Here is a 40,744-nt window from a genome sequence, read left to right on the forward strand (position 1 = left end):
CGCCGCTCGTCCTCAAACGCCGGACGGGCTGGATCGGCGCGCCCGGGCTGGATATCCGGTGCGGGTGATACCCGGTGGGGGCGATATCCGGTGCGGGCGCGCACTCCAGCCCGTCCGGGGGTTGCTCTCTCCGGGGAGCTTGAGGACGGCGCCCGAAGGGCGCTTCGGGGGTGCAGGGGGCGCAGCCCCCGCCCACCGCGCGAAGCGCGGTTCCAGGGGTCCAGGGGGCGCAGCCCCCGGTCAACGCGGCGCAGCCGCGTTACGGGCCCGGGGGGGGCTTGCCCCGGAAGAAACGGTGAAAGGGCGGGACTGGGGCACAACAACCCCACCCACCCCCACCCCCGCCACCCCACCCAGAAGGGACCCCGAACCCATGACCGAACAACCCCGCCCCACCTCCCACCGCCTCCCCGGCCGCACCGCCGTCGTCACCGGCGCCGCCGGCGGCATCGGTCTCGCGACCGCGCGGCGCCTCGCCGCCGAGGGCGCCCACGTCGTCTGCGCGGACATCGACGACAAGGCGGGCAAGGCCGCCGCCGACGCCGTCGGCGGGCTGTTCGTCAGGGCGGACGTCACCGATCAGGAGCAGGTGGAAGCCCTCTTCCGCGCCGCCCACGACACCTACGGCTCGGTGGACATCGCGTTCAACAACGCCGGCATCTCACCCCCCGAGGACGACTCCATCCTCACCACCACCCTCGACGCCTGGAAGCGCGTCCAGGAGGTCAACCTCACCTCCGTCTACCTCTGCTGCAAGGCCGCCCTGCCGTACATGCGCCGCCAGGGCAAGGGCTCGATCATCAACACCGCCTCCTTCGTCGCCGTGCTCGGCTCGGCCACGTCGCAGATCAGCTACACCGCGTCCAAGGGCGGCGTCCTCGCCCTCTCCCGCGAACTCGGCGTGCAGTTCGCCCGCGACGGCATCCGGGTCAACGCCCTGTGCCCGGGGCCGGTGAACACGCCCCTGCTCAAGGAACTGTTCGCCAAGGACCCGGAACGCGCGGCGCGCCGGCTCGTGCACGTACCCGGCGGCCGGTTCGCCGAGCCCGAGGAGATCGCCGCCGCCGTCGCCTTCCTCGCCAGCGACGACGCGTCGTTCGTGAACGCGGCCGAGTTCCTCGTGGACGGGGGTATCTCCGGGGCTTACGTAACGCCTATGTAAGGTCCATGATCGGACGCCCGGGGCGAGCACCGGCCCCGGCGTCCGATCCGTCCTCACTCATCCCTACGAAGAGCACTAAGAGAACGCATGCGCAAGAAGTACGCCACCGCCGTCGGCTTCGTGATCACCGCAGCCCTCGCCGCCTCGGTCCCCACCGCCACCGCGGCCCCCGCAGCCCCCTCGGCCGCGGCCCGCGCCCACTGTCCCCAGCTGGACAAGAACATCAAGTGGTTCGGCACCAACCGCGCCAAGCTCCAGCGGATGATCGACGAGCGCGGCACCTGCTCCGGCCGGACCGGCGGTCCCCGCCCGGTCGCCGCCTTCGACTGGGACAACACCGTCGTCAAGAACGACATCACGGACGCCACCCTGGCCTGGGCCCTCAAGCACGACAAGATCCTCCGGCCCAAGAGCTGGAAGGACACCAGCAAGTGGCTGACCCCGGCCGCGGACCGGGCGCTGACGAAGGCCTGCGGCACGTCCGTCCCCGTGGGCAAGCCGCTGCGCACCTCGAAGAACGTCCGCTGCGCCGACGAGATCTTCGAGATCCGCGAGAAGTCGAAGACCATGGCCGGTGACGCCGCCTTCGCGGGCAAGTGGAACCACCGCCGCACGGTCCCGGCGTACGCCTGGATCCCCCAGCTGTTCTCCGGCCACACCCCGGCCGCCCTCGGCTCGTTCGCGAGCAAGGCCCGCGCCGAGCAGCTCGCCGCGCCCCTCGGCAGCAAGCAGACCGTCGGCACCCACACCATCGCCGGCTACGTCCGCTACTACGACCAGCAGAAGGACCTGATCCGCACGCTGAAGAAGGCCGGCTTCGACGTCTACATCGTCTCCGCCTCCTCCGAGCCCATCGCCGAGGCGTGGTCCGGCGGCGTCGGCCTCGACAAGGCCCACACCATCGGCATCCGCAGCATCGTCAAGAAGGGCAAGCTGACCCCGGGCATCAAGGGCTGCGGCGACGTCAAGGACGGCATGGGCGAGGCCCTGCCGTACATGGACGGCAAGCGCTGCATGATCAACGAGCACATCTTCAAGATCAAGGGCGCCAAGGCCTGGCAGAAGCAGGACTTCGCCCACCGCATCGCGCTCGGCGCGGGCGACGCCGACACGGACGTCACCTTCGTCGACGACGCGACCGGCGCCCACCTCGCCATCAACCGCAACAAGGCCGAGCTGATGTGCCGCGCCTACGACAACGAGGACGGCCGCTGGGTCGCCAACCCGATGTTCATCGACCCGATGCCGCGCAAGTCGGGCACGTACGCCTGCTCCACGGCGGGCTACACCCGCCCCGACGGCAAGCAGGCACCGCTCCGCCGCCACGACGGCTCGGTCATCCCGGACCAGGCGGACGCCGCCGCCTGAGCCCCGTGCTCCCCGGAACGAAGCCCCGCCGCCCGCGAGGACGGCGGGGCTTCGCGCGCCCCCTAAGATCAACTTCTTGGGACGGGGGCGTGGCACACGAAGGCGAGGAACAAAAGTGAACAAGGCCGGCTCGCTGGCACGGCGCTGCCGTCGCATCACCGACGCGGCCTGGTTCTCCACCCTCGCCTTCGTCCTCATCCTCGCCAACGCCGCCGTCCTGGGCGTGGAGACCTACGCGGGCTTCAAGGCCCGCTACGACGCCCAACTCACCGCCGTCGAGGACGTCTTCCTCGCCGCCTTCGCCGTCGAGACCGCCTTACGGGCCCTCGCCCACGCCGACCGCCCGCGCGAATTCTTCCGCGACCCCTGGAACGTCTTCGACCTCGCCGTCCTCCTCCTCGCCGCGCTTCCCTTCGCGCAGCAGAACGCCACCGCCCTGCGGCTGCTGCGCCTCGCCCGGGTGCTGCGGGCCGCCCGCTTCCTGCCGCAGCTGCGCGTCATCATCGTCGCCGTCGGCAAGAGCCTGCCGGGGACGGTCAGTTTCCTGCTCGTCGGCACGTTGCTGCTGTACGTCTACGCCATGGTCGGCTGGGTCTTCTTCGCCGACGACGATCCGCAGCACTACGGCTCCATCGGCCGGGCGGCGCTGACGCTCTTCCTGCTCATGACCCTGGACGGGCTGGGCGACGCGGTCCGCGGCGGACTGGAGATCTCCCGCTGGAGCATCCTCTACTTCGCCTCGTACGTGCTGCTCGCGTCCTTCGTCCTGGTCAACCTGCTGATCGGGGTCGTCATCCAGTCCCTGGAGGAGGCCCACCGCTCCGAGGCCCGCCGGGAACGGCCGGCCTCGGACACCGAGCTGCTGCACGACCGCATAGCCGCCGCCCGCGCGGCCCTCGACGAACTGGAGGAGGGGCTGGCCGCCGTGGAGCGGGAACGTTCCGGCGGTCGTCAGGAACGGCCCCGCGTGCGCGCGTAGTGGCGGCGGGCGCGGGCGCGGTTGCCGCAGTCGCCCGAGCTGCACCAGCGGCGGGTGCCGCCGCGGCTGCGGTCGAGGAAGAACCAGCCGCAGCCCGGGCCCTCGCAGCGGCGGACGCGGGGGAGCAGGGCCGGGTCCGCGAGGAGTTCCTCCGCCCGGAGGGCCAGGGCGTGCGCCAGGCCGGGCGGCTGCCAGCGCAGGGGGAACGCGGGCGGGGGCGCGGAGTGTTCGCGGGCGCCGCGGACCGCGTCCGCGAGGGCGTGCCACGCCTCCTCCGGCGGCGGCGCGTCGTCCACCAGCGCGTCCAGGACGGGCCACAGGGCCGCGCGCAGCGCGAGGAGGCCAGCGAGGACGTCCCGGTCGGCATCCCGGTCGGCGTTCCGGTCGACGGGCAGTCCGGCCGCCGCCGCCCAGCGCAGCCAGGCGGCGGGGCCGGTCACCCGCTCGGCGCGGCGGTCCGGATCCGTGCGCCAGGCCACGGTGTTGGCGAAATCGAGCACGGGATGTCCGGCGATGGGCGCCACGTCTGCTTCGGGGGTGGTTGTCGGGGTCACTCGTGCATCCTAAATAACTAACGATCAAACGCGGTTATGGGTGTTAGTCTCCGATCATGAACCGTAGCTTCCGAGCCGGCCTCAAGGCCGGATCCGGGCTGGCCGTGGCCACGTTCCTGCTCGCCATCAGCTTCGGGGCGGTCGCCCGGGGGCAGGGGTGGGGGCAACTGGCGCCCGTGTTCTGCTCGTTGGTCGTCTTCTCCGGCTCGGCGCAGTTCGCGCTGGTCGCGACGCTGGGCGCCGGGGGAGGGGCCCTCGCGGCCGTCACCGCCGCCGCGCTCGTCAACAGCCGCTTCCTGCCGATGGGCATCGCCGTCGCCGGCGACCTGCGGGGCGGGCGGCTGCGCCGGGCGCTGGAGGGCCAGGCCGTCGTCGACGGGTCGTGGGCCGCCGCGCACCTCGGCGGCGGGCGGTTCGACCGGCAGCTGCTGTTCGGCGCGACGGTGATCCAGTGGCCCGCGTGGGTCGCGGGCACGGCGCTGGGCGTCGTCCTCGCCCCGGACGCGGAGTTGCTGCACCGCCTCGGGCTCGACGTCCTCACCCCCGCCCTGTTCATGGCCCTGTTGCTCGACGAGGTGCGCGGGACGCGCGCCAACCGGCTGCCCGCCCTGCTCGGTGCGGTGATCGCGGGCGGGCTCGTCCTCGTCCTGCCCACCGGGCCCGCCCTGATCGGCGCGGCGGCCGCCGCGCTCCTCTCCCCGCGGAGGCCCGCGCGATGACCCTCTGGATCGCCATAGGCGCCATAGCCCTGCTCAGCTTCACCTTCAAGGCCGCCGGGCCCGCCGTCCTCGGCGACCGCGAACTGCCCGGCCGTGCGCGGTCGGTGATCGCCATGGTCGCCCCCGCGCTGCTCGCCGGGTTCGTGGTCGTGGACCTCGCCGGGCCCGGCTGGGGAGCCTTCGACCTCACGGTCGTCGCCGGGGTCGCGGCCGTGGTCGTGCTGCGGATGCTGCGGGCGCCGCTGATGGTGGCGATGGCGGGGGCGGTGGTGGTGACGGCGGCGCTGCGGTTCGCGGGGTGATCCCGGTGCGGCGGCCGGCCCGGCGGGCCCGTCCGGGTGAAACTGTGTCAGCTCATGTGACAAATAGGGAAGTCTCCGGCTGAACTCACGCACCCCCGGAGGAACCCCATGTCCCGCTCCCGCAAGGCCGCCGTGCTGACCGCCGTCACCGCGGCCGCCCTCCTCGCCGTTCCCGCCGGCGCCGCCTCCGCCACCGAAGGGCCGCACGGCCGCGACCACGACCGCGGTCACGGTCACGACCGCGGTCACGGTCACGACCGCGGGTACGACCACGACCGCGGGTACGACCACGACCGCGGGTACGGCCACGGTCATGAGCACGGCCACGGACACGGCCACGGTCACGAGCGGGGATACGGGCACGAGCGGGGGTACGACCGCGGGCACGCGGGGGCCTGGGCCGCGCACTCGCCCGGGGTCCTCTCCGGCAACGCCGTGAGCGTGCCGGTCCACATCCCCGTCAACGTGTGCGGGAACAGCATCGACGTCCTCGCGGCGCTCAACCCGAGCCTCGGGAACGTCTGCAAGATCCACTGATCACAGGAACGTGCGGCCCTCGCCCCGGTACGTCGGCACCGTCCCCACCACCGCGTCGTCCTCGACCAGGTGCAACTGCGCGAAGCGCTCGCACAGTTCGCCCGCCTTCGCGTGGCGGAACCACACCTTGTCGCCGATGAGCAGGTCGTCCGCCGCGTGGCCCAGCAGCGGCGTCTGCACCTCGCCCGCCCCCTCCCGCCCGGCCAGGCGCAGCCCCTCCGGGAGGTAGGGCACCGGCAGCCGGTCGGGGCCGGCCGCGCCGGACGCCGGGTAGCCGCCGCCCAGGACGGTCACCACGCCCACGCCCGGGCGGCGGACCACCGGCAGCGCGAACAGGGCGGCGGGCCGGGCCCGGAACGCCGCGTAGTGGTCGAAGAGCCGCGGCGCGAACAGCCCCGAGCCCGCCGCCACTTCGGTGACCGCCGCCTCCGCCGCGGTGTGCTGCACGCTGCCCGTACCGCCGCCGTTGACGAACTCCAGCTCCGCGACCTCCCGCACGGCCCGCACCGCCTCCGCCCGCCGTGCGGCCAGCTCGCGCCGGGCCATGCCCTGCACCGCGCGGACGGCCCGGGAGTACAGCGGCCGCCCCGCCACCGCGTCGGCCACACCCGCCACATGGGCCTCGTACGCCATCAGCCCCACCAGCCGGAAGCCCGGACGGCGGACGACGGCCCGGGCCAGCTCGGCCAGGTGGGCCGGGGCGTGGACGGGGGAGCGGAGCGCCCCCACGCGCACCCGGCCGCCGAGGAGTCTGAGCGAGGTGTCCAACTCCAGGCATATCCGGATCTCCTGGCGCCCCGTCCGGGCACGGTCGATCAGCGAGAGCTGCACCGGATCGTCGACCGTCACCGTGACCGCCCGCGCCAGCCGGGCGTCCGAGGACAGCTCGGCGAAGCCTGCCCGGTCGGCGGACGGATAGGCCAGCAGCACGTCGTCGAAGCCCGAACGCGCCAGCCACAGCGACTCGGCGAGCGTGTGCGTCATCACCCCCGCGAAGCCCCCGTGCTCCAGCACCCGCTCCAACAGCGCCCGGGAACGCACCGACTTGGTGGCCACCCGGACCGGCTTGCCCCCCGCCCTCCGCACCAGGTCCGCGGCGTTGGCGTCGAAGGCCCGCAGATCGGCCACCGCCAGCGGGGCGTCCAGGTGCGCGGTGGCCCGGTCGTAGCGGGCCCGGTCGGTGAAGGGGCCGACGGCGTGTGCGAAGGCGGGCGTCATGGGGCGCAGCCTGCCAGAGCCGATTACCACTGGGTAGAGGTGCGGCGGGCCGCGAATGGCCCCCGCGGGGCGGTCCCCCGTAGAGTGGACGCGGCCCTGCGGGGGGTGCCCGGACGTGAGTTACCGTCCTGCCCCGCGAGGCGTTCTGCAGTGATCTGATCGGGGTTCATCGGCATCGGGCCGGGCGGGGGAGCGCAGGGTGACCACCGAAGCGGAGCGTGTGCGGATGGCCGTGCCCCCGCGCCCCGCGCACCCGCCGGCCACGGCCCCCGCCCCGCCGCCGCGCCGTACGGCGGCCGTCGCCGTCTGCGCCGTCCTCGGCCTCGGGCTGCTCGGCGGCGCCGCCGTGGGCGGCCGGCTCACCGCCCCGCCGTCGAGGACGGCCGCGGAGCTCACGTACGAACGCGGCGGCACGCTCTGGTCGGACGTACCGGTGGACGAACTCTTCCCGCGCAGCGTGCACTCCCCGGACGGCGGGCCCGGCGGCGCGAGCCGCGACTGGCGGCGGCTGGGCGTCGCCCCCGACGGCGACTGCGCGCCGGCCCTCGACCCCGCGCTGGCCCGGGCCCTGGAACCGGCGGGCTGCCGACGCCTGTTGCGCGCCACCTACGCGGACGTCACGTCCACCAACGTCACCACGGTCGGCCTGCTCGTCACCGGCACGGACCGGGCGGGGATGCGCGCCCTGCGCTCCCGCGTCACCGCCGGGCGCCTCGACGAGCGCGCCGACATGCTGCCCCGCCCGTACGCCCCGCCCGGCACCGCCGCCGCCCGCTTCGGCGACGCCCAGCGCGCGACCTGGTGGCTCGCCGTGCGGACCGACCTGCCGCTCGTCGTCTGGTCCGTCACCGGCTTCGCCGACGGGCGGACCGGCACCGCGCTGCAGCCCGCCGCCCGGGCCGTGGTCCCCGGGGCGGCCTCGGACGTCGCCCAGGCCGGACTCGGCCACGAGGCACGGGCGTTGGCCGGCCGGATCGAGTCCGCGTTCCGCGCCGCGGCGGCGCGGCGGTGAGGCGGTCCGTCGCGGCGCTCGCCCTCGCCGCCTGCGTCACGGCCGCCGGTGCCGCGCCCGTCCGCGCCGACGTCATCCGCGCCCAGGAGTGGGCGCTCGACGCCCTCCACGCGCAGGAGGCGTGGCGCACCACCCGGGGCGCGGGCGTCACCGTCGCCGTCCTCGACACCGGGGTGGACGCCACCCACCCGGACCTGCGCGGCCGCGTCCTGCCGGGCAAGGACCTCGTCGGCTTCGGCGCCGAGCGCGGGGACCGCTCGTGGGCGCGGCACGGCACGGCGATGGCCGGGATCGTCGCCGGACGCGGGCACGGGCCGGGGGACGGCGACGGGGTCGTCGGCGTCGCGCCCGAGGCCAGGATCCTGCCGGTGCGGGTGATCCTGGAGGAGGGCGACCCCGCCCGGTCCCGGGCCCGGGGAGCGCGCGGCAGCGCCCTGGCGGAGGGCATCCGCTGGGCGGCGGACCACGGCGCGGACGTTATCAACCTGTCCCTGGGCGACGACAGCGCGAGCGCGCACCCGGATCCGGGCGAGGACGCGGCCGTCCGCTACGCGCTGGCGCGCGGCGCCGTGGTCGTCGCCTCGGCCGGCAACGGGGGCGGGCACGGGGACCGCGTCTCGTACCCCGCCGCGTACCCGGGCGTCATCGCCGTGACCGCCGTCGACCGCTACGGCGGGCGGGCCGCGTTCTCCACGCGGCGGTGGTACGCGACGGTCGCCGCGCCCGGCGTCGACGTCGTCATCGCCGATCCCGACCGGCGCTACTACGAGGGCTGGGGCACGAGCGCCGCGGCGGCCTTCGTCTCCGGCGCCGCGGCGCTGCTGCGCTCCGCGCACCCCGGGCCCAGCCCGGGGTGCGCGGAGCAGCCGCGTTGCCCGCGCGGAGCGCGAAGAAACGGTGAAAGGGCGGGGAGGGGCACCCAGCCCGTCCGGCGCTTGAGGACAATGCGGCGCAGCCGCATTGCGGGGCCCGGGGCGCACCCGCCCCCGGACCGGCCCCCCACCCCCCGATACCCTCACCCCGTGGCCCTCAAGAACATCCCGGACCCCGGTTTCTCCGACGACGACGGCTCCGCCGACCCCGCACTCGCCGAGGCGCTCGCCGCCTGGGCCGCCGCGGAGCCGGGCGCCGAGCCGAAGGTGCTGGCGGCGCTCAAGGGCGCCCGCCTGCTCGTGCCCGTCGTCGCCATCCTCGGCGAGGCCGAGACCGGCCCGGACGGGCTGAAGCGCGAGAAGAGCAGCGACATGGCCGTACCGACGCTGCAGGCCCCGGACGGACGCCGCGCGCTGCCCGCCTTCACGTCCCTGGAGACCCTCGCCCGCTGGCGCGCCGACGCCCGCCCCGTGGCCGTCCCCCTGCACCAGGCCCTCCAGGCCGCCGCCCACGAGAAGGCGGACACGATCGTGCTGGATCTGGCGGGTCCCGTCACCTATCCGCTGACCGGTCCGGCCCTGCTCGCCCTCGCCGAGGGCCGCACCACCGCCGACCCGCTCGCGGACCCGTCCGTCACGGACGCGCTGCGCGGCGTGCTGGCGGCCGAGGAGGGCGTCGTCCGGGCCCACCTCGTCCCCGCGCAGGACGCGGACGGGACGCTGGCGCTGGGGCTGGCGGACGGCGCCGCCCCCGCCGAGGTGGCGCAGCGCGTCGCCGGCGCGCTCGCGGCCGACGAGGTGCTGCGCGCCCGTCTGGTGCGCGGCCTGGACCTGGCCCTGCTGCAGCCCGGCGCCCAGGTGCCCGGCGAGCCACTGTTCACCCGCTGAACAGGCGCCCCGGGAAGGACCGTCCGACAATGCGAGGAAGGTCCACGAGATCCCCGGGAGGACGCCATGGACGCCAGGCTGGACCCCCTCAAGCTTGACCCCGTGGAGACGCGGACGGTGGCGGCCGAGTTCCTCGGCACGCTGTTGTTCGTCTTCTTCGCCGTAGGGTCCGCCGTCCTCGCGGCGGACTACATCGGCGCCCTGGGCATCGCCCTGGCCTTCGGGTTCACCCTCCTGGCCCTGAGCTACGCGCTGGGCCCGATCTCGGGGTCGCATTTCAATCCCGCGGTGACGCTGGCCATGCTGCTGGAGGGCCGGATCGCGCTGCGCACGGCGATCGAGTACTGGGTCGCGCAGTTCGTGGGCGCCATCGTCGGCGCGGCGCTGCTGCTCCTGCTGGCCAAGCAGGTGCCGGGGCTGAGCGTGGAGGGGACCTTCGGGACCAACGGGTTCGGGGACCGCTCGGCGGTGCACATCAACACCGGCGGCGCGTTCCTCGCCGAGGTCGTCCTGACCTTCCTGCTGGTGTTCGTGTGGCTCGCGGTGACGCACAAGGTCGCCGTGGTCGGCTTCGGCCCGCTGGCCCTCGGCTTCGTCCTGGCGGTGATCCACCTCGTCGGCGTCCCGCTGACCGGCGCCTCCGTGAACCCGGCCCGGAGCCTGGGCCCGGCCGTTTTCGCGGGCGGCACCGCCTTCTCCCAGGTGTGGCTGTTCATCGTCGCGCCGCTGATCGGCGCCGTGCTGGCGACCTTCGCCCACCAGGTCGTCCAGCCGCACGGCGCGCCCGTGCTGATCGCGGACGAGCGCGCCCTGGGCGGTCACCGGGCGGCGGAGGCCCCGCCGGCGCCCGGTGAGCCGGAGCCTCCGGCTCAGGAGCGGTAGGCGCTCCGCCGGGTGTGCGGTCAGGCTGCCCTGGATGTGCGGTCGGCCGGCAGCGGGCCGTCCGCGGCCGGTCGCGCCCACCCGGCGGAGCCGCACATGAACCGCCCCCCGCCCCTGACGACCCGCTGAGGCCTCAGCCGAAGACGGGCCCGGTGTACTTCTCGCCGGGCCCCTGCCCCGGCTCGTCCGGCACGACCGACGCCTCCCGGAAGGCCAGCTGGAGCGACTTGAGCCCGTCGCGCAGCGGACCCGCGTGGAAGTTGCTGATCTCCGTCGCGCTCGCGGTGACCAGACCGGCGAGCGCGGTGATCAGCTTGCGCGCCTCGTCCAGATCCTTGTGCTGGTCGCCCTCCTCGGCCAGGCCGAGGTTGACGGCGGCCGAGCTCATCAGGTGGACGGCCACCGTGGTGATCACCTCGACCGCCGGGACGTCGGCGATGTCGCGGGTCATGGTGTCGAAGTCGGGGGCCTGCCCGGGAGCCTGCTCCTGGGCCTGGTCAGGGGAGTTGGGGTCACTCATGGGCGACACGATACGTGCCGGTGGAGAATCGGTTTGTCATGGGTTCGCACCCCTGCTCCCCGGCTGGTAAAGTGGGGGATCGACCGGTCGGTCATTCACGTGTCCGACCCACAAGTGGAGGCTCCGCTCTCCCACCTCGCCGGCTTCGGGCCGGCAGGTCTCCGGTCAGACGGTCCCCATCGTTCCGTACGGACGATGGAGCCGTCCGAGATGCGCCCCGCGGTTCACCGTGGTGGTGCTCCGGTTGCTTGGAGCCCCGCCTGTGTCCCGTCCGGGGCATTTTTCATGCGGTAAATGAAAAATGCCCGGCGCGGTTGGTCTTTACGAAACGTTACGCGGCAGCCCGCCAGGCGGCCGTGTGGTGCTACCGAGGAGGATCCATCAGCGCCGAGCCCCGCATCAACGACCGGATTCGCGTTCCCGAGGTGCGACTTGTCGGTCCCAGTGGCGAGCAGGTCGGCATCGTGCCGCTTGCCAAGGCACTGGAGCTTGCGCAGGAGTACGACCTCGACCTGGTCGAGGTGGCGGCCAACGCCCGCCCGCCGGTCTGCAAGCTCATGGACTACGGGAAGTTCAAGTACGAGTCGGCCATGAAGGCCCGTGAGGCGCGCAAGAACCAGGCGCACACGGTCATCAAGGAGATGAAGCTCCGGCCGAAGATCGACCCGCACGACTACGACACCAAGAAGGGTCACGTCGTCCGGTTCCTCAAGCAGGGCGACAAGGTCAAGATCACGATCATGTTCCGTGGTCGCGAGCAGTCCCGGCCCGAGCTGGGCTACCGACTGCTGCAGCGGCTCGCGGAAGACGTCCAGGACCTGGGTTTCGTGGAGTCGAACCCCAAGCAGGACGGCCGCAACATGATCATGGTCCTCGGTCCGCACAAGAAGAAGACCGAGGCGATGGCCGAAGCCCGCGAGGCGCAGGCGGCCCGCAAGGCCGAGCGTCAGGGCACTTCCGGCGCGGACGCCGAGGAGCCCGCAGAGGCGTGATCCCGGGGCGCTCGCGCCCCGGTTCACCCGGGGCCCCGGCCCCGGACACCAAACGAACACAGCTGACGCTCCCGTGCGCCCGCACCACGGGCGGGGAGCGCCACCGACGAGGAGATACGGCGCATGCCGAAGAACAAGACGCACAGCGGTGCCAGCAAGCGCTTCAAGGTCACCGGCTCCGGCAAGGTCCTGCGCGAGCGCGCCGGCAAGCGCCACCTGCTCGAGCACAAGTCGTCCCGTGTGACGCGTCGCCTCACCGGCAACGCCGAGATGGCCCCGGGCGACGCCGCGAAGATCAAGAAGCTTCTCGGCAAGTGAGTCCGGGCGCGCACAGCGCCCGACTCCCGACCGGGACCCAATCGTTTCCGGGTCGTGTGAGAATCAACCACGGCCCCGCTACAAGGAGTTAACAAGTGGCACGCGTCAAGCGCGCAGTCAACGCGCACAAGAAGCGCCGGGCGATCCTGGAGCAGGCCAGCGGTTACCGCGGCCAGCGGTCGCGCCTGTACCGCAAGGCCAAGGAGCAGGTCACCCACTCCCTGGTCTACAACTACAACGACCGCAAGAAGCGCAAGGGCGACTTCCGTCAGCTGTGGATCCAGCGCATCAACGCCGCTGCCCGCCAGAACGGCATGACCTACAACCGCCTCATCCAGGGTCTGAAGGCCGCCAACATCGAGGTGGACCGCAAGATCCTGGCCGAGCTCGCGGTCAACGACATGAACGCGTTCGCCGCGCTCGTCGAGGTCGCCCAGAAGGCGCTGCCGGCCGACGTCAACGCGCCGAAGGCCGCTGCCTGAGCCACCGAGCCGTAAGGCTTCCGACCGGACCCGCAGGCCCTCGGCCTGCGGGTCCGGCCGTTGTACGGACCGTCCCAGGAAACGAATCGAGCCACCGCCACATGGGCACCCCCGAGCTGATCTCCCCCCGTTCCCCCCGCGTCGTCGCCGCCCGGCGGCTGGCCAAGCGGAGCTTCCGGGTCAAGGAGCGGCGCTTCATCGCGGAGGGCCCGCAGGCCGTGCGCGAGGCGATCGAGCACCGCTGCGGCGGCCGGCCCACGCTGCTGGAGCTCTTCGCGACCGTGGACGCCGCCGAGCGGCACGCGGAGATCGTCGGCGCGGCGCTGGCGGCCGGCGTCCCGGTGCATCTCGCGTCGGACGCCGTGGTCGCCGACCTCTCGCAGACCGTGACCCCGCAGGGCCTGGTCGGCGTCTGCCGCTTCCTGGACAGCCCCTTCGAGGAGATCCTGGCCGCCCGGCCGCGGCTGGTCGCCGTCCTCGCCCACGTGCGCGACCCCGGCAACGCCGGCACGGTGCTGCGCTGCGCGGACGCCGCCGGCGCGGACGCGGTCGTGCTCACCGACGCCTCGGTCGACCTCTACAACCCCAAGTCGGTGCGGGCCTCGGTGGGCTCCCTGTTCCACCTGCCGGTCGCCGTCGGCGTCCCCGTCGAGCAGGCCGTGCGCGGCCTGCGGGAGGCCGGGGTGCGGATCCTGGCCGCCGACGGCGCGGGCGAGCGCGACCTGGACGCCGAACTGGACCGCGGCGCCATGGGCGGCCCCACCGCCTGGGTCTTCGGCAACGAGGCCTGGGGGCTGCCGGAGGAGACCCGCGCGCTGGCGGACGAGGTGGTGCGCGTGCCCATCCACGGCAAGGCCGAGAGCCTCAACCTCGCCACGGCCGCGGCCGTGTGCCTGTACGCCTCGGCCCGTGCGCAGCGCGCGTCCGGAGGGTGCCGCTCTGTTACCTCCAGCTAGTAGGGTGACGCACCTGGGGCTCAGGAGGGGGCGTCGGGTGTGAGTGGGACAACTGCCGTGGGCTCCGCGTCCGGAGCCGCCGTCGCCGTCGACGGCGCGGGCGGCGTGCTGCACCCCGACGACCTGCCCGACGGCCTGGTCGTCGCCGACGCGTCCGGCCGCGTGGTCTGCTTCAACGCCGCGGCCGCCCGCATCACCGCCCTGCCGGCGGACGAGGCGCTCGGCCGCCCGCTGGAGAGCGCCCTGCCGCTGGAGGACCTGGACGGACGCCGCTGGTGGCGGCTGACCGAGCCCTACGGCGGGCTCTCCACCCGCACCGGCCAGCCGGAGTGCAACCTGCTGCTGCCCGGCGGCCGCGAGGTGCTGGTCTCGGCCCGCTACGTGCGCGAGCGGCCCGGCGGCCCGGTGGTGCGGCTCGTCGTCCAGCTGCGCGGCACCGAGGCGCGCCGGCGCACCGAGCGCAGCCACGCCGAGCTGATCGCCACCGTCGCCCACGAGCTGCGCTCGCCGCTGACCTCCGTCAAGGGCTTCACGGCCACGCTGCTGGCCAAGTGGGAGCGGTTCACCGACGACCAGAAGCGGCTGATGCTTCAGACCGTGGACGCCGACGCGGACCGGGTCACCCGGCTGATCGCCGAGCTGCTGGACATCTCCCGCATCGACTCCGGCCGCCTGGAGGTGCGCCGCCAGCCGGTCGACATGGCCGGGGCCGTGCGCCGGCACGTCGCGGCGCAGACGGCCCGCGGGCAGCGGCCCGACCGTTTCGTGATCGAGGTGGTGGAACCGCTGCCGCCGCTGTGGGCCGATCCCGACAAGATCGACCAGGTGCTCGGCAACCTCCTGGAAAACGCGGTGCGCCACGGCGGCGGAACCGTCACCATGGAGGTGGCACCGGCCGTCACGAGCGCCGGCACGGAAGGAACGGCGGTCACCGTGAGCGATGAGGGTCCCGGCATCCCGGAGGGGGCCATGACCCGCGTCTTCACCCGCTTCTGGCGGGGCAGCAAGCGCGGCGGCACCGGCCTGGGCCTGTACATCGTCAAGGGCATCGTCGAGGCCCACGGCGGGACGATCACCGTCGGACGGGCCGACCGCGGCGGCGCCCGGTTCCGATTTACGCTGCCCGTGGGCGCCCCGGCTTTCCTCACGCAGGGCTGAGCCGCCGGGCCCTCGGGCTCATCACCACCCCCACGCCCCTTAGACTCGACCTTTGGCACGTTTATGGCACCAAGTCGTCCGGGCGAGAAGCCGCGCGGCATCACCGCCGCGGTCCATGCCAGCCAGTCGGAAGCACGGGAAGAGATGTCGGCACCCAACAAGTCGTACGACCCTGTCGAGGTCGAGGCACTGAAACCGGAAGAGATCGAGCGCATGCGGGACGAGGCGCTCGCCGCCTTCGCCGCGGCCGCCGACCTCGACGCCCTGCGGGAGGCGAAGACCGCCCACACCGGCGACCGCTCCCCGCTCGCCCTCGCCAACCGCGAGATCGGCGCCCTGCCGCCGCAGGCCAAGGCCGACGCCGGCAAGCGCGTGGGCATGGCCCGCGGTGCCGTGAACAAGGCGTTCGCCGCCCGCCAGACCGAGCTGGAGGCGGAGCGCGACGCCCGTGTGCTGGTCGAGGAGGCGGTGGACGTCACCCTGCCGTACGACCGCGTGCCGGCCGGTGCCCGCCACCCGCTGACCACGTTCATGGAGCGCGTCGAGGACGTCTTCGTCGCCATGGGCTACGAGGTCGCCGAGGGCCCCGAGGTCGAGGCCGAGTGGTTCAACTTCGACGCCCTCAACTTCGAGCCGGACCACCCGGCCCGCGCCATGCAGGACACCTTCTTCGTGGCCGGCCCCAAGAAGACCGAGTCCGGCGTCGTGCTGCGCACCCACACCTCCCCGGTGCAGGTCCGCTCGATGCTCGACCGCGAGCCCCCCGTCTACGTGGTGTGCCCCGGCCGCGTCTACCGCACGGACGAGCTGGACGCCACCCACACCCCGGTCTTCCACCAGATCGAGCTCCTCGCCATCGACGAGGGCCTGACCATGGCGGACCTCAAGGGCACCCTCGAGCACATGGTGGGCGCGCTGTTCGGCGAGGGCCTGAAGACCCGGCTGCGTCCCGCCTACTTCCCGTTCACCGAGCCGTCCGCCGAGCTGGACATGCAGTGCTTCGTGTGCCGCGGGGAGTCCGCCGGCAATCCGGAGCGCCCCTGCCGCACCTGCTCCAGCGAGGGCTGGATCGAGCTGGGCGGCTGCGGCATGGTCAACCCCCGGGTGCTCGTCGCCGCGGGCATCGACCCGGAGAAGTACAGCGGATTCGCCTTCGGGTTCGGCATCGAGCGGATGCTGATGTTCCGCCACAACGTCGAGGACATGCGAGACATGGTCGAGGGTGACGTGCGCTTCACCCGGCCGTTCGGGATGGAGATCTGATGCGCGCCCCGCTTTCCTGGCTGCGGGAATACGTCGACCTGCCGGCCGGTGAGACCGGCCGCGACGTGCAGGCCAAGCTCATCGCCGCCGGCCTGGAGGTCGAGCGCGTCGAGCACCTCGGCGCCGACCTCACCGGCCCGCTGGCCGTCGGCAAGGTCCTCACCATCGAGGAGCTGGAGGGCTTCCGCAAGCCGATCCGCTTCTGCACCGTCGACGTCGGCACCGCCAACGGCACCGGCGAGCCGCAGGAGATCGTCTGCGGCGCCCGCAACTTCGCCGTCGGCGACAAGGTCGTCGTGGCCCTGCCCGGCGCCGTCCTCCCCGGCGACTTCGCCATCGCCGAGCGCAAGACCTACGGCAAGGTCTCGCGCGGCATGATCTGCTCCGGCGACGAGCTGGGCATGGGCGACGACGGCACGCACGGCATCATCGTGCTGCCGCCCGAGGCCGAGGTCGGCAGCGACGCGATCGAGCTGCTCGAACTGCGCGACGACGTCCTCGACATCGCCGTCACCCCCGACCGCGGCTACTGCCTCTCCATGCGCGGCATCGCCCGCGAGGCCGCCACCGCCTACGGGCTCCCGCTGCGCGACCCGGCCCTGCTGGACGTGCCCGCGCCCAACTCGTACGGCTACCCGGTCTCCGTCGCCGACCCGGCCGGCTGCGACCGCTTCACCGCCCGCACCGTCACCGGCCTCGACCCCGAGGCGCGCTCGCCGATCTGGCTCCAGCGCCGGCTGCAGAAGGCCGGCATGCGCCCGGTCTCCCTCACCGTCGACGTCACCAACTACGTGATGCTCGAGCTGGGCCAGCCGCTGCACGCCTACGACCGCTCCCGCGTCGCCGGCACCATCGGCGTCCGCCGCGCCGAGGCCGGCGAGAAGCTGACCACCCTCGACGGCACCAAGCGCGTCCTGGACGCCGAGGACCTGGTCATCACCGACGACAACGGCCCCATCGGCCTCGCCGGTGTCATGGGCGGCGCCACCACCGAGATCGCCGGCGCCGCCGAGGGCGGCAGCGCCGAGGTCGTCATCGAGGCCGCGCACTTCGGCGCCGTCGCCATCGCCCGCACCGCCCGCCGCCACAAGCTGTCCTCCGAGGCGTCCAAGCGCTTCGAGCGCGGCGTGGACCCGCAGGCGACCTCCGCCGCCGCGCAGCGCACCGTCGACCTGCTGGTGCTGCTCGCCGGGGGCACCCCCGAGGCCGGCGTCACCGAGTTCGCGGCCCCCGGCGCCCCGCGCTCCATCCCGCTGCGCGCCGACCACCCCGACAAGGTGGCCGGTGTGGAGTACGGGCGGGAGACCGTCGTGCGCCGCCTCCAGGAGGTCGGCTGCGACGTCTACGGGCAGGACGAGCTGATCGTCACCGTGCCCAGCTGGCGCCCCGACCTCACCGACCCCAACGACCTCGCCGAGGAGGTCATCCGGCTGGAGGGCTACGAGAACCTGCCCTCCACCCTGCCCAAGCCGCCCGCCGGCCGCGGTCTGACCGCGCGCCAGCGGCTGCACCGCCGGGTCGGCCGCGCGCTGGCCGGCGCCGGCTACGTCGAGGCCCCCAGCTACCCGTTCATCGGCGACTGGGCCCTGGACCACCTGGGCCTGGAGGCCGACGACCCGCGCCGCCTGACCGTGCGCCTGCTCAACCCCCTCTCCGAGGCCGAGCCGGCGCTGCGCACCACGCTGCTGCCGGGGCTGTTCGCCGCGCTGCGCCGCAACGACAGCCGGGGCGAGCACGACCTGGCGCTCTTCGAGACCGGCCTGGTCTTCCGGCCGACCGGCGAGGAGCTCCCGGCCACCCGTCTGCCGGTGGACCGCCGGCCCACCGACGAGGAGATCGCCGGGCTGGACGCCGCGCTGCCGCACCAGCCGCGCCGCGCCGCCGTCGTCCTGGCCGGGGCCCGCGAGCGCACCGGCTGGTGGGGCCAGGGCCGCCCGGCCGGCTGGGCGGACGCCGTCGAGGCCGGCCGCGCCGTGGCCCGCGAGGCCGGCGTCGAGCTGATCGTCCGCCAGGACCAGACCGCGCCGTTCCACCCGGGCCGCTGCGCCGCGCTGCTCGCCGTGATCGACGGCGAGGAGGTGCTCGTGGGCAGCGCCGGCGAGCTCCACCCGCGCGTCATCAAGGCGTTCGGCCTGCCCGAGCGCACCTGCGCGATGGAGATCGAGCTGGACCGCCTGGAGCGGGCCGGCGGCGGCGCCGTCGAGGCCCCGCACGTCTCCTCCTTCCCGGTGGCCACGCAGGACGTCGCGCTCGTCGTGGACGGCTCGGTGCCGGCCGGTGACGTCGAGGCGGCGCTGCGGGCCGGTGCCGGTGAACTGCTCGAGTCGCTGCGGCTGTTCGACGTCTTCACCGGTGAGCAGCTGGGCGAGGGGAAGAAGTCGCTGGCGTATGCGCTGCGGTTCCGTGCCGACGACCGGACGCTGACCGCCGACGAGGCGTCGGCCGCGCGTGACGCGGCCGTGGCTGTCGCGGTCGAGCGGACGGGGGCGGTGCTGCGGGGCGCGTAGCCGCCTTTGCGGTACGTGGAGTTGGGGCGCCCCGGTTTTGTGCCGGGGCGCCCCTTCGCGTGTCCGCGGTGCCGTGGGCAACGCGGCTGCGCCGCGTTCGTCCTCAAACGCCGGACGGGCTGTGCCCCTCCCCGCCCTTTCACCGTTTCTTCCGGGGCTGCGCCCCCCGGCCCCGCATCGCCCTTCGGGCGATGTCCTCAAGCGCCGGACGGGCTGAACTGTTCGCACCCCGTGTGAATCCGTTTCCGTTACGCTGAGTCCACCGAGCGCACACGGAGGGCGGCAATGGAGCCCAACACTCTGCTCGACGCGATCCTGGACGAGGCGGGGATATCCCACGCCGGGCTGGCCGCTCACGTCAACGCGGCCGGACGCGCCCGGGGTCTGGCGTTGCGCTACGAACACACCGCCGTGGCCCGCTGGTTGAAGGGGCAGCGGCCGCGCGGCCAGGTGCCCGACCTCCTCTGCGAGGTCCTCGGCGAGCGGCTGCACCGGCCCCTGACCCTCGACGACATCGGGCTGGGCACACCCGGCACCCCCCGCGTCCCCGGCACCCCGCTGTCCGGCTTCGTCGAGCGGGCCACCGCCCTGTGGCGCTCCGACGAGCAGCAGCGCGAGCACGTCGTCACCGCCCCGGCCGTCACCGGCACCCACGCCGTCATCCCCGTCTGGGAGTGGGAGAACCCGCCCGAGGACGCCGACGTCTCCCGGCGCGGCCTGACGCGGGTCTCCATGGACGACATCGACATGCTGCGCGCCGCCCGCACCCACTACGAGCAGATGTACCGGAAGGCCGGCGGCATCGCCACCCGCGCCCGGGTCGTCGGCTTCCTCAACGCCGAGGCCGCCCCGCTGCTGCGCGGCAGCTACTCCGACGCCACCGGCCGCCAACTGCACCGCGCCACCGGCGGGTTGGTGGCCGTCGCCGGCATCTGCGCCTACGACTCCGACGCGCACGGCCTGGCCCAGCGCTACTTCCACCAGGCGCTGCGCCTGGCCAAGGCCAGCGGGGAGCGCGGCCTGGGTGCCTATGTGGTCGCCCTGCTGGTCAACCAGTCCCTGTTCCTGGGGGAGTACCGGCAGGCCGTCGCCTTCGCCGAGTCGGCGCTGCGTTCCGGCGGACCCCATCTGACCCCGGCGCTCGCCGCCGACCTCTACGCGATGCAGGCCAAGGCGTACGCCCGGCTCGGGGACGGCGCCGGGGCGCTGGCCTGCATCCGCCGCGCGGAATCCGCCGCCGAGCGCATCCACCGGGGCCAGGAGCCCGCCGAGACCGGCTACGTCCAACCGGGGCTGGTCAACGTCCAGGTGGCCGAGGCGCTGCTCAGCCTGGGGGACCTCGGACCCGCCCGTGAGCACGCCGACCGGGCCGTCGACACCCCGGCCCACGACCGGGGCCGTGTCCACCGGCTCGCCATGCTCACGCACATCGAGCTGCGTCAGGGAGACGCGGACAAGGCGGTGGCCACCGCTCAGGAGATGACCGAGCAGGCGAGGGGCATGGAATCGCAGCGCTTACGCGACCGGCTCCGGGCGGTGCGCGAGCACCTGGTCGAAAGCGGGTGCGCGGCCACCGCCGAGGCCGCCGAGATGATCGACGGGGCGCTGCGCGTGCCCTTGTGAGGACCCTTGTGAGGGCGACGCCCGGGTAGGTGGCCACCTCGGCGGAAGGTGGCAACACGTGCGTTGGAAGAATCTCAAGGAACTGACCGTCTACGAGAACCGCTGGTTCCGGGTCAACCTCGCGGACGTCGAACTCCCCGACGGCCGGCATCTCGACCACTTCCTGATCCGGCTGCGCCCCGTGGCGGCCGCCACGGTGGTCAACGCGGCCAATGAGGTCCTGCTGCTGTGGCGGCACCGCTTCATCACCGACAACTGGGGCTGGGAGCTGGCCGCCGGAGTCGTCGAGGACGGCGAGGAGGTCGACCGGGCCGCGGCCCGGGAGATGGAGGAGGAGACCGGGTGGCGCCCTGGCCCGCTCAGGCACCTGATGTCCGTCGAGCCGTCCAACGGGCTCACCGACGCCCGGCACCACATCTACTGGTCGGACGAGGCGGAGTACATCGGTGACCCGGAGGACGGCTTCGAGTCGGACCGCCGCGAGTGGGTGCCCCTCAAGCTCGTCCCGGACCTGATCGCCCGCGGTGAGGTGCCGGCCGCCAACATGGCGGCGGCCCTGCTCCTGCTGCACCACATCCGGCTCGGCTGACGGACGGCGGGGCACCATGGGCCCACCCCGCGCTTGTGGGGACCGGGGTCACCGGCCGGCGGCCTGCCAGACGGCGAGCGCCAGGGCCGCCAGGCCGGTGAGCGCGGCAAGCGACGGCAGGGGCCACTTGCCGTGCTCCAACGCCCGTACGCGGTCGGCGACTTCGTCGATCTCACGCTCCGCCCGGTCGCTGCGCTGGGTGAGCAGGGCGAGGTCGCCGTCGATGCGGACGACGCCGACATCGACTCTGCGCCGGAGCTCCGCGAGCTCCCCCGCCTTGGCGGCGTGCTCGGGATGGATGGTCACGGTCCGTACTCCTTCCGGGTCTTCCCCCGTGCTGGCTGACATGAAGAGTCAACCGCGGGAAAGCGGGGAAGGGGAGCGTGTGCGGAGGGTGAGTACGAGCAGGCTTCTCACACCCTGTGTGAACAGGCGGGCGGGCGGCGGCCGTTGGCAGAACGGGGAAGGTCCCCTCACGCCGGTGAGGGGACCTTCCGTTGCCGGTACGCGGTGGCGCTCAGTATGTGTAGAAGCCCGCCCCGGACTTGCGGCCCAGCCGGCCCGCGTCCACCATCCGCTGGAGCAGCGGGGGCGCGGCGTACAGCGGCTCCTTGTACTCCGCGTACATGCTGTCCGCCACCGACGCGACGGTGTCCAGGCCGATGAGGTCGGCGAGCTTGAGCGGGCCCATGGGGTGGGCGCAGCCCATCTCCATGCCGTTGTCGATGTCCTCGCGGCCGGCGGCGCCGGACTCGAACATCCGGATGGCGGAGAGCAGGTACGGGATCAGCAGGGCGTTGACGATGAAGCCCGAGCGGTCCTGGGCGCGGATCGCGTGCTTGCCCAGCGCCTTGCCGACGAGCTCCTCGGCGCGGGCCACGGTCTCCTGCGAGGTGGTGAGCGCGGGGATGAGCTCGACCAGCTTCTGGACGGGCGCCGGGTTGAAGAAGTGGATGCCGATGACCCGGTCGGGCCGTGAGGTGGCGACGGCGAGCCTGACCAGGGGGATGGAGGAGGTGTTGGAGGCCAGGATGGCGTCCTTGCGGGTCACGACCTGGTCGAGCACCTGGAAGATCTCGGTCTTCACCTGCTCGTTCTCGACGACCGCCTCGATGACCAGGTCGCGGTCGGCGAACTCGCCGAGGTCGGTGGTGAAGCTCAGCCGCGCCAGCGCCCCGTCGCGCTCCTCCTCGCTGATCTTGCCGCGCTCGGCGGCCTTGGCCAGGGAGTTGGTCAGCCGGGTACGGCCCAGCTCCAGGCGCTCGCCCGTGGTCTCGGCGACCTTGACGTCCAGTCCGGACCGGGCACACACCTCCGCGATGCCCGCGCCCATCTGGCCGCACCCGACCACCCCGACGCGTTCGATGTCGCTCACAAACGTGCCCTTTCTGATCTTCGCCGAGCGGCGGGCGCCGATGCTCCGCCTCGGGAGACGTTACTCCGCGTCCTGCCGTAAAGGGGGCCCCGGGGAGGGCATGCTGGGCGCTCGGGGTGTGACACATCCGACAAGGAGTGAGCAGCAATGGGACGTATGACGCGAAGGCGGTTCACAGCGGCCACGACCCTGGCGGCCGGCGGGCTCGCCCTCGGGGCGCCGCGGGCCTCGGCGGGTGCCGTCGCGGCCAACACCACCGAGTTCCGCGGCATGTGGGCCGCGACCGTGGTCAACCTCGACTGGCCGTCCGGACCGGGGCTCTCCCCGGACCGGCAGAAGCGCGAGCTGCGCGCGCTCTACGACGCCGCCCTCGCCCGGCGGCTCAACGTCGTCCTCCTCCAGATCCGGCCCACCGCCGACGCGTTCTGGCCCTCGCGGTACGAGCCGTGGTCGGAGTACCTGACGGGTCACCAGGGGCGGGACCCGGGCTGGGACCCGCTGGCGTTCGCCGTCCGCGAGGCCCACGACCGCGACCTCCAGCTGCACGGCTGGTTCAACCCGTACCGCGTCGCCAACCACACCGACCCCGGGCGCCTCGTCCGTTCCCACCCCGCCCGGGTCCACCCGAGCTGGGCCGTTCCCTACGGCGGGAAGCTCTACTACAACCCCGGGCTGCCGGAGGTGCGGCGCTTCGTGCAGGACGCGATGCTCGACGCGGTCTGGCGCTACGACCTCGACGGCGTCCACTTCGACGACTACTTCTACCCGTACCCGGTGGCGGGCAAGGAGTTCGACGACGACGCCGCCTGGCGCGAGCACGGCAAGGGCTTCCCGAGCCGGGCCGCCTGGCGGCGGGACAACATCGACCGGCTGGTGCGCGGGACGGGGGAGCGGATCAGGAGCCGGAAGAAGCACGTGCGGTTCGGCATCAGCCCCTTCGCCGTCTGGCGCAACAGGTCCACCGATTCCCGGGGTTCGGACACCCGGGCGGGGGTGCAGACCTACGACGACCTCTACGCGGACACGCGCAGATGGGTCCGCGAGGAGTGGATCGACTACATCGTCCCCCAGGTGTACTGGCACATCGGCAACTCCGCGGCCGACTACGCCAAGCTCGTGCCCTGGTGGGCGAGGACCGTGCGCGGCACCGACGTGGACCTCTACATCGGCGAGGCCCTCTACCGGCAGGGCGCCGCGGGGCAGCCCGCGCCCTGGCAGGATCCGGCCGAGCTCTCCCGGCACGTCGCACTCTCCCGGCGCCATCCGGAGGTGCGGGGCAACGTCTACTTCTCGGCCCGGCAGGTGGCCGACGACCCCGTCGGGGCGATGGCGCGCGTGGTGAAGGACCACTACCCGCGCCGCGCGCGCCCGCCCCGTTGAGTCACGGCCGGCCGCTACTGCGCCGTACCGGTGGCCTTGCGGTGGTCCACCACCGAGTCCGGGCCGGGGGACATGATCGATTCGTGGCCGTTCTCCGCCCGGACGCGGTACGGCGGGGTGCCGTCGGGCCCCAGCACGTCGACGATCTCCACGACGTGGTCCTTCTGCCCGACGATCCTGCCGTGCACGACCAGGTGGTCGCCCTTGCTCGCATGCATCAGCGGTGCCCCTCTCATCAGGACTGACGGGGAACTGACGGGGATACGTCCAAGTCTAGGTTTACCGGCCCGGACGGGCCCGGTCTACGGTCCGACCGGGTCGGTGACCCCGCCCGTTGCGTCACGGCGATGCACGCCAGCACGGCGACGGCGGCGAGCGGTGCCGCCGGGGCGAGCCGCTCCCCGAGCAGGGTCACCGACCACACCAGGGTGAGCAGCGGCTGGGCGAGCTGGAGCTGCCCGGCCCGGGCCACTCCGGTGAGGGCCATCGCCCGGTACCACACCCACATGCTCACGAACTGGGAGAAGGCCAGCCAGAGCAGGCCGGCCACCGCGTGGCCCGTGACGCGGACGGGTTCGAGGGCGAGCGCGGCCGCCGCGCCCGCCAGGGTCAGGGGCAGGCTCAGCACCAGCGCCCAGCCGATCACCTGCCACCCGGGCAGCTCGCGGGCCAGCAGCCCGCCCTCCGCGTAGCCCGCGGCGCAGACCAGCAGCGCGGCGAAGAGATACAGGTCGCCGGTGCCGGGCCGGCCGCCGCTCTGCTGCACGGCGAAGGCGACGACCACCAAGGCGCCCGTCAGCGCCGCGGCCCAGAACGCCCTGGAGTGCCGCACTCCGCTCCGTACGGCCGCGTACACGGCGGTGGTCACCGGCAGCAGGCCGACGACCACGGCCGCGTGCGAGGTCGTCGAGGACCGCAGGGCGAGGGTCGTCAGCAGCGGGAAGCCCACCACGACGCCGGCCGCGACGACGGCCAGCGCCACGAGATGGCGCCGCTCCGGCGGCCGCACCCGGCGGGCCGCCAGGACACCGGCCGCGATCACCGTGGCGAACACGGCCCGGCAGGCGGTCACCGACCACGGGCCGAGCCCGTCCAGGGCCCAGACGGTCGCCGGGAAGGTCAGCGAGAACATGCCCACGCCGAGGAGGGCGAGGAGCGTGCCGCCGCGCACCGCTATCGCGGACGGCGCGGTAGCGCTATCTTGTGCTGTCATGCACGAGCGTAGCAGCGCGGCCGAACTGGCCGGAATCCTCCGGAGGGAGCTCGACCGCTACTCACCAGGCGAGAAGCTCCCGTCGAGCCGGTCCCTCGTGGACCGCTTCCGGGCCAGCCCCGTCACCGTCTCCCGCGCCCTCGCCGTCCTGGCCGCGGAGGGTCTCGTCGTCACCCGGCCCGGGGCGGGCGCCTTCCGCGCGGAACCGTCTCCCGCCGCCCCGGCGCCACGCGGGGACACGTCCTGGCAGCAGGTCGCGCTGAGCGCCGAGCCGGGCGACCGGACCGTGCCCCGCTCCGTGGAGGCCGGCCGGGTGCTGGCCGCCTTCACCCCGACCCCGGCCGGCGTCATCGACCTCTGCGGCGGCTATCTGCATCCCGCCCTCCAGCCCGAACGCGCCCTCGCCGCCGCGCTCGCCCGCGCCGGGCGCCGGCCGGGCGCCTGGGAACGGCCGCCGCTGGAGGGCGTCGAGGGGCTGCGGGCCTGGTTCGCCCGCGAGATCGGCGGGCCCGGCGGCACGGTCACCGCCGCCGACGTCCTGGTCACCGCCGGCGGACAGAGCGCCCTGACCACCGCCCTGCGCGCGCTCGCCCCGCCCGGTGCCCCGGTGCTCGTCGAGTCGCCGACCTACCCCGGCGTCCTGGCCGCCGCCCGGGCCTCCGGGCTGCGGCCCGTGCCCGTCCCGGTCGACGCCGACGGGGTCCGGACGGACCTGCTCGCCGAGGCGTTCCGGGCCACCGGGGCACGGGTGTTCTTCACCCAGCCGCTGTTCCAGAACCCGACCGGGGCGGTGCTCTCCGCCGCGCGGCGGCGCGAGGTGCTGCGGCTGGCGCGGGCCGCGGGGGCGTTCGTCGTCGAGGACGACTTCGCGCGGCGGCTCGCCCACGAGGACGCGCCGCCGCTGCCGCCGACGCTGGCCTCCGAGGACCCCGACGGGGTCGTCGTCCACGTCCGCTCGCTGACCAAGTTCACCTCGCCGAGCCTGCGGGTGGGCGCGCTGGCGGCGCGCGGTCCCGTCCTCGACCGGCTGCGCGCCGTCCAGATCGTCGACAGCTTCTTCGTGCCGCGGCCGGTGCAGGAGGCCGCGCTGGAGCTGGTCGGCTCGCCCGCGTTCGCGCGGCACGGGCGCGCGGTGGCGGCGGAGCTGCGTGTCCGCCGGGAGGCGCTGCTCTCCGCGGTGCGCCGCGAACTCCCGTCCGTCGCCGTGGACTTCGTGCCGCCCGGCGGCTTCCACATCTGGGCGCGGCTGCCGTCCGGCGCGGACGAGACGGGGGTCGTCGCGGCGGCGCTCCGTTCCGGTGTCGCGGTGGCTCCCGGCCGCCTGTACTACGCGGCCGAGCCGCCGGCTCCGCACGTGCGGCTGTGCATGGCGGCGGCGGGCGGGGTGGGGGAGCTGGGGGAGGGGGTGCGGCGGCTGGGGGTGGCGTTGGGGGTGCTGACGCGCTGAGTCTGCCCCTGCCCCGCCCTTTCTCCGTTTCCCGGGGAGGCCCCGGACCCCGTCCGCCCTTCGGGCGGAGTCCTCAAACGCCGGACGGGCTGGATTGGGCGCGCCGATTCAGCCCGTCCGGCGCTTGAGGACTGGGGGTGCCCCCTCTGGGGGAGCGCACAGCGTGCTGCCGCGGAAACGGTGAAAGGGCGGGGTGGGGCAAACTCACCGCGCCAGCGGCACGACATCTCCCAGCGCCCGGAACGCCCGGTCCACCAACTCCCGGTGTTCCCGCACCACTTCCTCCACCGGCTCCCCGTCCAGTACCCGCGCCACCGACGCCGCGCAGGCGCCCTTCCAGATCGCCACCGCCAGCGCCGCCGTCAGCCGCGGCGACGCGTCGCCCGCGTCCGTCTCCGCGATCGCGGACGCCACCGCCGCCTCCAACTCCTCGCTCCCCTCCCGCGCCCGTGCCCGCAGCGCCGGCGAGTCGAGCACCACCCGCCAGAACGGCGTGTAACCCACCACCGACAGCGGATGGTTCCCGTCGATCAGCCGCAGCGCCAGCCGGTGCAGCGCCGCGACCGGCCGCTCGCCCGGATCCCGCTCCCGCACGGCGTCCGCCCACAGCGCGATCTCCTCCGGGATCCGGTCCAGGAACAGGTCCTCCTTGCGTGGGAAGTGGTTGAAGACCGTCATCGCCGACACCTCGGCCGCCTCGGCGACCTCCGCGACCGTCACCCGCTCGAAGCCGCGCTCGAAGAACAGCCGGGTCGCGACGTCGGAGATCCGCTGCCGGGTGCGCAGCTTCTTGCGTTCGCGAAGAGGGAGCTCACTCATGTGAGCAAGGTTATATCGACGCTGTACCGGACATAAAAATTTAGTCACTACAGTGAAGTCATGAGCAGCTTCGTCACGGACCACCCCGACGTCGTCGTCGCCGGTGCCGGCCCCACCGGACTCACCCTCGCCTGCGAACTCGCCCTCGCCGGCGTCAAGGTGCTCGTCCTGGAGCGCCGCACCGGCGTGGACGCCACCATCAAGGCGGGCGCGATCAACTCGCCCAGCGCCGAGGCGTACTACCGGCGCGGCCTGCTGCCCGCCCTGGCGGAGATCCAGCGGGAGGCGCTGGGCCGGTTCGGCTCGTTCGCGGCCCGGGCGCGGGAGACCGGCGCGGGCGACCCCAGGCCCGCTCCCCGCTTCGCCGGGCACTTCGCCGCGCTGCCGCTCGACGGGCGGCTGCTCGACGCCTCCGACCCGGAGTTCGGCGACCCCGGACCGGCCGCGGCCGTCGGCCTCGTCCCGCAGGAACGCCTCGAACGGCTGCTGGAGGCAAGGGCGTCGGAGCTCGGCGCGGAGATCCGGCGCGGGGTGGAGATCGAGGGCTTCGACGCGGACGAGGACGGCGTGACCGTCCGCACCGGCGCCGGACCCGTCCGCACCGGCTGGCTCGTCGGCTGCGACGGCGGCCGCAGCACCGTCCGCAAGGCGGCCGGTTTCGACTTCCCCGGCACGGACCCGGAGATCACCGGCAGGCAGGCGCTCGTCGAGATGGAGGGCGCGGAGGCGCTCGGCGCCGGCTGGCGGACGACGGAGACCGGGCACTACGTCCACGGCCCGATGCCCGGACGCATCCTCACCGTCGAGTTCGACGGGCCGCCCGCCGACCGCGAAAGTCCGGTCACCGCCGAGGAGTTGGAGGACAGCCTGCGCCGGGTCGCGGGCGTGGACGTCACCGTCACCGCCGTGCGCTCCGCGACCCGCTTCACCGACAACGCTCGCCAGGCCACGGCCTACCGCAAGGGGCGCGTCCTGCTCGCGGGCGACGCGGCGCACGTCCACTCGCCGTTCGGCGGGCAGGGACTCAACCTCGGCGTCGGCGACGCGATGAACCTCGGCTGGAAGCTCGCCGCCACGGTCCGGGGTGACGCCCCCGAGGCCCTGCTCGACACCTACACCGCCGAGCGGTACCCCATCGGCGCCTGGGTGCTGGAGTGGACGCGGGCGCAGATCGCCGTCATGCGGCCGGGGCCGCACGCCCGCGCGATGCGGGCCGTGGTGGGTGAGCTGATGGGCACGGTCGAGGGGACGACGTACTTCGTCAAGAAGGTCTCCGGCGTCTGGCAGGGCTACGACCTGCCCGGCGACCACCCGCTGACCGGCCGCAGCGCGCCCGACCTCGCGTTCGCCGACGGCACCCGGCTCGGGGAGCACCTCCACCACGGCCGCGCCCTGCTCCTCGACCTCCGCGACGACCCGGCGCTGCGGGCGGCCGCCGACGGCTACGCGGGACGGGTGGACGTCGTCACCGCCCGCTGCCCGGACCGGCAGGAGCCGGCCGCGCTGCTGGTCCGCCCGGACGGCTTCGTCGCCTGGGCGGCGGACGCCGGGACGGAGGGGCTGGGCGGCGCCCTGCGCCTCTGGTTCGGGGAACCGGTTGTTTCTTGAACGATCGGTTGGGTTCGGGTAGCGTCTCCGGCATGGGCAGGAGCAAGGCATTCGATCCGGACGAGGCGCTCCGTGCCGCGCTGGAGCTGTTCTGGCGCAAGGGGTACGAGGCCACGTCCATGCAGGACCTGGTGGACCACCTCGGCATCAACCGGGGCAGCGTCTACGCCACGTTCGGCAGCAAGCACGCGCTGTACCTGCGGGCGCTCGACCGCTACTGCGAGACCAAGGGCGACGTGGCCATGGGCGTGCTGGGCCGGCCGGGCCCCGCGCTGCCCGCCGTGCGGGACCTGATCCACCTGTATGCGGCCGAGTCGCTGGACGACCCCGACCGCAAGGGCTGTCTGGTCACCAACACGGCCGTCGAACTGCCCGGTGACGACAGTGCCGGGCGGCGCGTGGAGTCGGCCCTGGCCGAGCTGGAGACGGCGCTCGCCGGAGCGCTCGTCCGGGCGCGCAACCAGGGCGAGTTGGCCGAGGGCGCGGATCCGCGCGTCCTGGCCCGCTTCCTCGTCACCTTCCTCCAGGGGCTGCGCGTCGTCGGCAAGACGTCCGGCGCGCGCCGGCGCGTGGAGGACGCCGTGGAGTCGGCGCTGGGTCTGCTCGGCTGAGACGGCCTGCCCGGGCGGGAACCCCCTGGAACGCTCCAGGGGGTTTTCTTTCGCCTCTTAATTGGAACGATCGGTTAGAAATGTTGGAATGGAAAGGTGATCCCCTCATGAGCCGAGCCGCCGTCCCCCGGCCCGTCCACGTCCTCGCCCTGGGCATCTTCGCGATGGTCACCAGCGAGTTCGTGGTCGCCGGGCTGATGCCGCAGATGGCCGAGGGGCTCGGCGTCTCCGTCCCCCAGGTCGGCTACCTCATCACCGCCTACGCGGCGGCCATGGCCCTCGGCGGGCCGTTCCTCACCGTCGCGCTGATGAGGATGCGTCAGAAGACCGCGCTCTTCGTGCTGTTCGCGGTGTTCCTGGCCGGCAACGTGCTGGCCGCCACGGCCTCCGGCTACGGGGTGATGATGGCGGCCCGCGTGATCACCGGCGTCGCCTCCCAGGCGTTCTTCGGCATCGCGCTCTCGCTCGTGCCCCAGCTGACGCCGTCCGCCGTGCGCGGCCGGGCCATCGGCGTCGTGATGAACGGGCTGATGCTCGGGACGCTCCTCGGCCTGCCGCTCTCCACGCTGATCGGCGAACACCTGGGCTGGCGCGCCGCGTTCTGGGCGATCACCCTGCTGACCGGCCTCGCCGCGCTCGGCACCGCCGTCGGTGTGCCGCCGCTCGGCCCGCCCGAGGGCGGCGGGAACGTCCGCGGGGAGCTGGGCGCCTTCCGCAACCCCCGGCTGTGGCTGGTGCTCTCCACCAGCACCCTGATCATCGGCGCCACCTTCGCCGCGTTCAGCTACCTCAACCCCGTCCTCACCGAGGTCACCGGCTTCTCCACCGGCGCGGTCGCGCCGCTGCTGATCGCCTACGGCGCCGCCACCGTGCTCGGCAACACCGTCGTCGCCCGCCTCGCCGACCGGTACGCGCTGCCGGTCCTGGCCTGCGGACTCGCCCTCAACCTGGCGTTCCTCACCGGCTTCGCGCTCCTCGCCCACCTGCCCGTCCCGGCCGTGGTCTGCATGCTGGGCATCGGCCTGGCCGGCGTCACCATGAACCCGGCGATGATCGTCCGGGTCCACCGCACGGCCAACGCGCGGCCGTTGGTGAACACCGTCCACTCCTCCTTCATCACCGTCGGCGTCATGATCGGCTCCTCGGTGGGCGGTCTGTCCGTCGACCGCTTCGGGCTGCGCGGCCCGCTCTGGCTCGGCGCCGCGCTGGCCGCGCTGGGGCTCCTCAGCCTCGTCCCTCAGCGCACGCGAGCGGCGAAGGCGTCCGCGACGCCGTTGGTGCCGTCCGGCACGAGGCCGGGCGCCCCGGACGGGGACACCGCGCTCCGCCCGCCCGCCGACAGCGACCCCGGCCCGGCGCTCGCCGCCTGCGCCGCCGCGGGGCGGTCCGCGCCCGAGTGCGCGTCGCGGACGTGAAGCGCGGACGCGCCGTCCGCGTACAGCGGGTACCGGCCGTCCGGGACGATCGCCGCGCCCCGGGCGCCGGGCAGCCGGCGTCCGGGGCGCGGCGCAGGTCGCGTACGGGCGTGTCGCCGCCGGACACCGTCACGAGTGTGCGGCCGTCCGCGTGCCGGGAACGGTCAATGGGGCGTGGCGGCAGGCGCTGTCAGTGACTTGAGGAGGTGCACGTCCGCGTGCCCTCCGGGTATCCCCGGGATCCGGCCGGTCTCGGCGTAGCCGTGCCGCCGGTAGAAACCGGGAGCCTGGAACGTGAAGGAGGAGACGGCGACACGATCGCAGCCGCGCCTCCGCGCCTCCGCCTCGGCCGCCCCCAGGATCCGGCCGCCCCAGCCGTCCTCGCGACTGCCCTCGCGAACCCACAACAGCTCGATGCCGCAGAGACCGCCCCAGGTCGCGGCGGTCAGCCCGCCGACCAGTTCGCCCGCTTCGTCGAGCACCTTGACCGAGAACGCGCCGCGGTCGTGGGCGCCTGTGGCAGCCGAGTTGAAGGCGATCAGTTCCTCGGTCAGCCGGTCGTCGAGGTCGGTGTCGTGCCCGCCGGTGATCAGCACCGGCCCGGGGCCGTGGTCACTTGTCACGGCGCGGAGTATGTCAGCCCGCGACGGCTCCGGGCACGCGATTTATCCCAGTGCCCGGTACATCACGTGCAGCCCCACGAACCCCTCCCGCGGATGCCGGAACGCCCCGGGGACTGTCCCCACCACCTCGAACCCCAACGACCGGTAGAGCCCCACCGCGACCACATTGCTCTCCACCACCGCGTTGAACTGCATCCCACGGAACCCCGCCTTCCTCGCCCACTCCAGCGAGTCCTCCACCAGAGCCCGCCCCACGCCCCGCCTGGCGGCCGCCGGGTCCACCATGTAGCTCGCGCTCGCGACGTGGGAGCCGTTCCCCGGCCGGTTGGCGGCCATGTTCGCCGTGCCCAGTACGGCCCCGGACACCTCGTCCACCGCCACGACCACCCGCCCCGGCGGTCGCAGCAGCCACAGCTCACGCCCCTCGTCCGGGCCGAGGGCCGGCGGGTACGGGAACGTCTCCCCGGCCGCGACGATCTCGCGGAAGAACGGCCAGATCGCGGGCCAGTCCTGCCCGTTCACCTCTCGGATCAGCATGCGGAGCAGCATGCAGGACGAACTGCCAGCCCGTCACCGGGATTTCGCCGCCCCCAGTGCCCCCACCGCTATACCCAGCACCACGAACACCACGTTCGCGTACACCTCGTAGCCCTCGGGTGTGGCATACCGCAGGAAGCCGAACAGGCGGAAGCCTCCGATCCATTCGTGGACCAGTCCGGCCAGTCCTCCGACGATCAGGACGAAGCTCACGAAACCCAGCACATTCTTCATGGAAGGGACGGTAGGAGATCGGTCCCGGGGAGGGCATCGGTCCGGGGGTGGGGGTTCGGTGACCGAAGGAGGAGAGGGGCGGGGGGCTTGTCGTCCGAAGGTATCGAGGTGCGGGCGCGGGGCCCGTACGCGCCGTGGCGCGACGTACATTGCGGACATGACCCGCACCGCCGCCATCCGAGACCGCGCCGCGGACCTCGGCTTCTTCCTCTTCGCCGGGGCCTTCTCCGTGGTCACCGCCGACAACGCGCTGGCCGGCCGGGAGCTGTCCGAGGAGGCGCTCTTCGCCGACCAGCTCACCGGAGGACTCGCCTGTGCCGCGCTGTTCCTGCGGCGCCGGTGGCCGGTGCAGCTCGCCGCCGCGCTGCTGGTCGCGGGCAGCTTCTCGCACTTCGTCACGGGGCCGGCTCTGGTCGCCCTGTTCACCGTCGCCGCTCGCCAACCGCCCCGCGTCACCCGCTGGATCGCCGCGCTCGCCGCCGCCCCGGGGCCGTTCTTCGTCCTCCGGCAGTCCGAGCTGAGCGAGTCGGCCGTCACCTCCGGGATCACCTACTACGCGCTGGTGACCTGCGCGTTCGGCTGGGGTCTGTACGTCCACTCCCGGCACCGGCTCATCGCCGAGCTGCGCGAGCGCGCCGAGCGGGCGGGGGCGGAGGCGCGGCGGCAGGCGCGCGAGGACATCGCGCGGGAGATGCACGACGTCCTCGCCCACCGGCTGTCGCTGCTGAGCGTCCACGCGGGAGCTTTGGAGTTCCGGCCCGACGCCCCGCCGGAGGACGTCCGCCGGGCCTCCGCGATCATCCGGGCCAGCGCCCACCAGGCCCTGGAGGACCTGCGCGAGATCATCGGCGTACTGCGGCTGCCCGCCGGGGAGGACGACCCGGAGCGCCCCCAGCCGACCCTCGGCGACCTGCCCCGGCTGGTGGAGGAGTCGCGCGGCGCCGGCATGCGCGTGGACCTCGGCCTGCGGGTGGACGACGCCGCCGACGTGCCCGCCGCCACCGGGCGCACCGTCTACCGGATCGTCCAGGAGGGCCTGACCAACGCCCGCAAGCACGCGCCCGACGCGGCGGTCGCCGTCACCGTGTGCGGCGGCCCCGGCGCGGGCATCGAGGCCGAGGTGCGCAACGCCCTTCCCCAGGGTGCTCCGTCCGCCGTCATCCCCGGCGCCGGGCAGGGTCTCACCGGTCTCGCCGAGCGCGCCCGCCTGGCCGGCGGACGGCTCGAACACGGCCGGACCGGCGGCCACTTCGTCCTGCGCGCCCGTCTGCCGTGGCCGTCCCCCCGGCGCACACCCGCCCCGGCCCCCGCGCAGGAGGCGCGGCCGATAGGCTGAAATGCCCGCAGATCAGCCCGACTTCCCAGGTGGCCCCGGTGACCGAGCCCGCAGCCGTCCGCGTCCTCCTCGTCGACGACGACCCCTTGGTACGCGCCGGACTGCGGCTGATGCTCGGCGGCGCGTCCGGCCTCGACATCGTCGCCGAGGCGTCCGACGGCGGCGAGGTGGCGGCCCTCGTCGACGCGCACGCCCCCGACGTCGTCCTCATGGACATCCGCATGCCGACCGTGGACGGGCTCGCCGCCACCGAGCTGCTGCGCGCCCGACCCCGCCCGCCGGAGGTGATCGTGCTGACCACCTTCCACACCGACGAGCATGTGCTGAGGGCCCTGCGCGCGGGCGCCGCCGGGTTCGTGCTCAAGCACACGCCGCCGGCACAGATCGTCGAGGCCGTGCGGAAGGTCGCCGCCGGCGAGCCCGTGCTCTCCCCGGCCGTCACCCGGCAGCTCATCGACCGGGTGTCGGACGGCGGCGACGGCGGCCGCCGCGAGCGCGCCGCCCGCGCCCGCGACCGGCTCGCCCCGCTCGCCGAGCGGGAGCGCGAGGTGGCCCGGGCCGTCGGCCGGGGCGAGTCCAACGCGGAGATCGCCGCCGGGCTGTACATGAGCGTGCCCACGGTGAAGACGCACGTTTCCCGCATCCTCACCAAGCTCGGGCTCAACAACCGGGTGCAGATCGCGCTCCTGGTCAACGACGCGGGAGAAGTCTGAGCGACAGCCGTGTCACATTCCTCCGCCGGGTTCCGTCAGTGCAGTGAAAGCAGTGCGGTGAAAGCGAAAGCGCACCGTACGAACATGACGAACGCAAGGAGACCGGCCATGGAGCTCACGCCCCGCATCAAGAACCCCGCGACCCTCATCCCCGAGGCCCTGGACCCGCTCCTGGCGCTCTACAAGGCCACCCAGCAGGGCGGAGTCCCGCGGAAGACGCTGGAGTTGGTCCACCTGCGGGTGAGCCAGATCAACGGGTGCAGCTACTGCGTCGGCGCGGGCATCCGCTCCGCGCGCCGCGGCGGCGACACCGACGAGCGCCTCTTCGCGGTCTCGGCCTGGTGGGACGCGCCGTACTTCGACGAGGCCGAGCGCGCCGCGCTGGCCCTCGCCGAGGCGACGACCCGCCTCGCGGACCGGACGGACGCCGTGCCGGACGAGGTCTGGGACGCGGCGGCCGGGCACTTCGACGAGAAGCAGCTGGCGGCCCTCGTCCTGATGATCTCGCTGAGCAACCTGTTCAACCGGATCAACGCCGGCACCCGGCAGGTCGCGGGCACGCAGAGCTGGTAGCACGCAGAGCTGGTAGACCGCGCCGCTCAGTGTGCGGCGGTGAACACCAGCGACGCGTTGTGCCCGCCGAAGCCGAACGCGTTCGCCACCGCCGCCCGCAGCGGCCCCCTGCGCGGCGCGCCCGCCACGACGTCGAGCGCCACCTCGGGATCGGGGGACTCGAGGTTCGCCGTCGCCGGGACGATCCCGTCGCGCAGCGCCAGGATCGCGGCGATCGCGCCGATGGCCCCCGCCGCGCCGAAGAGGTGGCCGGTCATCGACTTCGTGGCGGTCACCGCCGGATGGGTGCCGATCGCCTCGGCCACCGACCGGGCCTCGGTCAGGTCCCCCAGGGGCGTCGACGTCGCGTGCGCGTGCACGTGGTCGACGTCCGCCGGGGACAGCCCGGCGGCGGCCAGCGCCCCGCGCATCGCCCGCACCTGGCCCTCCGGGTGCGCGGCGGTGATGTGGTGCGCGTCCGAGGTGACCGCGGCCCCGGCCAGCCCGGCGTGCGCGCGGGCGGCCCGCGCGGCCGCGAAGGAGGCGCGCTCCAGCACGACCACGGCCGCGCCCTCGCCGATGACGAAGCCGTCCCGGTCCCGGTCGAACGGGCGGGAGGCGCGCGTCGGTTCGTCGTTGCGCGTCGAGTGGGCGCGGGCCTGGGCGAACCCGGCCATCGGCAGCGGGCAGACGCACGCCTCGGTGCCGCCCGCCACCACGACGTCGGCCCGGCCCAGCCGGATCAGGTCCAGGCCCTGGGCGATGGCCTCGGCCCCCGACGCGCAGGCGCTGACCGGCGTGTGGGCCCCGCCCTTGGCGCCGAGCTCGATGCTGACCCAGGCGGCCGGGCCGTTCGCCATCAGCATCGGGACGGTGTGCGGGGAGACCTTCCGGACCCCGGACGCCTCCAGGATGTCGTCCTGCCCCAGCAGGGTCAGAGCGCCGCCGGTGCCCGTGCCGATGACGACGGCCAGCCGCTCCGGGTCGGCCTCGGGCCGGCCCGCGTCCGCCCACGCCTCGCGCGCGGCGACCAGCGCGATCTGCTCGCAGCGGTCCATGCGGCGGGCCTGCACCCGGTCGAGGACGTCCGTCGGCTCCACCGCCAGCCGGCCCGCGATGCGCACCGGCAGCTCCGCCGCCCACTCCTCCTCGATCCGGCCGATCCCCGACCGCCCGGCCAGCATCGCGGACCAGGTCGACGCGGTGTCCCCGCCCAGCGGCGTCGTGGCCCCCAGGCCCGTGACGACCACGTCGTTCATGTCTGCGCTCACCGGTGGAACCCCTCTGCTCATCGTTGTTGGAACAGCCGTTGTCGTTGAAAAGCCGTTGTTGAAACAGTCGTACCATAAACTGACGAGAGCGATGAAGGAGTGATCCGGATGGGGCGACCCGCCGACCCGGCCCGGCGGGAGCGCACGCTCGCCCGCGCGGCCGACTACGTCCTGGCCAACGGCCTGGCCGGGCTGAGCCTGCGCCCGCTGGCCGCGGCGCTCGACACCAGCCCGCGCATGCTGCTCTACGACTTCGGCAGCAAGCAGGCGCTCGTCGCCGCCGTCCTCGCCGAGGCCCGCCGCCGCGGCGCGGCGCGGGTCGCCGGGGACCTGCTGCCGGGGACGGCCACCGCGGAGGAGCGGCTGCGCGGCATCTGGGCCTGGATCAGCGCGCCCGAACGCGTCCCGTACGTGCGGCTGTTCTTCGAGGTCCACGCCGACGCCGTCGCCCACCCCGAGAACTACCCGGAGCTGCGCGACGTCGTCACCGAGTGGTTCGGCACCCTCGGCGCCACCTTCCGCGACCTCGCCGACGGGCCCGCCGACACCGTCACGCCCACGATGGTCATGGCCCTCGTCCGGGGCCTGCTGCTCGACCTCGCGGTCACCGGCGACCGCGAGCGCGCGGACCGCGCGATCGACCGCTTCGCCGCGCTGCTGGCCGCCGCCGGCCCCCTCACGTCCCCATCGGCGGAATTCATATCCCCATCAACGGAATCCGGGACTTCGCCCGCTCCACGGCGATGAAGCTCCGCCCGGCGCGGGCGTCGCGGTCCACCGTGCACGCGTAGTCCTCGCCGCGCGCCCCGCGCAGCGTCCCGCTGGGCCAGGCCGTCTCCGGCGGCCCGGCCGCCGCGGTGAGCGTCACCGGCGCGTCGGTCATCCGGTACGAGAACGAGGCCGCGCCCGACTCCCCGGGCCGCCGGTCCGTGCCCACGTCGAACGTGTCCGTCTCCCCGGGTGCCAGCACGTGCCCCGTCTCCGGGGCCCGGTCGAAGCCGCCGGAGACGGACCGGGCGGTCAGCTCCAGGGGGTGGCCGGTCCGGTTGGCGACGGTCACCTCGTAGTGCTCGTGCTGCTCATGGTGCTTGTCCATGCGTCCGTCCATGTGTCCAGGGTCGGCGAACGGCCGCCCGCGCGCATCGGGCGACCGGGGGAGCGGCCGGTGGACGCGGGGCCGCATGGCAGCCTCGTGCCGGTGGTGCGAAGGTGAAAACAGAGGGTGATTCGCGAGGTAATGCCGATTCGCGAGGGTGATGCCCATGAAAGCCACCTTGATCTACGGTGCCGGAGACATCCGCGTCGAGGACGTCCCCGACCCGCGCGTCCAGGACCCCACCGACGCCGTCGTGCGCGTGCTGCGCACCTGCGTCTGCGGCAGCGACCTGTGGCCCTACGGATCGCGGCCCGCCACGGAGGAGGGCGACCGGATCGGGCACGAATTCCTCGGCGTGGTCGAGGAGACCGGCGCGGACGTGTCCCGGCTGAAGCCCGGCGACGTCGTCGTCGCGCCGTTCGCCTACGCGGACAACACCTGCCAGTTCTGCGTCGAGGGCCTGCACACCTCCTGCCCGCGCGGCGGCTACTGGGCCGACAACGGCGTGGACGGCGGCCAGGGCGAGGCCGTCCGGGCACCGTGGGCCGACGGCACGCTCGTCAAACTCCCCGTCGGCGAGGACTCCGATCTGCTCCCCTCCCTCCTCACCCTCTCCGACGTCTTCTGCACCGGCCACCACTGCGCGGTCACCGCCGGCGTCGGCTCCGGCACCACGGTGACGGTCGTCGGCGACGGCGCCGTCGGCCTCTGCGCCGTCCTGGCCGCCCGCCGCCTCGGCGCCAAACGGATCCTCCTCATGGGCCGCCACCGCTCCCGCACCGACCTCGGCCGCGACTTCGGCGCGACGGACGTGATCCCCGAACGCGGCGAGGAAGGCGTCGCCCGCGTAAGGGAGTTGACCGACGGCGACGGCACCCACACGGTCCTGGAGTGCGTCGGCACGAGACCGGCCCTGGAGACGGCGCTCGGGGCGGTGCGCGACGGCGGCGTGGTGAGCCGCGTCGGCGCCCCCCAGTACGAGGAGGGCCCGGTGGGCCCGGACATGTTCCTCCGCAACATCACCCTCACGGGAGGCGTGGCCCCCGCCCGCGCCTACATCGAGGAACTGCTCCCGGACGTCCTCGACGGCGCGGTCGACCCGGGTCGGGTCTTCGACCGCACGGTCGGCCTGGACGAAGTCCCGGACGGCTACCGGGCGATGGCGGGCCGGGAGGCGCTGAAGGTGTACGTGAGGCCGTAGGGCCACCCGGCAAGGTTCACGGTCCGCGTGCCTTGGCGAGCGGCCGTCAGGACGGGACCGCGGAAGCCAGCGCCGCCAGGTAGTCGTCCAGCAGCTCGACCTGGCGGTCGGGCGGGAACGCCGTGGGGGCGAACAGCGCCTGCACCACCAGCCCCAGCACGAAGGACTGGGCCCCGGCCGCGATGCGCGCCGGGTCCCCGGCGGGCAGTTCGCCGAGCCGCTGGGCCGTGGCGACCAGGTCGCGCAGCTTCTCGCGGCTCTGCCCGTACCTGCGGGCGTGGTCGCCGCTCAGCGCGGGGTCGGCGAGCGCGACGTCCCACGACGACACCCAGATCCGGTTGGCGGCGGTGGCCTCGGCGGTCAGCGGCAGGATGTCCAGCAGGGCGGCCCGCACGGCGGACAGGCCCGCCCCGGCGGTGCGCCGGGGGCGCGCCGCGCTGCGCTGTTCGAGCAGGTGGAGGGCGTGCGCGACCAGGTCGCGCTTGGCGGGGAAGTAGTGGGTCAGCAGACCGGTGGTGGCGCCGAGTTCGGCGGCGACGGCGCGCAGGGTCAGCCCGCCGAACCCGTGCGCGGCCAGCACCCGCCAGACCGCCTCGGAGACTTCGCGACGACGGGCCTCGTGATCGCCCTTGGTACGTGGCATGCTGCTACGGTACATAACCGTAACGCTTGTTATGTGAATGGGGTCAGTCATTATGTTCTCCCTCCCGCTGCGGGACGACGCCCGCCTCGAACCGCTGGAGATATGGCACGCCGAGGAGTTCGCCTCCCACCTGGACCGGGCCCGCGAGCACATCCGCCCGTGGGTCGGGCCGGCGTTCGTCACCGACGGCCTCGACGGGGCGCGGGCCACGCTGGGCCGGTACGCCGAGCGGCAGGCGGCGGACGGCGCCCGCCTGTACGGCATCCGGCTCGACGGCACGCTGGTCGGCGGCGTGATGTTCACGGACTTCAGCACCGGCTCGGGCTCCTGCGAGGTCGGCTGCTGGCTGGAGCCCGCCGCCGAGGGCCGCGGCCTGGTCACCCCGGCGTGCGGCGTCCTGCTGGACTGGGCCTTCACCACCCGGGGGCTGCACCGCGCCGAGTGGCACTGCCGGGCCGACAACGAGCGCAGCTCGGCGGTGGCCAAGAGGCTCGGCATGACGCTGGAGGGCGTGCTCCGCGAGCACTGGCCCTACGCGGGCGTCCGCCACGACAAGCAGGTCTGGGCGGTCCTCGCCGCCGAGTGGCGGGCCGGTGCGGGGAGCCGTGACCGGGCGCTCCGGCCTGCGAGTTGAGCCTCGTGGCGCCCGGGTCCGTGCCGGGGCGGGCCGGTACGGGCGGCGACGGGGAGCGCCCGAACCGGCATGATGTGCGGATGGACGAGGTGACCATCAGCGAGGAAGACCGTCGGCTTCTCGGACTCTGGGCCGCCGATTGCGCCGAGCGGGTGCTCCCGCTGTTCGAAGCCGGAGCCCCCGGCGACACCCGTCCCCGCGAGGCGATCGAGGGCATCCGGGCCTTCGTACGCGAAGGGCGGCGGACGGCGCGGCTGCGCTCCCTCGCCTGGGCGGCCCACGCGGCCGCGCGCGAGGCCGGTGACCCGGCCGCCACGGCCGCCGCCCGCGCCGCGTGCTGCGCGGCGGCAAGCCCGTACATCCATCCGCTGGCCACCCCTCACCAGTCGAAGCACGCCCTCGGGCCTGCGGTTTACGGTGCGCGTGCCCGTGAGCTCGCGGCGGGCGGCGACGCGGGGACCGGCGACGAGGAGCTCCGGTGGGCGATCGGCCGTGCCTCACCGGCGGTCTGCGGTCTCGTGCGACGGATGCCGGCCCGCAGCCCCGGCCGCAGTCGGCTGGACGTGCTCTACCACCGGCTCGACGAGGCCCTCCGGCTCGACGAAGCCCTCCGCCGCTGAGCCGTGGGAGCGGGCGGTGCATAGCCTTGCGGGCTATTGCATAAAAGTTCATCCTTCCGTATAGTCATGCCATCACCGAGGAGGCGTGATGGCAATACGTGCGGCAGTCGCCGGAGCCAGTGGGTACGCGGGCGGGGAGATCCTCCGTCTGCTGCTCGGGCATCCCGAGGTCACCATCGGGGCACTGACCGCGAACTCCAGCGCGGGCAGACCGCTCGGCGAGCTGCAGCCGCACCTCGCCCCGCTCGCCGGGCGGACGCTGGAGGCCACCACGGCCGAGACGCTGGCCGGGCACGATGTCGTCTTCCTCGCCCTGCCGCACGGGGAGTCCGCCGCGATAGCCGGGCAACTCGGCAACGAGGTGCTGGTGGTGGACTGCGGGGCGGATTTCCGGCTGGTGGACGCGGGGGAGTGGGAGCGGTTCTACGGGTCCGCGCACGCGGGGGCGTGGCCGTACGGTCTGCCCGAACTGCCGGGCGGGCGCGAGGTGTTGAAGGGGGCGCGGCGGATCGCCG

The 40,744-nt window shown here is 73.9% G+C and carries 44 protein-coding genes and 1 pseudogene; 31 read left to right on the forward strand and 14 right to left on the reverse strand.

Annotated features, from left to right (window positions below; translation table 11 throughout):
* The first annotated feature begins 373 nt into the window (after nt 1–373).
* From I5Q34_RS20935 to I5Q34_RS20945, 3 genes are all read left to right on the forward strand, one after another.
* On the forward strand, nt 374–1,162 hold the full coding sequence (locus I5Q34_RS20935) for a 3-oxoacyl-ACP reductase (protein ID WP_199893849.1): 789 nt from the start codon (nt 374–376) through the stop codon (nt 1,160–1,162).
* Nucleotides 1,163–1,249: 87 nt separating this feature from the next.
* Nucleotides 1,250–2,530, forward strand: coding sequence for a haloacid dehalogenase-like hydrolase (locus I5Q34_RS20940; RefSeq protein WP_199893850.1), 1,281 nt, complete (start codon nt 1,250–1,252; stop codon nt 2,528–2,530).
* 115 nt (nt 2,531–2,645) lie between these two features.
* Nucleotides 2,646–3,509, forward strand: coding sequence for an ion transporter (locus tag I5Q34_RS20945; protein WP_199893851.1), 864 nt, complete (start codon nt 2,646–2,648; stop codon nt 3,507–3,509).
* Here the strand turns inward: I5Q34_RS20945 and I5Q34_RS35840 are convergent.
* On the reverse strand, nt 3,482–4,063 hold the full coding sequence (locus I5Q34_RS35840) for a CGNR zinc finger domain-containing protein (RefSeq protein ID WP_277965376.1): 582 nt from the start codon (nt 4,061–4,063) through the stop codon (nt 3,482–3,484). The two genes, I5Q34_RS20945 and I5Q34_RS35840, sit on opposite strands and share 28 nt — an antisense overlap.
* Before the next feature lie 56 nt (nt 4,064–4,119).
* On the opposite strand from I5Q34_RS35840, the gene I5Q34_RS20955 reads away from it, so the two are divergent.
* From I5Q34_RS20955 to I5Q34_RS35845, 3 genes are all read left to right on the forward strand, one after another.
* Nucleotides 4,120–4,782 (forward strand): AzlC family ABC transporter permease, encoded by a 663-nt coding sequence (locus I5Q34_RS20955; RefSeq protein ID WP_199893852.1) that lies wholly within the window; start codon nt 4,120–4,122, stop codon nt 4,780–4,782.
* The gene (locus I5Q34_RS20960) at nt 4,779–5,084 is read left to right on the forward strand and encodes an AzlD domain-containing protein (protein WP_199893853.1); all 306 of its coding nucleotides are present in this window, start codon (nt 4,779–4,781) and stop codon (nt 5,082–5,084) included. Before I5Q34_RS20955 ends, I5Q34_RS20960 begins: the two co-directional genes overlap by 4 nt.
* Before the next feature lie 108 nt (nt 5,085–5,192).
* The gene (locus tag I5Q34_RS35845) at nt 5,193–5,621 is read left to right on the forward strand and encodes a chaplin (RefSeq protein ID WP_199893854.1); all 429 of its coding nucleotides are present in this window, start codon (nt 5,193–5,195) and stop codon (nt 5,619–5,621) included.
* Here I5Q34_RS35845 and I5Q34_RS20970 read toward each other — a convergent pair whose 3' ends face one another.
* Nucleotides 5,622–6,839 carry an alanine racemase gene (locus I5Q34_RS20970; protein WP_199893855.1) on the reverse strand — a complete coding sequence of 406 codons (1,218 nt, stop codon included), beginning with the start codon at nt 6,837–6,839 and terminating at the stop codon, nt 5,622–5,624.
* Nucleotides 6,840–7,038: 199 nt separating this feature from the next.
* Here I5Q34_RS20970 and I5Q34_RS20975 point away from each other — a divergent pair, with 199 nt between their 5' ends.
* The 3 genes from I5Q34_RS20975 (at nt 7,039) to I5Q34_RS20985 (ending at nt 10,493) form a co-directional block, all read left to right on the forward strand.
* Nucleotides 7,039–7,851 carry a hypothetical protein gene (locus I5Q34_RS20975; RefSeq protein ID WP_199893856.1) on the forward strand — a complete coding sequence of 271 codons (813 nt, stop codon included), beginning with the start codon at nt 7,039–7,041 and terminating at the stop codon, nt 7,849–7,851.
* Entirely contained in the window at nt 7,848–9,611 is a 1,764-nt protein-coding gene (locus I5Q34_RS36100) for a S8 family serine peptidase (RefSeq protein WP_199893857.1), read from the forward strand. Before I5Q34_RS20975 ends, I5Q34_RS36100 begins: the two co-directional genes overlap by 4 nt.
* Before the next feature lie 66 nt (nt 9,612–9,677).
* On the forward strand, nt 9,678–10,493 hold the full coding sequence (locus tag I5Q34_RS20985; RefSeq protein WP_199893858.1) for an MIP family channel protein: 816 nt from the start codon (nt 9,678–9,680) through the stop codon (nt 10,491–10,493).
* Between the two features lie 133 nt (nt 10,494–10,626).
* Here I5Q34_RS20985 and I5Q34_RS20990 read toward each other — a convergent pair whose 3' ends face one another.
* A complete protein-coding gene (locus I5Q34_RS20990; RefSeq protein ID WP_199893859.1) occupies nt 10,627–11,013 on the reverse strand; it encodes a DUF1844 domain-containing protein in 387 nt (128 codons plus the stop codon).
* Between the two features lie 356 nt (nt 11,014–11,369).
* On the opposite strand from I5Q34_RS20990, the gene infC reads away from it, so the two are divergent.
* From infC to I5Q34_RS21035, 9 genes are all read left to right on the forward strand, one after another.
* On the forward strand, nt 11,370–12,005 hold the full coding sequence (infC, locus tag I5Q34_RS20995; RefSeq protein ID WP_199894294.1) for a translation initiation factor IF-3: 636 nt from the start codon (nt 11,370–11,372) through the stop codon (nt 12,003–12,005).
* Between the two features lie 123 nt (nt 12,006–12,128).
* A complete protein-coding gene (gene rpmI / locus I5Q34_RS21000; protein WP_016576627.1) occupies nt 12,129–12,323 on the forward strand; it encodes a 50S ribosomal protein L35 in 195 nt (64 codons plus the stop codon).
* Between the two features lie 95 nt (nt 12,324–12,418).
* Complete coding sequence (gene rplT, locus I5Q34_RS21005) at nt 12,419–12,805, forward strand: 50S ribosomal protein L20 (protein WP_004944290.1); 387 nt, start codon at nt 12,419–12,421, stop codon at nt 12,803–12,805.
* Nucleotides 12,806–12,906: 101 nt separating this feature from the next.
* On the forward strand, nt 12,907–13,761 hold the full coding sequence (locus tag I5Q34_RS21010; protein WP_199893860.1) for an RNA methyltransferase: 855 nt from the start codon (nt 12,907–12,909) through the stop codon (nt 13,759–13,761).
* 57 nt (nt 13,762–13,818) lie between these two features.
* The gene (locus I5Q34_RS21015; RefSeq protein WP_277965508.1) at nt 13,819–14,919 is read left to right on the forward strand and encodes an ATP-binding protein; all 1,101 of its coding nucleotides are present in this window, start codon (nt 13,819–13,821) and stop codon (nt 14,917–14,919) included.
* 144 nt (nt 14,920–15,063) lie between these two features.
* Nucleotides 15,064–16,182 carry a phenylalanine--tRNA ligase subunit alpha gene (pheS, locus tag I5Q34_RS21020; RefSeq protein ID WP_199894295.1) on the forward strand — a complete coding sequence of 373 codons (1,119 nt, stop codon included), beginning with the start codon at nt 15,064–15,066 and terminating at the stop codon, nt 16,180–16,182.
* Entirely contained in the window at nt 16,182–18,689 is a 2,508-nt protein-coding gene (gene pheT, locus I5Q34_RS21025) for a phenylalanine--tRNA ligase subunit beta (RefSeq protein ID WP_199893862.1), read from the forward strand. The genes pheS and pheT overlap by 1 nt, the downstream gene beginning before the upstream one ends.
* A gap of 285 nt (nt 18,690–18,974) precedes the next feature.
* A complete protein-coding gene (locus I5Q34_RS21030; protein ID WP_199893863.1) occupies nt 18,975–20,312 on the forward strand; it encodes a lipopolysaccharide assembly protein LapB in 1,338 nt (445 codons plus the stop codon).
* Nucleotides 20,313–20,370: 58 nt separating this feature from the next.
* Nucleotides 20,371–20,901, forward strand: a complete 531-nt coding sequence (locus I5Q34_RS21035; RefSeq protein ID WP_199893864.1) for an NUDIX hydrolase — start codon at nt 20,371–20,373, stop codon at nt 20,899–20,901.
* A gap of 48 nt (nt 20,902–20,949) precedes the next feature.
* Here the strand turns inward: I5Q34_RS21035 and I5Q34_RS21040 are convergent, their stop codons facing one another.
* Complete coding sequence (locus I5Q34_RS21040) at nt 20,950–21,207, reverse strand: hypothetical protein (RefSeq protein ID WP_199893865.1); 258 nt, start codon at nt 21,205–21,207, stop codon at nt 20,950–20,952.
* A 211-nt stretch (nt 21,208–21,418) separates the two neighbouring features.
* A complete protein-coding gene (locus I5Q34_RS21045) occupies nt 21,419–22,276 on the reverse strand; it encodes a 3-hydroxybutyryl-CoA dehydrogenase (protein WP_199893866.1) in 858 nt (285 codons plus the stop codon).
* Between the two features lie 147 nt (nt 22,277–22,423).
* Between I5Q34_RS21045 and I5Q34_RS21050 the strand changes: the two genes are divergently transcribed.
* Nucleotides 22,424–23,656 (forward strand): glycoside hydrolase family 10 protein, encoded by a 1,233-nt coding sequence (locus tag I5Q34_RS21050; RefSeq protein ID WP_199893867.1) that lies wholly within the window; start codon nt 22,424–22,426, stop codon nt 23,654–23,656.
* A gap of 14 nt (nt 23,657–23,670) precedes the next feature.
* On the opposite strand, the gene I5Q34_RS21055 is transcribed toward I5Q34_RS21050, so the two are convergent.
* Nucleotides 23,671–23,874 carry a DUF1918 domain-containing protein gene (locus tag I5Q34_RS21055; protein ID WP_199893868.1) on the reverse strand — a complete coding sequence of 68 codons (204 nt, stop codon included), beginning with the start codon at nt 23,872–23,874 and terminating at the stop codon, nt 23,671–23,673.
* A 17-nt stretch (nt 23,875–23,891) separates the two neighbouring features.
* On the reverse strand, nt 23,892–24,869 hold the full coding sequence (locus tag I5Q34_RS21060; RefSeq protein ID WP_199893869.1) for a DMT family transporter: 978 nt from the start codon (nt 24,867–24,869) through the stop codon (nt 23,892–23,894).
* Between I5Q34_RS21060 and I5Q34_RS21065 the strand changes: the two genes are divergently transcribed.
* Nucleotides 24,868–26,316: a PLP-dependent aminotransferase family protein gene (locus I5Q34_RS21065; protein ID WP_199893870.1), complete on the forward strand. Its 1,449-nt coding sequence runs from the start codon at nt 24,868–24,870 to the stop codon at nt 26,314–26,316. The two genes, I5Q34_RS21060 and I5Q34_RS21065, sit on opposite strands and share 2 nt — an antisense overlap.
* Nucleotides 26,317–26,520: 204 nt before the next feature.
* Here the strand turns inward: I5Q34_RS21065 and I5Q34_RS21070 are convergent, their stop codons facing one another.
* On the reverse strand, nt 26,521–27,135 hold the full coding sequence (locus I5Q34_RS21070) for a TetR/AcrR family transcriptional regulator (protein WP_199893871.1): 615 nt from the start codon (nt 27,133–27,135) through the stop codon (nt 26,521–26,523).
* A 60-nt stretch (nt 27,136–27,195) separates the two neighbouring features.
* Between I5Q34_RS21070 and I5Q34_RS21075 the strand changes: the two genes are divergently transcribed.
* The 3 genes from I5Q34_RS21075 to I5Q34_RS21085 all read left to right on the forward strand — a co-directional run bounded on the left by I5Q34_RS21075 (nt 27,196) and on the right by I5Q34_RS21085 (nt 30,769).
* Nucleotides 27,196–28,743 (forward strand): FAD-dependent oxidoreductase, encoded by a 1,548-nt coding sequence (locus tag I5Q34_RS21075; RefSeq protein ID WP_199893872.1) that lies wholly within the window; start codon nt 27,196–27,198, stop codon nt 28,741–28,743.
* Nucleotides 28,744–28,775: 32 nt separating this feature from the next.
* The gene (locus tag I5Q34_RS21080; RefSeq protein WP_199893873.1) at nt 28,776–29,354 is read left to right on the forward strand and encodes a TetR/AcrR family transcriptional regulator; all 579 of its coding nucleotides are present in this window, start codon (nt 28,776–28,778) and stop codon (nt 29,352–29,354) included.
* Between the two features lie 107 nt (nt 29,355–29,461).
* On the forward strand, nt 29,462–30,769 hold the full coding sequence (locus I5Q34_RS21085) for an MFS transporter (RefSeq protein WP_234429181.1): 1,308 nt from the start codon (nt 29,462–29,464) through the stop codon (nt 30,767–30,769).
* A gap of 164 nt (nt 30,770–30,933) precedes the next feature.
* On the opposite strand, the gene I5Q34_RS21090 is transcribed toward I5Q34_RS21085, so the two are convergent.
* From I5Q34_RS21090 to I5Q34_RS21100, 3 genes are read right to left on the reverse strand one after another with little or no spacing between them, the layout of a single operon-like run.
* Nucleotides 30,934–31,392: a GNAT family N-acetyltransferase gene (locus tag I5Q34_RS21090; RefSeq protein WP_277965378.1), complete on the reverse strand. Its 459-nt coding sequence runs from the start codon at nt 31,390–31,392 to the stop codon at nt 30,934–30,936.
* Nucleotides 31,393–31,434: 42 nt separating this feature from the next.
* Nucleotides 31,435–31,929 (reverse strand): GNAT family N-acetyltransferase, encoded by a 495-nt coding sequence (locus I5Q34_RS21095; protein WP_199893874.1) that lies wholly within the window; start codon nt 31,927–31,929, stop codon nt 31,435–31,437.
* A 33-nt stretch (nt 31,930–31,962) separates the two neighbouring features.
* Nucleotides 31,963–32,163 carry a hypothetical protein gene (locus I5Q34_RS21100; protein ID WP_199893875.1) on the reverse strand — a complete coding sequence of 67 codons (201 nt, stop codon included), beginning with the start codon at nt 32,161–32,163 and terminating at the stop codon, nt 31,963–31,965.
* A 157-nt stretch (nt 32,164–32,320) separates the two neighbouring features.
* Between I5Q34_RS21100 and I5Q34_RS21105 the strand changes: the two genes are divergently transcribed.
* The 3 genes from I5Q34_RS21105 to I5Q34_RS21115 all read left to right on the forward strand — a co-directional run bounded on the left by I5Q34_RS21105 (nt 32,321) and on the right by I5Q34_RS21115 (nt 34,785).
* Nucleotides 32,321–33,499, forward strand: coding sequence for a sensor histidine kinase (locus tag I5Q34_RS21105; protein WP_199893876.1), 1,179 nt, complete (start codon nt 32,321–32,323; stop codon nt 33,497–33,499).
* A 38-nt stretch (nt 33,500–33,537) separates the two neighbouring features.
* Nucleotides 33,538–34,212, forward strand: a complete 675-nt coding sequence (locus I5Q34_RS21110) for a response regulator transcription factor (protein WP_199893877.1) — start codon at nt 33,538–33,540, stop codon at nt 34,210–34,212.
* 108 nt (nt 34,213–34,320) lie between these two features.
* Nucleotides 34,321–34,785 (forward strand): carboxymuconolactone decarboxylase family protein, encoded by a 465-nt coding sequence (locus I5Q34_RS21115; protein WP_199893878.1) that lies wholly within the window; start codon nt 34,321–34,323, stop codon nt 34,783–34,785.
* 26 nt (nt 34,786–34,811) lie between these two features.
* Here the strand turns inward: I5Q34_RS21115 and I5Q34_RS21120 are convergent, their stop codons facing one another.
* Nucleotides 34,812–36,023: a beta-ketoacyl synthase gene (locus I5Q34_RS21120; RefSeq protein ID WP_234429329.1), complete on the reverse strand. Its 1,212-nt coding sequence runs from the start codon at nt 36,021–36,023 to the stop codon at nt 34,812–34,814.
* A gap of 120 nt (nt 36,024–36,143) precedes the next feature.
* Between I5Q34_RS21120 and I5Q34_RS21125 the strand changes: the two genes are divergently transcribed.
* Nucleotides 36,144–36,782: a TetR/AcrR family transcriptional regulator gene (locus I5Q34_RS21125; RefSeq protein WP_199893880.1), complete on the forward strand. Its 639-nt coding sequence runs from the start codon at nt 36,144–36,146 to the stop codon at nt 36,780–36,782.
* Here the strand turns inward: I5Q34_RS21125 and I5Q34_RS21130 are convergent.
* Nucleotides 36,733–37,143: a hypothetical protein gene (locus I5Q34_RS21130; protein ID WP_199893881.1), complete on the reverse strand. Its 411-nt coding sequence runs from the start codon at nt 37,141–37,143 to the stop codon at nt 36,733–36,735. The two genes, I5Q34_RS21125 and I5Q34_RS21130, sit on opposite strands and share 50 nt — an antisense overlap.
* A 154-nt stretch (nt 37,144–37,297) precedes the next feature.
* Between I5Q34_RS21130 and I5Q34_RS21135 the strand changes: the two genes are divergently transcribed.
* Nucleotides 37,298–38,332, forward strand: coding sequence for a zinc-dependent alcohol dehydrogenase family protein (locus I5Q34_RS21135; RefSeq protein WP_199893882.1), 1,035 nt, complete (start codon nt 37,298–37,300; stop codon nt 38,330–38,332).
* Nucleotides 38,333–38,378: 46 nt separating this feature from the next.
* Here I5Q34_RS21135 and I5Q34_RS21140 read toward each other — a convergent pair whose 3' ends face one another.
* On the reverse strand, nt 38,379–38,975 hold the full coding sequence (locus I5Q34_RS21140) for a TetR/AcrR family transcriptional regulator (RefSeq protein ID WP_199893883.1): 597 nt from the start codon (nt 38,973–38,975) through the stop codon (nt 38,379–38,381).
* Between the two features lie 52 nt (nt 38,976–39,027).
* Here I5Q34_RS21140 and I5Q34_RS21145 point away from each other — a divergent pair, with 52 nt between their 5' ends.
* The 3 genes and pseudogenes from I5Q34_RS21145 to I5Q34_RS21155 all read left to right on the forward strand — a co-directional run.
* Nucleotides 39,028–39,609: a GNAT family N-acetyltransferase gene (locus I5Q34_RS21145; RefSeq protein ID WP_199894297.1), complete on the forward strand. Its 582-nt coding sequence runs from the start codon at nt 39,028–39,030 to the stop codon at nt 39,607–39,609.
* Nucleotides 39,610–39,689: 80 nt separating this feature from the next.
* The gene (locus I5Q34_RS21150; protein ID WP_199893884.1) at nt 39,690–40,229 is read left to right on the forward strand and encodes a putative immunity protein; all 540 of its coding nucleotides are present in this window, start codon (nt 39,690–39,692) and stop codon (nt 40,227–40,229) included.
* An 88-nt stretch (nt 40,230–40,317) separates the two neighbouring features.
* Nucleotides 40,318–40,744: pseudogene (locus tag I5Q34_RS21155) on the forward strand (N-acetyl-gamma-glutamyl-phosphate reductase); the annotation flags it as partial.

It is taken from the genome of Streptomyces sp. AV19 (assembly GCF_015999245.1).
GTDB lineage: Bacteria > Actinomycetota > Actinomycetes > Streptomycetales > Streptomycetaceae > Streptomyces.

Coding starts and splice junctions, on each gene's coding strand:
- I5Q34_RS20935 (WP_199893849.1), top strand. CDS start 374: ATGACCGAACAACCCCGCCCCACCTCCCACCGCCTCCCCGGCCGCACC.
- I5Q34_RS20940 (WP_199893850.1), top strand. CDS start 1,250: ATGCGCAAGAAGTACGCCACCGCCGTCGGCTTCGTGATCACCGCAGCC.
- I5Q34_RS20955 (WP_199893852.1), top strand. CDS start 4,120: ATGAACCGTAGCTTCCGAGCCGGCCTCAAGGCCGGATCCGGGCTGGCC.
- I5Q34_RS20960 (WP_199893853.1), top strand. CDS start 4,779: ATGACCCTCTGGATCGCCATAGGCGCCATAGCCCTGCTCAGCTTCACC.
- I5Q34_RS35845 (WP_199893854.1), top strand. CDS start 5,193: ATGTCCCGCTCCCGCAAGGCCGCCGTGCTGACCGCCGTCACCGCGGCC.
- I5Q34_RS20970 (WP_199893855.1), bottom strand. CDS start 6,839: ATGACGCCCGCCTTCGCACACGCCGTCGGCCCCTTCACCGACCGGGCC.
- I5Q34_RS20985 (WP_199893858.1), top strand. CDS start 9,678: ATGGACGCCAGGCTGGACCCCCTCAAGCTTGACCCCGTGGAGACGCGG.
- I5Q34_RS20990 (WP_199893859.1), bottom strand. CDS start 11,013: ATGAGTGACCCCAACTCCCCTGACCAGGCCCAGGAGCAGGCTCCCGGG.
- rpmI (WP_016576627.1), top strand. CDS start 12,129: ATGCCGAAGAACAAGACGCACAGCGGTGCCAGCAAGCGCTTCAAGGTC.
- I5Q34_RS21010 (WP_199893860.1), top strand. CDS start 12,907: ATGGGCACCCCCGAGCTGATCTCCCCCCGTTCCCCCCGCGTCGTCGCC.
- pheS (WP_199894295.1), top strand. CDS start 15,064: ATGTCGGCACCCAACAAGTCGTACGACCCTGTCGAGGTCGAGGCACTG.
- pheT (WP_199893862.1), top strand. CDS start 16,182: ATGCGCGCCCCGCTTTCCTGGCTGCGGGAATACGTCGACCTGCCGGCC.
- I5Q34_RS21030 (WP_199893863.1), top strand. CDS start 18,975: ATGGAGCCCAACACTCTGCTCGACGCGATCCTGGACGAGGCGGGGATA.
- I5Q34_RS21050 (WP_199893867.1), top strand. CDS start 22,424: ATGGGACGTATGACGCGAAGGCGGTTCACAGCGGCCACGACCCTGGCG.
- I5Q34_RS21055 (WP_199893868.1), bottom strand. CDS start 23,874: ATGCATGCGAGCAAGGGCGACCACCTGGTCGTGCACGGCAGGATCGTC.
- I5Q34_RS21065 (WP_199893870.1), top strand. CDS start 24,868: ATGCACGAGCGTAGCAGCGCGGCCGAACTGGCCGGAATCCTCCGGAGG.
- I5Q34_RS21060 (WP_199893869.1), bottom strand. CDS start 24,869: ATGACAGCACAAGATAGCGCTACCGCGCCGTCCGCGATAGCGGTGCGC.
- I5Q34_RS21070 (WP_199893871.1), bottom strand. CDS start 27,135: ATGAGTGAGCTCCCTCTTCGCGAACGCAAGAAGCTGCGCACCCGGCAG.
- I5Q34_RS21075 (WP_199893872.1), top strand. CDS start 27,196: ATGAGCAGCTTCGTCACGGACCACCCCGACGTCGTCGTCGCCGGTGCC.
- I5Q34_RS21080 (WP_199893873.1), top strand. CDS start 28,776: ATGGGCAGGAGCAAGGCATTCGATCCGGACGAGGCGCTCCGTGCCGCG.
- I5Q34_RS21085 (WP_234429181.1), top strand. CDS start 29,462: ATGAGCCGAGCCGCCGTCCCCCGGCCCGTCCACGTCCTCGCCCTGGGC.
- I5Q34_RS21095 (WP_199893874.1), bottom strand. CDS start 31,929: ATGCTGATCCGAGAGGTGAACGGGCAGGACTGGCCCGCGATCTGGCCG.
- I5Q34_RS21100 (WP_199893875.1), bottom strand. CDS start 32,163: ATGAAGAATGTGCTGGGTTTCGTGAGCTTCGTCCTGATCGTCGGAGGA.
- I5Q34_RS21105 (WP_199893876.1), top strand. CDS start 32,321: ATGACCCGCACCGCCGCCATCCGAGACCGCGCCGCGGACCTCGGCTTC.
- I5Q34_RS21115 (WP_199893878.1), top strand. CDS start 34,321: ATGGAGCTCACGCCCCGCATCAAGAACCCCGCGACCCTCATCCCCGAG.
- I5Q34_RS21120 (WP_234429329.1), bottom strand. CDS start 36,023: ATGAACGACGTGGTCGTCACGGGCCTGGGGGCCACGACGCCGCTGGGC.
- I5Q34_RS21125 (WP_199893880.1), top strand. CDS start 36,144: ATGGGGCGACCCGCCGACCCGGCCCGGCGGGAGCGCACGCTCGCCCGC.
- I5Q34_RS21130 (WP_199893881.1), bottom strand. CDS start 37,143: ATGGACGGACGCATGGACAAGCACCATGAGCAGCACGAGCACTACGAG.
- I5Q34_RS21135 (WP_199893882.1), top strand. CDS start 37,298: ATGAAAGCCACCTTGATCTACGGTGCCGGAGACATCCGCGTCGAGGAC.
- I5Q34_RS21140 (WP_199893883.1), bottom strand. CDS start 38,975: ATGCCACGTACCAAGGGCGATCACGAGGCCCGTCGTCGCGAAGTCTCC.
- I5Q34_RS21145 (WP_199894297.1), top strand. CDS start 39,028: ATGTTCTCCCTCCCGCTGCGGGACGACGCCCGCCTCGAACCGCTGGAG.
- I5Q34_RS21150 (WP_199893884.1), top strand. CDS start 39,690: ATGGACGAGGTGACCATCAGCGAGGAAGACCGTCGGCTTCTCGGACTC.